A 56,384-nucleotide genomic window follows, 5' to 3' on the forward strand; every position below is an offset into this window, starting at 1 on the left:
TACGTAATGCCTGTTCAGACGCAGGAATTTACGGAGTGATGGCTAAATAGTGGCTTCCTTGAGGTTCCGTGTCAATGATTTGGCTTTTTTTGCCGTTGCCTTCAATGGCTCTCATGAGGCCCCCATGATATGACGATTTATTGACATGAGAGGCCGTGCTTTCAGAAAAATCGAGAATCGATGATGGCTTTTTGGAGTGTAGGAACAAACGTGGGGATTTGCCTGCCAGCGAAAAAAAGCTTTTTTTTGACAGAAGCAGGGCGGGGGAAGGGGTGTTGTCGAACCAGAGCCGGCTTGCCGGCTCTGGTGCAAGGACTGCTGATGTTTAGAAGTTGCCTTTGAGGCTCAGCGTGAGGTTGCGCGGCTCTCCATAAAGATTACCCCAGCCTGAGGTACCCACGGTCTGGTAGTAGTTTTTATCGAACAGGTTGTTGCCGTTGAGCGCCACAGTCCAGGTGTCGTCCACCTGATACGCAATGCGCGCATTCCACAACGCATACCCGGCCTGTTCCAGTTTGATAGTTTGCAACCGGTAGTTGCTGCTTTGGGCGTTGACCCCTGCGCCGACTGTCCATTTTGACAGTGCACCGTCCAACTGGTAGTCGCCCCACAAACGCAGCATATGCCGGGGTACGTAGGTGTTGGACACCGCGCCTTCGGCTGCGCTGTCGATGTTCTTCAGGTTCTTGGTTTGCGTGTAGGTGTAGCCGCCAAACACTTGCAGGCGTTCAAGCAATTCGCCGCTCAGCTCGGCCTCGACCCCTTGGGCGCGAACTTTGCCCGTGTCGGTGTAGCAGTAGCCGTCGGAGGAACTGCCGCAGCGGGTCTCGAAATCGGTTTGGGCGGCGTTTTTTTCGATCGCGCGAAACAGCGCCAGGGAGCTGTTGAGGCGCCCGTCAAACCATTCGCCCTTGATACCCAGCTCATAGTTCTCACCCATTTTCGGCTTGAGCGCCGAACCGCTGACCGTGGCGTAGGAGCTTTGTGGCTGGAAGATATCGGCGTAGCTGGCGTACACCGAAAGGTTGTCATTGAGGTCGTAGATCAGCGCGGCAAACGGCGTGACCACGCCGGTTTCCTTGGTGCGTGCATCCTGGTCGGCCCACTCGCCCCAGGCCAGGTTCAAGGACTCACGGCGGTTTTCATACCAACTGACGCGACTGCCGAGAACCAGCATCAACGGTTCGGCCAGGCGCAGGCGCAAGGTGGCGTAGGCGCCGTATTGGGTGGCGGTTTCCTTGACCGTGCCGCCACGGTACATGTTGGGCCAGAAGGTATCGTCGGCAGGTTCCGGGAAGTGGTGGTTGGGGTTGAAAACGCTTTGGCGCTGGGGCAGGTTGCGGATCGCGTAGACATCGTCCTGGGTGCCACGACTGCCATTGGCGCCGAGGATCAACTCATGTTGCAGGCCAAACGCTTCGAATTGACCATCAATGTAGGCATCCAGGCCGTAGTCCTTGTGATCGTAATCCAGCAGCGCGGCGTAGCTGGTGAGCGTAGGGGCCGGGTTGCCATAGTCCACGGTGCTTTCGCTGGCGGCGTATTTGATGTCTTGCAGGTTGCGGCTATGCACGGCGCTGACTTTGAGCTTCCAGTCGTCGTTGAAGTGATGGGTCAGATCGGCGAACAGCGTGGTGCGCTGGCTTTGCCAATCGTTCCAGGCCTGGCCCAGGCAGGTGGAGCGGCTCAGGCCGAGGCTTTTGCCGTCGCGGTAGCGTGGCAGGCCGCTCCAGCACGGTGTGGCGTCGACATCCTCATAGCTGGCGCCGAAGCCTAGGGTGGTGTCAGGGCTGACATCCATGTCCAGCGCCGCGTAAAACGCCTGGTCCTGGCGCTTGGCAAGGTCCATGTAGGAGCCACGATTCTGCTGGCTGACCGACGCACGGCCGCGCACCGTGCCGCTGTCGTTCAACGGGCCGCCGGTGTCGAGTTCGGCGTGGTAGTTATCCCAGGTGCCCGCCGACAGCCCGAGGCTGGTGGTCGGGGTGGCTTGGGGCCGCTTACGCACGAAGTTCACTGCACCGCTGGCGGTGCCGGCGCCCTTGAGCATACCGGCGGCGCCTTTTAGCACCTCTACCCGGTCATAAATCGCCATGTTCGCGCTGAAACTGTCGGCCTGTATGTAGTCCTTGCCGATGTCTAGCGGCACACCATCGAACTGGTACTGACCGAGCATCTTGAAGCCCCGGGAGTAAAAATACTTGCCGCCCATGGGCGACTCGTAGCTGGTGATCCCTGGTGTGCGCTCCAGCAATTGGTCGATGGTGGTGATGTTCTGGTCATCCATCAGCTTGCGGGTCATCACGCTCACCGATTGCGGCGTGCGTCGCAGGCTGTGTTCGCCCTTGCCGATGGTCACCGCACCGGTGGTGTAGGAACCGCTGCCTTCGGTGGTGGCGCCTAGACGATCACCAGTGATGGTGGTGGCGCCCAGGTTCAGTGCCGAGCCGGCTTGCTGCTGAGGTAGCAGTAACCAGGCGTTCTGGCCCTGGCTTTGCGCCTGCAAACCCTGGCCCTGAAGTAACTGGCTCAGGGCCTGTTGTGGGGCCAGGGTGCCGCTCAGCCCCGGGCTGCTTTTGCCGGCCACGCTGCCCGCGTCATACGACAGGCTGATACCGGCCTGCCGCGCAAACTGATCAAGGGCGCCGGCCAGAGGCCCGGGCGCAATATTCCAGGCGCGGGCCTGGCGCTCGCTGCCGGGTTCCTGGGCTGTTGCGGTATACGGCAAAGCGCTGGCTGCCACGCACGCGCCAAGAAGAGTGGCATTGAGGGCGTGTCTGAGGGGGGAACGCTTGGAGGGGAACGCTTGCATGACCGCGGGATGCTCCTGAAGGAAGTGGACAACACCGGCCTGTTGATCGGCCTTTCCTTACAGGTCGAATGGCAATGAGAATTCACCTCATTTATTTTCGGCCGCTCAAACCCGAGCGGAGACGGTCACCCAATAGGGGCTGCGGTAGGTCACATTGATCGACAACGATTGCGCCACCAGCTTGAGTACCTGATCGGTGTCTTCCAGTTGATAGGTGCCCGAAACCCGCAGCCCCGCGACGGCTTCGCTGCAACGGAGCAAGCCGTTGCGGTAGCGGCCCAGTTCGGCCAGGAAGTCGTCAAGGCGCATATTGTGGGCGCTGATGACGCCGTCGCTCCAGGCCCAGGGATCCAGGCCATTGGTGGGAGAAGGGCGAATGCCGCTACGGTTGAACAGCACCTGTTCGCCCGGCTTGATCATTTGGCGTGCGCTGGCGTCATGGCTGTCGGCATACACCGCGACCGCACCCTGCTGCACAGCCAGCAGCGTGCCTTGGGCTTCTTCACGTACCACAAAGCGCGTGCCGAGGGTGCGCAGGTAACCATCGCGGGTGTGCACCCAGAACGGACGGTTGTCAGCGCCGGTATTGACCAACACTTCACCCTGACGCAGGTTCACCAGACGCCGGTCGGCATTCAGGGTGATATCGATGGCACTGGCGCTGTTGAGCTGGACCTTGCTGCCATCGTTCAACGCCACCCAGCGCCGCTCGCCGGTGGCCGTGCGGTAGTCCGCCATCAGGGCGGGCAGGGGCGTGTAGCCGCGACCCAGCCAGGCCAACCCGGCGGCGCCGGCAAACAAGCCCAGCAGCTTCAAGCCTTCACGCCGACTGATACGTTGGCGCGCGCCATCGAGGGCATGGCGACTGACATGCGCCGGCAGTTGGGTGAAGTCGTCATTCATGGTCGCCACGCGCTGCCACGCCAGTTGATGCGCGGCGCTGGTGTGCAGCCACTGCTCAAAGGCCGCCGTGCTGGCGTCGTCAGCGGTGTTGAAGCGCAGCTTGATCATCCACTGGATGGCCTGGTCCACCAGGCGCGGATCAGCATTCGGCATAACGTAACCGATAGCAGGCGTGCAGCGCCTTGGACAGATCACGCTCCACCGTGGCCTTGGACACGTCCAGGCGCAGGGCGATTTGCGCGCAGGTCAGGCCGTCCAGTTGGGCCAACAGAAACGCCTCGCGCACCCGTGGCTTGAGCTGGTCGAGCAAACGGTCGATGCGCGCCAGGCTGTCGAGGATCAGCAGGCGGGTTTCTTCGCTCGGCACCTCGACTTGAGGAAAGTGCGCCAGGCTTTCCAGGTAGGCACGTTCCAGTTCGCGGCGTCGGTATTGGTCGATCATCAAACTGCGCGCGATGCTGCTCAAGTAAGCACGCGGCTGCTGCAGGGTTTGTTGCTTGCGCGCGTTGAGCAGGCGCACAAAGGTTTCCTGCGCCAGGTCAGCGGCGTGTTCACGGCAGCCGGTGCGTCGGCTCAACCAGCCGCGCAGCCAGGAGTGGTGGGCTTGGTATAGCTGGCCGATGGCGGCATGGTCCAGTGGGTGATCGCTCGACATGGTCATCCTGGCGCAGCAGGCTTAATTGATAATGTTTCGCATTCTAGACGTTGGTTGTGGCATTCAGCAATCACTGGTTTGCTGCGTCAGTAATGTATCCAGCACAATTTTTGTAGAGCCTGCGAGCGCCGTGCTGACGCTGATCGCGAGTGTGTTTCACGTGCTGCTGGGCATGTTTGGCGGGGGGCTCAGCCGCTTCTTCGCCAAACGCACCAAAAGCGCCTGGCTGCAGAAGTGGGGTTTGGCGGCGGTGCTGATGGCGTTGGCCGTGCGCTTGGCGGTGATGTCGCGTCCTGCCTGACGACACGCGGGAAGCCAAGCAGGTTTCTGTGTGGCGAGGGAGCTTGCTCCCGTAACGGCCTGCCAGTCGATGCTCATTTACCTGACACCTCGCAATCCAATTGTGGGAGCTGGCTTGCCTGCGATGGCGGCCTGACAGGCGATGCTTCTCTACCTGACACCCCGCGATCCAAATGTGGAGCGGGCTTGCTCGCGAAGGCGGCCTGACAGCCGACACAGTCATACCGAGTACATATCCATTCCTGCGGTAACGGCCACTTAGGGTTCCGCCCTGACAGCGGCTCACTTTTGAACAGCGTGTCCGGTCCGTACAGGTTGAAGGTTCGCAACGCAGTGTGGTGTTGGGGATTTGCCGGATGGTAGAGGGCGTTCAGTTGCTGGTTGATCGGGTAGTAGAGGGAGGCGGCGAGACGCGAGCGCAGTAACGGCGATGCCTGTCAGTTAAGAAACAGCGCTGTACTGTGGCGAGGGAGATTGCTCCCTCGCCACGGATGAACATTCAACCCAACCGTGCAGCCGCCCGCGCCACAATCTCCCCACGCACTCTGCGTGACTCCACCGTGCGCTTGTTGGCTTCCTCCAGTACATATCGGGGCGCAGTCTCCGGGCGGCCGGAGTCAAACGGTGGGGCCGGCGCATATTCGATCTGCAGTTGCACCAGTTGCGCCGCCGCTTCGCTGTACAACTCTGCGGCCAGGGTCAGGGCAAAGTCGATGCCGGCGGTGATCCCGCCGCCGGTAAACAGGTTGCCGTCACGCACCACGCGCTCGTGCACGGGAACAGCACCGAGCGGGGCGAGCAGGTGGTGGTAGGCCCAGTGGGTCGTGGCCTTGCGACCGCGCAGCAGCCCTGCCGCGCCCAATACCAATGAGCCGGTGCACACCGAGGTCAGGTAGCGCACTGTCTGTGCCTGGGCCTTGAGAAAATCCAGGGTTTGCGGGTCTTCCATCAACGGGCCCACACCGGCGCCACCGGGTACGCAGAGCACATCCAGGTTCGGGCAGTCGGCGTAAGTAATGGTCGGCGTGAACACCAGGCCAGTGCTGGAGGTGATCGGCGCGAGGTCTTTCCACACAAGGTGCAGCTTCACGTCTGGCAGCGAACCGAGGACATCATAGGGGCCGGTCAGGTCCAGTTGCTGGATGCCGGGGAACAACAGAAAGCCGATCTGCAAGGTCATGGTGCAAGCTCCGAAAGAAATGGACGACCGCACTGTAGAAGCCTAGGCTTTGGCGGGTACGCCATTGAGCCCACTAATCACGCCAATCATGCCCAAGATTATTCATGTACTCGCTTTTGAAAATGCCCAGGTGCTCGATGTCACCGGGCCTCTGCAAGTATTTGCGTCGGCTAATGACCTGTTGCGCCAACGTGGTTTACCGTTGCCCTACGCGGTGAATGTGATCGCCGCTCAGCCTGAACCGGTGAGGACTTCTGCCGGCCTGGCGCTGCTGGCTGAACCGCTGCCCGCCATCGACGCGCCTTGCGATACCCTGGTGATCGCCGGTGGCTGGGGCGTGTACGCTGCCGCCGAAGACCCGACACTGGTGCAATGGGTGCGCGATAAATCCCGGCACACCCGGCGCATGGCTTCGGTGTGCACCGGGGCCTTTCTGCTGGCCGCCAGCGGTTTGCTCGATGGTTGCCGCGTGGCCACGCACTGGACGCGGTGTGAAGAACTGGCGCGCAAGTTTCCCGCGCTCACAGTGGAGGCCAATCCGATTTTCATCCAGCAGGGCGCGGTATGGACGTCTGCTGGTGTGACCGCCGGGATCGACCTGTGCCTGGCCCTGGTAGAGGATGACCTGGGGCGCGGCATTGCCTTGGAAGTGGCCCGCCACTTGGTGGTGTTCCTCAAGCGCCCTGGCGGTCAGTCGCAATTTAGCGTGACGTTATCCCTGCAAAAGAGCGACAGCCGCTTTGCCGACCTGCACGCTTGGATCGCCGACCATCTGACGCTGGATCTGAACATCGCCACCCTGGCAGCCCAGGCTGGCATGAGCGAGCGTAGCTTTGTGCGCCATTACCGCGCCGAGACCGGCCAGACCCCGGCACGGGCCGTGGAACTGATCCGTGTCGAAACCGCGCGCCGGCAATTGGCAGACAGCACGACCTCCATCAAACGTATCGCCATGCAGTGCGGTTTTGGCTGTGAGGAGACTTTGCGCCGCAGCTTTGTGCGGGCCTTGTCAGTGACGCCTCAAGCTTACCGGGAGCGTTTTTCACCGCTCCAGTAGTTCCAGCAATGCTTCAAGCGTGACCTGGGGCGCTTCCTGGAAAACATTATGACCAATGCCTGGCAAAACCAGTCGGCGATAAAAACCGCTGAAGTGATCCACATCGTCATCCTCAAGCGATGGCGGGCCCACACCGTCGTCGGCCCCGCATAACGAAATGCTGGGCACCGTTATCGCCGGTTGCTTTACCAATGCCTGCTCAATGGATTCCAGCGCGGGATCACCCGGCGCATACATGAAACGATGGCGGTAAGAGTGAATCACCACCGCGACAAAGTCCGGGTTATCAAATGACGGCGCAGTCTTGCCATACAGACTTGGCCCTTCACGCCAGGTCGGCGACCAAAGCCGCCATAACAACTCACACAGCTCTTGTCGATTGGCGGTCAAACCGTCGACCCCACGCTGGGTGTGGAAGTAATACTGGTACCACAATCGATGCTCGGTTTCCGGTGCCCGAGGCTCAAGGGACTTGGCGATGTCCTGGATGTTGTAACCGTCCCCCGTCACCAAGCCGCGTACCCGCTCGGGCCATAGCGCCGCGACAATACACGCCGCGCGCCCACCCCAGTCATACCCGGCGAGCGTGGCCTGCTTAATGGACAGCGCATCCATGAAATCCAGCAGGTCCTTGGCCAACGCCGCCTGTTGGCCGGAGCGCATGACCTGGTCGTTGATAAACCGCGTCGGGCCATAACCGCGCAAATAGGGGACCAACACCCGATAACCACGCTCGGCCAGCACCGGCGCGATTTCGTCATAACCGCGAGGGTCATAAGGGAACCCATGCAGCAGGATCACCGGCTCGCCTGCGATAGGGCCGTGGGTTTCATAAGCCACGTCTAGCATGGACGTGCGCACGTACAACAACGGGGCAGGGGACGTCAGGGTTGCCATACAGTCTTCTCCCCACTGAGTTTGCGGTCCAGGAACGTTGCCGCACTGATCAATGCCAAGTGGCTCAACGCCTGAGGTGTGTTGCCCAAGTGCCGAGCCTGGCTGTCGAATTCTTCGGCGTACAGTCCCAGCGGGTTGGCGTAGCGCAGCAGCTGTTCGAATTCCAGGTGGGCCTTTTCCACTTGCCCGGCGCGGGCCAGGCATTCGACGTACCAGAACGAGCAGGCGGCAAATGCGCCTTCTGTGCCTTGCAGCCCGTCGATCTGGCTGTCGTCATTGCGGTAGCGGTAGACCATGCCGTCGCGCACCAGGCTTTTCTGGATCGCTTCCAGCGTCGCCAGCCAGCGCGGGTCGGTGGCCGCAACGAAGCGCACCAGCGGCATCAACAGCATCGAGCCGTCCAGCGCCGTACTGCCGATATGCTGGACGAAATGCCCGCGTTCTTCGTTCCAAAAGTTGCTCCAGATGTCGGCGTAGATAGCCTGGCGTGTCTGGTCCCAGCGCGCGAATGGGGCGGGCAGCGAGCGTTTGGAGGCGAGGCGAATAGCACGGTCCAAGGCCACCCAGCACATCAGGCGCGAGTGCAGAAAGTGGTGTTGCTCGCCGCGCATTTCCCAGATACCTACGTCTTTGCGGTTCCAGATCTCACACACTTGGTCGACCACTTCCACCGTATGTTTCCAGCCTTCGTGGGAAATGGCTTCGCCGTACTTGTTGACCAGATACACCGCGTCCATCAGTTCGCCGTAGATATCCAGCTGGATCTGGTCGAACGCTTCGTTGCCCACGCGCACCGGCTGGGCGCCGCCGTGGCCGCGCAAATGATCGAGTGTGGTTTCCGGCAACTCCTGGCGACCGTCGATGCCGTAGAGAATATTGATTTTGGTCGGCTGGCCGCAGCAGTCGCTGACTCTGCCTTTGAGCCAGCGCATATAGGCGTTGGCTTCCTCGACAAACCCCAGGCGCATGAACGCGTAGACGGTAAACGACGCATCGCGTATCCAGGTATAGCGGTAATCCCAGTTGCGCTCGCCGCCGGGGCTTTCCGGCAGGCCGAAGGTGGCGGCGGCGATGATTGCGCCGTGCGTGCGCGAGGTCAAAAGCTTCAACGCCAAGGCTGAGCGGTTGACCATTTCGCGCCAGCGCCCTCGGTAATTGGACTGGGAGATCCAGCCGCGCCAGAACTTGAGGGTGCGTTCCAGGTACAGGTCCGTGCAGTTGTTGACCACCCGCGGATCATCCTGGCCGCCGAGCACAAATTCGGCGCCCTCGTCCTGGGCCAGGGTGAAGCGGGATACGACTGCATTTTCTTCGAGGGTCAGCGGGTGGCTGCCTACCAGGCGCAGGCCGGGCTGACCGTCGGCGCTGAACAGCACGCCGCTGTCATCGGCTGTGGTGTGGGTCTTGGCACGGGCGTAGTCGTGGCGCACGGCGCAACGCAGGTGCAGGTTGGCCCGGCCGCTGACCACCCGTACTCGGCGAATCAGCAAAGGCAGCTCGTCGACCTCTTCGCTGACCGCCAGCAGGTCGGTGACTTCTACCACCGCCGCGTCGCTGAGCCAGCGTGTTTGCAGCACGTTGGTGTCAGGCAGGTAGATCTGTTCGCGGCGGGCGTTGGGCAGGTCCGGGGTAAGCTGGAAGGTGCCGGCGTCGGGCGTGTCGAGCAGTGCGCAGAAGATCGACGGGCTGTCGAATTCCGGCCAGCAGAAAAAATCGATGCTGCCGCGGTCGTTTACCAGTGCGGCACTGCGCATGTCGCCGATGATGCCGTGGGCATCGATGGCGCTTTGGGGTTCTTTTTTCAGATCAACCATTGCCGCGAAACTCCGGGTAAAGGCTCATGCCACCATCGATGAACAGCGTGCTGCCGACCACGTAATCAGAAGCATCACTGGCCAGCCACACCACTGCATTGGCCACATCTTCTACATCGCCGACGCGACCGTAAGGAATCAATTTGAGCAACTCTTTCTCCGCAGCGCCTTCAGTGGCTGCGCGGTTGATCGCCGTGCGAATCGCCCCCGGCGCAACGCCGTTGATGCGGATACGTTGCTCGCTGACTTCCTGGGCGAGGGTGCGCATCAGCATCTCCACGCCGCCCTTGGACGCTGCATAATTCACATGCCCGGCCCACGGAATGACTTGATGCACCGAACTCATATGGATGATTTTGCCGGCCGCTCGTGACACCCCCTCACGAACGCCCTGACGATTGAAGATACGTACCGCCGCTCGGGCACAGAGGAACTGCCCGGTGAGGTTGACACCGATCACGGTGTTCCAGTCCTCAAGGCTCATGTCGACCAGGTTGGCGTCTTTTTGCAGGCCGGAGTTGGCCACCAGAATATCCAGGTGGCCGAAGGCATCGAGGGTCTGCGCGAACAGGCGCTCGACATCGGCCTCCTTGGACACATCGCCACCGATGGCAAGCGCCCGACCGCCGTTGGCATTGATCTGTGCGGCAAGGGCCTCGGCGGGGGCCGCCTGGGAGTTGTAGTTAAGCACCACTGCCGCGCCCGCGTCGGCCAGGGCTTTGGCTGCGCCAGCACCGATACCGGAACTGGCGCCGGTGACCAGAGCCACTTGTTGCTGCAAGGAAATCTGCATCGCCCACCCACTGTGTTTATCCGAGTCCTTTCAGCTGACTGGCGGCGGGGAGCGGAAGTTCACCGCACGGCTTTTACGCCTAGACCGCGGGCCGCAGGTGTAGCGCCGGGGCGCAAGGCAAAGGTTTATCGTAATATGCTGAAAACAAAAGGTAAGGGATGGAGCAAAGGAATGTGTATGTCGACACGCACCCCAAGGATGAAAAGTTTACTCATTGGCTTATCAGCCGTTTTATCACTGGCTCAGACATCATTGGCTGTTGCGGAAAACAGCAATGGAAAAACGCTCTATCTACAGCGATGCGGCGTGTGCCATGGACCCGATATAAAGGCCACCGGGCCATTGGCTAAAAAAAGCAATCCCCCCACGCCTGACCTTACAACCGCCGCGTTCAAACAGCGGCTGCATGATTATCCGGGCGTGATCGTCTCGTCGATAATACTTCGCCCAAATGGCAACCTGATTCCAAAAACGTTGAAGGACAACGGTGTGAAGATAGCGCCGCACGCGTGGAGCGTTCAGGATTTCCGCGATCTGCATCAATACATGAGTAGCGTGATTTCAAAAAGTTGAGGGGTTTGAGTGCGGCGGGCGTACCGGCGATGGACAGCAATTGCCCCACTTAATAGGAAGCATTACTATTCACGCCCCGCCTCCTCAGTGCCTTCGCGATGATTCCTCAGCCTCCCCGCAGAACAGGCTTTTTCGAGCACTACGAAGAGTTGATCGGCACCTGGACGCGCCGCTTGAGGAACCGTCAGCAAGCCGAGGACCTGACCCACGACACTTTTGTGCGAGTGCTTGAGTCCGACGCCAGCGAGGTTGCACAACCACGCGCCTACCTGCATCAAACCGCGCGCAATATCGCGGTGGACGCCTACCGGCGCGAAGAGCGCCGCGAGGCGTTGACGTTGCAGGCCGTTGATCAAGCCCCCCACAGCGGCGATCCGGAGCATTACATGCACGCGATTCAGTTGGCCGACTCCATCGAGCGGGCCCTGGTCGAGTTGCCGCTCAACTGTCGCAAGATTTTTATCTGGCAGAAAATCGAGGGGCTCACCCAACAGGAAATCGCCGTGCGGCTGGGGCTGTCTAAAAACATGGTGGAGAAGTATATGATCCGCACCCTGCGGCATCTGCGTGACCGCCTGGATGCAATGGCGCCATGACCCGCTTTGAAACAGGATCTTCCACGATGGATAAGCGTGTCCGTGACGAAGCGGCGCAATGGTTTGTGCGCCTGCAAGACGGCCCGTTGAACGCCGAAGAACGGCAACGTTTCGAGGCCTGGCGTGCCGAGCAGCCCGAACACCAATATGAATTCGATGTGCTGCAAGGGCTTTGGAGCGCCACGGATCTGCTGCCCCAACCCCGTTTGCAGGCTTTGTGCGATGCGCCGGCCGAGCGCCCCAGGGGTGGGGCGGTGTTGCGCTATGCGGTAGCGGCCGGTGTGGTTGCCATTGCCGTGGGCCTGGGTTTGTTCAGCGGGCTGGGCCAGTCCAAGCCCTACAGCGCCGAGTTCACTACCCGGGTGGGCGAGCAGCGCCAGGTGGCCTTGCCCGACGGTTCTGTGATGGACCTCAACAGCCGCAGTGTGGTTGCGGTTCACTACGAAAAAGGTCGGCGGGGCATTGAGCTCAAGCAGGGTGAGGCGATGTTCAGTGTCGAGCACGACGTCAGTCGCCCGTTCGTGGTGGCCGCCGGGGCAGGGCAGGTGACGGTCACCGGCACACGCTTCGATGTGCGTCGCGATGACGACCGCACCCGCGTGGTGGTCGAGACCGGCACCGTCAAGGTGCAGGGACGAGCGTCGGCTCAAGTCGTGACGCTCACCGCCGGCCGGGGCACTCATGTCGATACTCAGGGCGAAGTGGCTGCGGCCTATGCCGTAAACCCTGAAGAGCTGACCGCATGGCGCACCGGCAAACTGGTGTTCAACAACGCTAGCCTGGCCGAAGTGGTGCGGGAAGTGTCGCGCTATCGCGAGCAACCGTTGCGCATCACCACGGCAGCGGTGGGCAACCTGCGTCTGACCAGCGTGTTCAACGCCAGTGACACCGACGCCTTGCTCAAAGCCTTGCCACATATTCTGCCGGTTGCCTTGCGCACTTTGCCGGACGGCAGCCAGGAAATTATTTCACGCTGACATTCAGGTTTTTTTCGCATTGTTCGTCTTCTCCTGCAACTGCAACTGGTTTGCATTAACAGCCGCACACTTTTGCGATCACAGGACTAGGTTCGACGTGAAAAAACTCGCCCTCCACAACAATAAAACCTCCCGCTGGGCGCCTCTCGCCCTGGCTATCGCAGTCAGCATCGCGCTGCCTGCCGCACAGGCTGGCGAAGGCGTTCATATTCGCGCCCAGCCCCTGGGTGCAGCCTTGAGCCAACTGGGCCAGCAGACCTCCCTGCAAGTGTTCTTCAGCCCCGACATGGTCGCCGGCAAGCAAGCCCCAGCAGTGGATGGCAACCTCTCGCCTGAACAAGCCCTGCGCCAATTGCTGGAAGGCAGTGGGCTGGATTACCAGATCGACGCAGGCTCCGTAACCTTGCGCACGCTGAGCTCCGGCACTGGCGAAGCTGGCTCGCCGCTGGAACTGGGCGTCACCGACATCAAGGTGGTGGGCGACTGGCTCGGCGATGCCGATGCCGCCGTGGTGCAAAACCATGCGGGTGCACGCACGGTGGTGCGCCGCGAAGCCATGGTGGAGCAGGGCGCGATGAACGTCGGCGACGTATTGCGCCGCGTGCCTGGCGTGCAGGTACAGGAATCCAATGGCACCGGGGGCAGCGATATTTCTCTCAACGTCGGCGTACGCGGCTTGACCTCACGCCTGTCGCCACGCTCCACCGTGCTGATTGACGGCGTACCGGCAGCCTTCGCCCCGTACGGCCAGCCGCAACTGTCGATGGCGCCCATTTCCGCCGGTAACCTTGACAGCATCGACGTCGTGCGTGGTGCCGGGTCCGTGCGCTATGGCCCGCAGAACGTCGGCGGCGTGATCAATTTCGTGACCCGCGCCATCCCGGAAAAATTCTCCGGGGAAGTCGGCACTACCCTGCAAACGTCCGCCCACGGTGGCTGGAAGCACGTCGAAAATGCGTTTATCGGCGGCACCGCCGACAACGGCATCGGCGCCGCGCTGCTGTACTCCGGGGTCAATGGCAACGGCTATCGCAACAGCAACAATTCCAACGACATTGACGATGTAATCTTCAAGACCCACTGGGCGCCGACCGATCAAGACGACTTCTCGCTCAACTTCCACTATTACGATGCCAGCGCCGACATGCCCGGCGGCCTGACCCAGGAGCAGTTTGACGCCAACCCGTACCAGTCGGTGCGCGACTGGGACAACTTCAGCGGCCGCCGCAAGGACGTGTCCTTCAAGTACATCCGCCAGATTGACGACCGTACCCAGGCTGAAGTGCTGACCTACTATTCCGACAGCTTCCGAGGCAGCAACATCGCCAACCGCGATCTGAAAACCCTCAGTTCCTACCCACGCACCTACTACACCTTCGGCATCGAGCCACGGGTGTCCCATGTGTTCGATGTGGGCCCCAGCACGTAGGAAGTCAGCGTTGGCTACCGCTACTTGAAGGAAGGCATGCACGAGCAGGCCACCAGCCTTAACCTGGTCAACAACGTACCCACGCCAGGTGGGCAGAGCGACGGCCACGTTTATCAAGACCGCACCGGCGGCACCGAAGCCAGCGCTTTCTACATCGACAACAAAATCGACATCGGCCAGTGGACCATCACGCCGGGCATCCGCTTTGAAGACATCCGCACCGAATGGCATGACCGCCCGGTAGTGGCCTTGAACGGCAAGCGTACCGAGGAAAAACGCCGCGAGATTCACAACAATGAACCGCTACCGGCCCTGAGCGTGATGTACCACGTCAGCGACGCATGGAAACTGTTCGCCAACTACGAAACCTCCTTCGGCAGCTTGCAGTATTTCCAGTTGGGGCAGGGTGGTACCGGCAACCAGACCGCCAACGGTCTGAACCCGGAAAAAGCCAAGACCTACGAGATCGGGACGCGCTACAACGACAGCATCTGGGGCGGCGAAGTGACGCTGTTCTACATCGACTTCTCGGATGAACTGCAATACGTCAGCAATGACGTAGGCTGGACCAACCTCGGCGCCACCAAGCACGCCGGTATCGAAGCGTCGGCCCACTACGACCTGTCCAATCTTGACCCGCGCCTCGACGGTCTGACCGCCAACGCCGGCTTTACCTACACCAAGGCCACCTCCGAGGGCGACGTACCGTTCAAGGGCCGCGATCTGCCGCTGTATTCCCGTGAAGTGGCGACCCTGGGCCTGCGTTACGATGTCAATCACTGGACGCACAACCTGGACGTCTATGCTCAGTCTGGCCAGCGTGCGCCAGGCACCGGCACCACCTATATCACCCAAGGCACCGCTGACGGCCAGTACGGTGATATTCCGGGTTATGTTTCGGTCAACGTGCGCAGCGGTTATGACTTCGGTGCGCAACTGTCGAACCTGAAACTTGGCGTGGGGGTGAAAAACCTCTTCGACCAGCAACATTACACACGCTCCAGCGACAATAACGCCGGGATATACCTGGGCGAGCCGCGCACGTTCTTCGTACAGGCAAGCGTTGGATTCTGATCTTCGGTTGATGGCAATAATCGCAGCCCAAGGGTTGCGATTTTTTTTGCCCGCGCCCGGCGTAATGCAAGCCTGCCTGATCTGTTTCCTACACCGTCAAAGCACGTATTGTTGCTGCGTCAGGAACTGTTTCCGACACAAAACCACACATGGGAAAGCTGATGGGCTTCGACACTGCGTTGGAGCGACAAGCTGAAATCGCGCCTACTGCAATGGAGAAACCTATGTCTGTATCGATGGATACATCCGTCTCTGCTTCAACAACGCCAGACCGTTCACAAGTCACTGGCAAGGCTGTCGTCAAAAACACTCGCGAGGCACCTGCTGCGCCTTCTTTCAATGATCAGCGTGCTGCCCATGTCAACTTCCCGACCACGCAAAACAAGGCCGGGCCGGTGTTCGATCACCATCAGCCGGCAACAACCGCGGCTGATGTGCTTGGCCATCAACACAACCCTCCCGGGCTGCATCACTTACTGAGCCAACTCAAGCGCTGGCTCAGTCATTGGTTCCTGGGGCATCGGCCGCCCATGCATCCGGGCTGCAGCAACCCGCCGCCAAGGCCCAACCCCGGGGCAAGCAATCCACCGCCGCGCCCCGACCCTACTGCAGGGGGTAGGCCTTATCCGGTCGCCCCCGGCAGGCCGGATCCGCAATACTCATTAAAGAGTAACGAAGAGTTGGCGCAGCAATTGCGCGACAGCTTCAACGCGTTTAGAGATCCAAATAACCCTGGGTCTATCAGCGTTGACAGCATTCTTGCGATGGCGAAACGAGGATGGTCACCTAACCCGGTCATGAGGGAAAACGCCCGCTTGGCCAATGAGCTGCTGCGACGTCCGGAGCTGATGGCGGCGCTTGACCGGGACGGTCGCACCGGTGCGTTGAATGATCTTATTGATTGGAAAAGCCTGAACGCGGTTATCCAGGGAGATAACTACTTCAAGTACAAGACTGACAAGGAATTGGCCGCTGAAATGCTCGAGCATTTCGATGAACTCAAGGATGGGAGCGGCGGGCCACACCTGAAATTCAAAGACTTGAGGAAACTCGCAAGTCAGGAGCTCACAGGCGATGCAGCCAAGGATCACCTGATCCAATTGGCCCAGGCAGTCATGAAACGGGGCGACCTGCTCAAACTGTTGGATAACCTCGTCAGTGCCGACGGTGATGGAAAGATCCGTCGCAAAGCATTGGCCTTACTGTCGCAATAACCCGCCTTCAGGCGCTGTGCTGCGAAAACGGCGCCTGATTCAATCATTTAAGGAACGGCTTACGCTTATTTGCCACATAGGTGGTAACTGCGGTGGTGCATTGGCCCACTGCTTTTCAGATTTCGCCTGAGGGAAAACACATGACTTCAACTTCGTTTAATTCCTCCCAATCCTGCCGCCTTGAACTTCTGCAAAACACCCAGCAAGTAAACCCTGCGCTGTCCGAGAAGGGCGGAGTATCAGAAGGTATGCCCACTGCCGCGCAGGAATATGTGGCCCAAGCCCGCCGCATGAAAGCGTTTGCCGGCGAGCGAAAATTTCAGGCGCCCGTTGCGGATGATTTTTCCCGGGGCATGTTGGCTGACCGCCAGGTCCCAGTGGCCCGCGCTGATTCACTGAAAAGCACCGGGCTGATCAATAGCCTGGCGACGTGGTGGCGTAGTCGAAAGTCAGGTTGATGCTGCCTTGCCTGGGCTTTTACATATTGTCATTGGTATTCGCTGCTCATCCGGAACTGCCGTCTCCCTCCAACCACACATGAGGTGCTTGTCCGAGTGGAATCCATTCGTTGATCTTGTCATTCCGACACAGGTCACCAAGCGGATATGCATCTGAATAGAGTTGGAGAAAACCCATGAAAATCGAGGGTGTACTACCTCCCGGTCGGCCTCTCGCCCCTGGCGGGTCAGCTGCGCGAGCAACGACGCTATCACCGGTCACTTGGCAGGAAGCTTCTTCCGTGCCGGAGCGAGGGATCTCTCGCCAGCCCACTCTTTTGCGCGGAACGTTATCCGCTCTAAGTCATCGAGACCTACAGAACTTCCCCGCTGAACGGGCGAGCAGTTCCCTGCCGGGTGAAACTTCAACGGACAAGCAATTGGCAAAGGCCCTTGAAAAAGCCTTTGGCCTGTTGCACCCCTTCCTTAATGAGGGGCGCTTGACCTGGATGTCATTGCAGCGGATCGCCGCTCAACCCATGGGTGAAAACGAGGCACTGGACGGCGCCATTCAGGTCGTCAGGGAAATTCTCAAGCGTGCGCGGTTAAGCGACACCATCTTCAGCCGCGACGGCGATATCACGCGTGACAGCCTCAGTGCGGCAGCCCAGGCTTTGCATGGCAACAGCTCGGCGAGTGTGTTCAGCCAGGATCCGTTTCATACCCATGGCAACGCGCAAGTGGTGCAAGCGCTGCAAAGCCAGTTTGAACAGTTGAGAGACAAGACAATGGATCGCACCTTCCTGTTCGAACAACACCAGTACGTTGAGATTGCCAAGCTCAAGGCGGTCATGCAGGACCCTTACGAAGTTGATCAGAAGGGCAGCCCTGTACTGGACACGTCTACCGGCATGCCCAGGCCCCAATACAGTGAGTTGTGTGTCTACACGGCGAAGAACATTATCGAACGCCCAGGTTTGCTGCCTTCATTGGAACGTGCCAACGGCACACGACTGTTTGGCCCACCCCACAAAGAGGGGTGGTTGAGCAACAAAAGCCTCGAGCGCTGGCGGGAGCAGGACGATGCTCGCAAAGCGCGCTGACTGCCGGGCCTATACCTTGAGGATTTTGCCGCTGATGGCCACGGCCGCCAGCAACACCGCAATCAATACAAAGGCGGTACTCAGGCTGCTGCCATGGGCGATAAAGCCGATTACCGCAGGGCCGGCGAGAATGCCGGCATAACCGAGCGTGGTGATGGCCGGCACCGCAATATGCTCCGGCATGACCTTTTGTTTGCCGACGGCGGTGTACAGCACCGGCACGATATTCGAACACCCGGCACCCACCAATGCGTATCCAAGCAATGCAGTTTCCCAGGCTGGTAATAGCGTCGCGATGAGCAGGCCGACACACGCCAAGGTGCCCCCGATCACGATCACTCGCGTTGCCCCCAGGCGTCGGACAATGGCATCACCGGTCAAACGCCCAGCGGTCATGGTCAAGGCAAATGCCGCGTAGCCAAGGCCGGCGTAAGCTTCATCCAGGCCGCGCTCGGCACTGAGGAATACCGCACTCCAATCCAGCACGGCACCTTCGGCCAGGAACACGATGAAACACAGGCAACCGATGAACAACACCACACCATGGGGCACCGCAAACGCCGGGCCGGAGCTTTCACTGCCATAAGGCAGGAGGTGCGGTGCGGCCTTGAGCAGCGCCACAACCATGATAGCCACCACTACCAGCGTCGCCTGCAGTGGCGACAGGCCCAGGCCCAGCAACCCGGCAACCCCCGCTGCGCCGACGATGCCCCCCAGGCTGAATAAACCATGGAAGCCCGACATCATGGTTTTACCACTGGCGCGCTCGACAATCACCGCTTGCAGATTGACGGTGGAATCCACGGTGCCCAGGCCCGCGCCGAACAGGAACAACCCTGCGATCAACAACGGGATCGAACTGACAGTGGCCAGCATCGGCAGGGCCAGGCAGATCATGAGCGTCCCTGCGGTCAGTACGCGACGGCAGCCGTAGCGCGATGCCAAGGCGCCTGCTGCCGGCATCGCGATGATCGAGCCAACTCCCAGGCACAACAGCAGCAGGCCAAGCGTGCCTTCATTCAGATCTGCGCGCGCTTTGGCATACGGCACCAAGGGCGCCCAGGCGGCGATACCGAAGCCGGCGATAAAGAAAGCGATGCGCGTCGACATCTGCTCCAGCCGCCCGGGAATTACGGGCGCAGGGGTGGGGATGGCAGTCATGAAAAGTCCTTGGTTTTGCGTTCATCGAGCGATGTTCAGTGTCACATCCTTGCACATCAGGCCCTCTGGAGCGAGCCGGGTTCCCTTCGCGTTCGGAATCAAAAATACGGATCGAGAAAATTATTTTTACAAAGCCGGAACGCTTTGGTGGCTGATAACCACACAGGAGTGATCGAGCCTGTAGGCGGTGGTCTGGAAGGTGTGTAATCCTCGTGAGGGTGGCTGAACCCCAGGTTTCTTGCGACGGATTACCACCTTCCAGACCACTTCCCACAGGTTGGAGGTTCTGTAATACGCTTCCCCTGTCCGATAACGTTGGTGGGCAGATGTCAGCTGTTTCTTCGGAACTTGGTTATTCAGATATAAAATCGCGTAAGAATTTTCTTGTTGTTCTTAGATGTCTTATTGGCTGTATGTCTTGCTTTATAAGCGGCACTTCCATCTTCGATGTACGAAACTTCTTTTTTATTGGGTAAGCGCCGAAAAGCGCCGGAAATCGCTAAGCTTTAGTCTGTTCAGGTGCTTTTTTTCGCAATCCACCCGGTATTGGCGAGGGAGAGTCGTTCAGTTGAAAAGTTGATGGCGGGTAACAAAGGATGGTTAACGCGTTTGTTTCGTCACGTTTCAAATTAGTTCTTTCAGGCATAACTACAGACTTTCAGGTAGTAGCATTCAAAGGCACTGAAGCCCTCGATCAGCCTTACTTCATACATGTGCAACTGGTCAGCGAAGACCCTTCCTTCGATTTGGAGGCGCTGCTTCATCAACCCGCCTATCTGGACTTTGGCGAAGCGGAGCAGGGGCTGCATGGGCAGGTCTACGCCATCGGTCGAGGTGACCCTGGCGTGCGGCTCACCCGTTATCACCTGACCCTCGCCCCGCGCCTGGCCTGCCTTGCCCATCGTCGCGACCAGCGGATATTCCAGCAACGCAGCGTGCCGCAGATCATTGCAACGGTCCTTGAACACCACGGGATCCTTGCCGACGCCTATGCCTTCGAGCTTGGACCGGTGGTGTATCCACCGCGGGTGTTTTGCGTGCAGTACAGGGAATCCGACCTGCACTTTATCCAGCGGCTGTGTGAAGAGGAGGGTATTCACTACCATTTTCGCCACAGCGTGGATAACCATCTGCTGGTATTCGGTGACGACCAGACGGTATTTCGACGGCTGGCGGTGCAGCGTTATTGCTCGTCGGGTGATCCGGCGCTCGAGACCCGGGTGGTCCAGCGCTTCGACCGGCGTTTGCAGGCACGCAGTCAGCGAACCGTGCGTCGAGACTATGACTTTGAGCATCCTTCGTTTTGCCTGCAAGAACAGGCCGGTGCCAAAACGGCAGAACCATGGGAAGACTATGAATGCCCCGGTGGTTTCACCGGCCGTGCCCGGGGGGCGCAACTGGCGCGGCGTGGCCTGGAGCGCCATCAGCGTGATCGCCATCGGGTGTTGGGCAAAAGCGATCAACCCGCGTTACGCAGTGGTCACTTTCTTGAACTGTGCGGTCACCCGGATCCAGCGTGCAATGACTTATGGTTGCTGACGTCGGTGTGTCATGAGGGCTACCAGCCGCAGGTGTTGGAAGAGTCGGCATTCGAGGCCGGCGGGTTTCAGGGCTATCGCAACCGATTCACTGCAACCCCCTGGCGCGCAGTGCATCGCCCGGCCCTCAAGCACCCCAAGCCGACGATCAGTAGCAGCCAGACCGCAACGGTAACCGGGCCCGTTGGAGAGGACGTGCATTGCGATGCCTATGGCCGGGTGAAGGTGCGCTTTCATTGGGATCGCCTGGACAAAAACGACGATACGAGCAGCTGTTGGCTGCGGGTGGCGTCGGGCTGGGCCGGTGACGGATTTGGCGCGCTGGTCATTCCCCGGGTAGGCATGGAAGTGCTGGTGAGCTTCCTGGAAGGCGACCCGGACCAACCTTTGGTCAACGGCTGCCTGCCCAATGCGTCGCACTTGCCGGCTTACCCCTTGCCACAGCACAAGACACGCACGGTACTGCGCAGCCGCAGCTCCCCAGGCGGTAGCGGTGGCAATGAGCTGCATCTGGAAGACCGCAGTGGCGAAGAGCTCATCTACCTGCGCGCCCAGCGTGACCTGGAACAACGGGTGGGGCATGACAGCCGCCTGGAAGTGGCAGGGGAACGGCATGAAGTCATTCGGGGAACCAGTACGGTTCGGTTGGAGAGTGAGGAGCGTCGCCATATTCTCGGTGCTCGCAAGGTCGTGCTCGAGGCGCATGACCACCTCGACGTACAGGGCGATAGCCTGACCCGTGTTGCTCAGACCCTGGTGATCGAGGCCGGGCAACAGGTTCATCTCAAGGCTGGTGCCAACCTGGTGATTGATGCGGGTGCGCAACTGAGCCTGAAGGCTGGCGGAGAGCACCTGCTGATTCAGGCCGGAGGTATTTTCAGCAGCCGGCCCATCATCCTGGGCGGTTTACCGACCGCAACGCACTCGGTAACGCCCCCGCCAGTTGCCCGCGCGCAAGTTTCTGCAGCGCAAGGCGTCATCATGGATTTGGCTAAAAAACTGGGTGCGGACTTTTGCCCCCTGTGCGAATGCTGCCGCGAAGGTCAGTGCGATATTGCGGGGAGGGCAGCTTGATGGACAGCCTGGTCACTCGATGGATGGCCCGACAACAGCAACAAGGCTACCACCTATGCCTGATGCTTGAGGGGAGTCATGAGGCTAGCCAACCGCTGCTGGCAGGGCGCGACCTGTCGCGTTATTGCAAGCTCTACAGCGAGACCGATGCGGCGCAGTTGGCGAGTTCTGGCCCGCTGATCCTATTGCTGGAACAAATGAATGAGCCTGCACTGATCGACCTGCTGCAACATCCCGAGTCGAACTGGGGATGGCTCTTTAGCCTATCCGCTGCCGACTTGGCGGGTGCAACGCGACATTGGCGCGACAGGCTGCTGGTGGGGCCGACGGGGCAGCGGGCGCTCTATCGTATTCACGACAACCGCACCCTGGCCCGCGCCTTGCTCCATCTATCAAAGGAGCACTGGCCGGTCTATCTCGGGCCGCTGGTCAGCGTGTGCTATTGGCATGAAGGGCGCTGGCACCAAAGCGAAAACCCTGCTCCGGGCGATTATTCGGCACCGGATCCAGCGCCCTGGCTGGATACGCCAAACCCACAGGCCGAAGCCATCCTGCACGCCAATATCCTGCGTTATCTGCTCGCGGAGCACAGTGAGGACCTGGCGGCATTGGTCGAATTCCAGGACCCCAAGGTCTGGCTCAGCCAAATACTGGAACAGGCGCGGACCTGGCAATGGCGCAGCCCCGAGCAGTTGGCGTTCCTGGTGGTGCGCCGGTTGGAAGAGACGATCCGAAGCAGCGTTATTCATTGGCCGCCTCGGGCTGGGGAAACACCTGAAGTGCATTTTGAACGGGTCGTGGAGCAGTGGCACAGGGAGGTGGGAAACGGTGAGTAGGTGGATGGCAGTGGTGTTGCTTGTTCTTGGGGGCGCGGGGATTCCGGGGTGCGCGGGGCGGGTGGTGGATAGTTTTACATTGGAGGTGGATTTGCCGGCCCAGTTTGAACTTAAAACTGCTGCCAATTACCGACCTGCGACGGGTGAAAGCTGCGTTTTACCCAGGCGTCGAGGTAAGAGACCAGAGCGAAAAGTCTTTTTCACGGAATACAAACCGGTAGCGAGCAGGATTAGCTATGAACTGCCGCTGGCTGAAACGGTAGAGGGTTGCCCGTTGGTACTGCGCAGTGTGGAGTTTGGTTTTTATGCGAAGTGGGGCGCGCGGGATACAGATGTGGGAGGGGATGATGCCTATATCTCTATTAGCGATCATCTGGATATACCTGGGATGCAGGAGAAAGGAGTGAAGGAGCTATCAGGTCAGTGTCAATGGTTGTTTCGAACAGTAGGTCCCTTTCATGCAATCAGGAAAATCCTTCAGTGCCGTTCGGTTAATTCGCTAGGACAGTTGCAGACAACACGCGTTGGTGGAACTGCACAGCGCGATCAACTGCGGGGGAGAACCCTCAGGGTGATGCTAAAGATGACTGATGAGGAACGCCCCGCTTTTGGCGATAACTGGGTCGCTGTTCCAGGAGGGTGGAAACGCTGCAAGGGTATAGATTTTGCCGATCTGGATGCTTACTGCAATGGCAATAACACCGATTTCAAGCCAATCAAAATGCCGGATGGCCGCATCTGCAATATTTATCCAACGTGTGAGTGATAAGGAGTTAAGCCATGTATTTGGACGCAAGGAAGCGATCCTTTTTCAGCGACAGTGCGCCAGCTTGTTCATTGCGAGGGCACTGGGTCAGCTTTTGCCTGGTCGATGAGCTCGGAGTTGGCGCGACGTATGGCGGCCTGCCATATACCGTCCGCGACAGTGTAGGACAGCAGTACAAGGGCAGATTGAATGGAGAAGGCTTTGCCAAGCTGGAAAATATTAATAGCGGTCCCGTCATCCTTGTTTTTGATGACCTGTATTCAGGAGCAGGGCAGCCATATCGTCGGTTAATGATGCGACCCACCTATCAGCTTCCAGTTACCGAGCTTCAAGTTCGTGCTGAGCAGACTGGATTTGCTATGGCCGATGGGCGTCGCGTTGAGGCTAATCCTGCACAACAACAAGCCAACCGATTCTACCAAGTCGAAGTCAGGGATCTAGTACGCCATGTTGCCCACTTACCTGCGCTAACGCCTCGTGCCCATAGTCCCAAACGTCATGTACTGAAAATGATGGCCGACCTTGGATTCGGCCCACCCGAGCCAACGTTGTCAGGTATCGTACTGTTCCCCAACAACCACACTGTCCTCGAAGTACGACCACTACGGGCGTTGCGCCCAATGCTATGTATTGAAGACAGATTCAGTGCCCTGAACCTGTACCAGCTCGCATTGTTTGCCGCGTTGAGTTATTGCGATTTTGGGCAGGAACCCTCAGAAAGGCCTTTGCATGAAGTCCGGTTTCCGCTGTATCCAAGCGTTGGAAATTTATTCGCTGAACAGCTTTCGTTGTATCACGAAGCCTGGCGAATTGACCCGAAGCAAGTGCAGCGTTTTTATCCGCTCTATGAAGAGGTCCCTTATTCCAGCCGTTTCGAAATCCTGCCATTCGATCCTGAGTTGTATCCCCAAAACCGACCGGAACTGAAGGAAGAACAGGAGCACCCTGCGCGCTTGCACTTTTTCGATGACGAAAAATTCGGCACCGACACCCAGGCTTTCATCACTCACCACGATGAGGTAATCCTGATCGCTGTGCGAGGAACCGTCAGCCGTGCCGATGTGCTACGTGACGCAGACGCCCATCAGGTAGCGTTTGCCGAAGGCGTTGGAAAAGTGCATGACGGATTTTATCAAGCCTACCGGGCTATGCGTGATTTCGTATTGCGATACCTTGATCAGTTTCACACCGGCCAACGCATTGTAATTTGCGGCCACAGCCTCGGCGGCGCCATTGCATTGCTGTTGGCCGAAGGACTGCGCCGAACGCCGGACGCCCACTACAACATCCTCCTTTACACCTATGGGGCGCCCCGTGCCGCTGACTCCGAACTCACTGCCGGCGCTTCATCACTGGTCCACCACCGCATCGTCAATCACAACGACCCCGTGCCTAGTGTCCCCGCCCCGTGGATGAACACCACCGCCAAACTCTGGATACCCGGTGCCATCACCTTATTCAGTGCTCCTGTACCCGGTGGCCTGTTGTTCGCCGCCGGGTTGGTGCGCATGGGGGGCAACCCCTATCAACATCATGGTGAACAACATCACTTCATGCCGATCACGCTCCCGGATGGCACCCATTCTTCGGTGTTATGGAAGCCGGGCTGTGAGTCCATCGAAGAGGCGGGTTGTAATCGCGCATTGCAACTGCAGGGCGACATGCCCGACCGCGACAATCTATTGAGGCAGCTTTTTCAGGCCGGTCAACACTTCATGACCACCAGCTACATCCCTGCGGCCTGGGCTACATTGCGGCGCTGGCAACAAACCCTGGATAGCCAAGGCCCCTTGGTGACTCCAAGGGAGTTTGAGCTGCTCGACCAGGCTCTTGAGGACATGCGCGCGCAACTGCGGGCCAAACGGCGTGACCTCGCCCGTCTACGCCCTGCCAATGATCGCAGCCATGAAACCAACGATGCCTTGAACGCCGAGATCGACCGTTTGCACACCAGCCGTGAGCGTCTGGCCAGCCTGCGCTGGCGTCGCCTTCAAGCCCGCGATGTCTACGGCAGTCATGCGGAGGCTGCGCACCTGCACGCCAGCCTCAAACGCTGGTTCAGCCACCGTGAGAATCGCGAGCCTGCTCAATTTGCCAGCATCCCACCGCCTTCCCACGATGATCTGGCAAGGGCGCAAACACTGGATATCGACTCCATCGTCTAGCCACCGGGTTACATAAACTCCACCTGTGCCGGTTGCCGCTTCATCAGCACCTTGCCATTGCGGATCGAGTACAGCGGCAGGCCCTGGCTACGAATGACTTCGTAGTCGCTGTCGGCCGACAGGATCAGCAGGTTGGCAGGGCGGCCGGCTTCCAGACCGTAGCGGTCACCCAGGGCCATGGCCTTGGCACTGTTGTCGGTGACCAGGTCCAGCGCGCTTTGCAGGTTGCGGTAGCCGAGCATATGGCAGATGTGCAGGCCGGCTTCCAGCACGCGCAGGATGTTGCCATTACCCAACGGGTACCAGGGGTCGACGATGGAGTCCTGGCCGAAACACACGTTCATGCCGGCTTCGAGCAACTCGTTGACACGGGTGACGCCGCGGCGTTTCGGGAAGCTGTCGAAGCGGCCTTGCAGGTGGATACTTTCGGTGGGGCAGGACACAAAGCTGATGCCGGAATGCCCCAGCAGGCGAAACAGTTTGGCGCAGTACGCGTTGTCGTAGGAGCCCATGGCGGTGGTGTGGCTGGCGGTGACGCGGGTGCCCATGTCGCGGCTGCGGGCTTCTTCGGCAAGTACTTCGAGAAAGCGTGAGTGAGGGTCATCGGTTTCGTCACAATGCACGTCCACCAGGCAACCGGTGCGTTCGGCCAGGTCCATGAGGAACTTCACCGAACTGACCCCTTGATCGCGGGTGTATTCGAAGTGGGGGATGCCGCCGATTACGTCGGCGCCCAGGCGAATGGCTTCCTCCATCAACTCGCGGCCATTGCGGAACGACTCGATGCCCTCCTGGGGGAACGCAACAATTTGCAGGTCGATCAGGTGCGTGCTTTCTTCACGCACTTGCAGCATGGCTTTGAGCGCGGTGAGGTCCGGGTCGGTGACGTCGACATGCGTGCGCACATGCTGGATACCGTGGGCGGCGAGGGCCTGGATGGTTTTTTTGGCCCGGGCCTTGGTGTCTTCCTGGGTAATGGTGGCCTTGCGTTCCCCCCAGCACTCGATCCCCTCGAACAGCGTACCGCTCATGTTCCAGCGCGGTTCGCCGGCAGTGAGCGTGGCATCAAGGTGGATGTGGGGTTCGACGAAAGGCGGTATCACCAGGTTGCCGGCGGCGTCCAGATCGCCGGCCGCGAGCGTGGGAACGCTGGTTTGCGCAGTAATACTGGCGATCCGGCCGTGTTCCAGGTGCAGATCATGCAAGCCTTCACGGTTGCGCAGGCGGGCATTGATGATGTGCATGGTCAAGTTCCTCTTGGCTAAAAACAATCAGGCAGGCAGCCGCCGGATCCTCAAGGCGATATCGATGCCCCGGCGGTCATGATGCGTAGTATGGCGCTGAGCAACACGTAGGTCAGCGATGCGGCAACAATTCCCACCAGCGGCGCGACCCATGGCGAATTGAACGCCAGTACGGTACCCACCCCATACGCTACCAGACCCGGCCAGTTGAATGCCGGCAGGCGAGCATCCGCCAGGCGCGGATATTGGCCGCCATAACGATAGAAGAAGTCCGCCATGATCACCCCGCCAATCGGCGGGATCACGGTGCCCAGCAGGATCAGGTAGGGCACCAGCAGGTCGTACATGCCAAGCAAGGCGAGCAGGGTGCCGATTACTGCACCGGCCAGGGTCACCGTTTTGCGGCGCTGGGTGCGCAGCAGGTTGCAACCGGCGACGGCGAAGTTGTAGATGGTGTTGTCCTGGGTGCTCCAGATATTGAGCAGCAACATCGCCATCGCGGCCATGGCGAAACCTTGCAGCAGTAAAACCTCTACCACATCCGGTTGCTGATAGACGATGGCGCCATAGGCGCCGATCAGCACCATCAGGCCATTGCCGATAAAAAAGCCGATCAGGCTGGCCAGCACCGCGACCTTGGCCGAGCGCGAAAACCGCGTCCAGTTAGTGGCCTGGGTCGCACCGCTGACGAAGGTGCCGAACACCAGGGTAATCGCCGTGGACAAGTCCAACTCTGCGGTCGGCACCACCGCCAGCAGCCCCGGTAGCCCGCCGACCTTCACCGTGGCGACCCACATCGACAGGATCAACAATAACCCCATTGCAGGCACTGCGATCCAGGACAGGATTTCCAGCCCGCGATACCCCACATAGGCGGTGGCGCAGAACAATAAGCCAAACACCATCATCAACCCCAGCACACTGCCTGGGCTCAGTTGGAAATACTTGCCCAATACTACGGCCGCCGTGGCAGTGCCCCAGGCATACCAGCCGATCTGGGTAAAACCGAGGATCAAGTCGCTGAGCTTGCTGCCCACTTCGCCAAAACAGAAACGCCCCATCAACACCGAATTCAGGCCGCTCTTGAACGCGATGTAACCCAGGCCTGCGGCATAGATACCCAACAACAGGTTACCCAGGGCCACGACGCCGAGCATGTCGATGAAATTGAACGCCACCCCCAGCTTGCCGCCGGCAAACATGGTTGCGGTAAAAAAGGTAAAACCCAGCAACACCATGGCCGTGGACGCAAGGCCTTTGCGCGCATGCAGGGGGACTTCGCTGAGGGGGTAATCGTTGCCAGGTGGTTGCTGCGTCATGGGGGCTGCTCCCTGAGTAGTGACGCAGCTCGTTTGCATCGTGCGTGCCAACGCAGAGGCGGGTAGATATCAGCTAGCGCAAGCAAGCCCCTTCAAGTTACCCCAGCCCAATCCGGTGCAGAAGCAGTGCAGCGGTGAGCCAAACTGGCTCAGTCGAACAGCGTCTGCGTGGTCTCACCCCGATGAAACGCAAAGGCCGCCTCAAGATCACTTTCAATCGTGCGCCCGCGAGACAGGGGCGGCAGATCATCCAGTGTGAAAAAACCGACTTCGGTGGTTTCAAAACCTGCCATGGGCGCGAGTTGGTCCACCCGGTCACACAGGAAGTACAACTTGTAGAAATCCCTCACATCCGGCCGGTACAAGCCCTTGGCTTTGTGCGTCACGCTGTATAACGCCCTTGCGGTGACCGTCAGCCCGGCTTCTTCGCGGATTTCCTTGATAATGTTCTCGGCCGCCGACAAACCGATGTCGGCATAACCACCCGGTAATGCCCAGCAGCCATCCGTCGACTCCCGTACCAGCAAAATCCGCTCACCTTCGATCACTGCACCGCGTACATCGATCATTGGCGTCGAATATCTCTGGGCAAAATCCGAGACCAGGCCGTTGATACGCTCCAGCGGCACGTTGCCCAATTGCGCCAGCATGGTGTGGGCGATCAGGGCAATTTCTTCCAGACGTTCGCGCTCGAAATCATCGGTGCAGAAATGCAGCCCCGTGGAAGCCAGTGCCTGCAAGCGCTTGGCGTGGGTCAGCCAGGTGTTTTCCATCACGTTCTCCTGTAGGCATTTCCAAAAAAAACCACCCGCAGGTGGTTTTTCCAACACGCTACCGCTTACTCGCCGCGATAGATGCAGCCGCTGGTGCAAGTCTCATGGATGCGGATTGCACTGAGCTCCGGCAGCAGAGGTTTCAATTCATTCCAGATCCACTTGGCCAGCACTTCGCTGGTGGGGTTTTCCAGGCCGGGGATGTCATTGAGGTAGTTGTGGTCGAGGCGCTCATAGAGCGGCTTGAAAATCGCCTTGATCTCCGAGAAGTCGCGAATCCAGCCGGTATGGGGATCCAGGTCGCCGCTCAGGTGGATGGCCACCTTGAACGAATGCCCATGCAGGCGCCCGCATTTATGGCCTTCCGGTACGTGGGGCAGGCGGTGGGCGGATTCGAATGTAAATTCCTTGAAGATTTCCACAGTGTTTTCAGCTCGGTCAGGTGTCTGGCAGGCGGCGAGTTTAACAGTTTGATCAACCCTTGCGCATACCGCCCCTCGCCAGCAGGCCCTATGGGGTCAAAGGGCTTGCAAGTGTTCGCCCAATTTACCGTTATCTGCCAATGCCAGGAACTCATCCCCCAGCCGCTGGCTCTCGCTCATCGCGGTTTGCCAATATTTGTTGCGGCTCGGGTCGTCGCCCATAAAGCGCTTGAAGTCACTGCGATCTGGCAGTTTGCCGTGGGGCAGGCGGGCCAGGTAGTCCCTGGATGGCGCCAGCAACAATACATCCTGCAAGCCTTGCGGGTTGCTGCGTCGCCACGGCAGGCCCTTGTCAAACCAGCCGGGGATGACTCGGTCGGTGAAGTGCGGGTACAGCACGATGTCATCGCCGTGATAGGGCAGGTCGAGGTGGTAGTCCAGCAGGCCGCCGTCGCGGTAGGTGCCGGCTCCGGCGCCGGGCAGGTCGCGCACGCCTTGCATGACCATGGGGATTGAGCCGGATGCCAGTAGCGCCTGGCGCAGGTTGCCCAGTTCCAGGTCGATGAAGCGCGAGGCAAAGTCCTTGAGCGGATGTACCGGCGGCGCCTGGCGCGGGTCGTGGATGATCAGCCGCTCGAAATGCCGCGACAGCCGGGCGCGGCCCCGCAGGTTATCGGCAATTACCGACGACAAGCCCAGCCCCAGCCGCCCACGGTGGTCATCGGCAAGCAGCCCGTGGCTCTTGACCACCATGATGTTCAGCCGGTAGTCGGGGTTGTCCAGCACCCGCGCATCACGGCCGGCCAGCAGGTCATCGAGCATCCGTTGGCAGCTCTGACTGACTTCGGCCATGGTCACGCCCTTGGCAAAGCGCTGCTCGTTATACAAGCGGCCCAGGTCCAGCAAGCCTTGCACCGGGTCGGGCAGGCAGGCGCTGGCAAACCGCCACGAACCAATGGAGGCGCCGATCAGCGCGCGTTCCCTTGGTGCGCGCGGCAACCAGTCACCGAACAGCGCCAAGTCCAGCCCTTGGATACCCAGGGCCTTGGGGCCACCGGCCGCACCGGGGAGGATACCCACGTCGGCAGGCGCAAGTCCCTGTTCGCGAATGTGGCTGAACGCACGTTTGCCTGCCTTGAGGGTCAAGGCAGGGAACTTGATATGGATGGCAGTCATACCGGTCTCTGTTGAGGCAAGCGGAGCATTATAGAAAATCTCGCTGGCAGTGGGGAAAACGGTCCGCTTGGAAATTGCCATGGTGGCAATTCAGTTTCAGTTAAGTTGCGACAGGTACCGTGACCGGCGTAGGAAAACATCATGTAACGGAGACTTATCATGAAGCGCCTCACTGTTCTGGGCGCCGCCGCTATCATCATCGTTACGGCGACCCAGGCCGCCGCGGCGGACCCTGACAAGCCACTGATCGTGCCCGCCACTGTTACTATTGTCGCTTTCGATCAATTGGAAGCCACGGCCCTGGCCCTTCACCCCGGTTCGACGCTACTGGACACCGACCTGGATGAGGAATACGGCAAGTACGTCTACGAAGTGGAGCTGCAAGATGCCGACGGCATTGAATGGGACGTTGAATTGAACGCGCTCACCGGGCAGGTTCTCAAGAATCATCAGGATACGTAATGAAGGTAAATTTACGCGTCGGCAGTCGAGTGGCGCTGTTGCTCATGATTTTTTGCTCCAGCCTGGCGGCCCGCGACCTCAACCAGGATGAAGCCCTGGCCCTGCGCCAGCAGGGCGTGATTCTGCCGCTGGAACAGCTGCTGCACCAAGCCATGGCGCGTTATCCCGGCTCGCGGCTGCTGGAGGCCGAGCTGGAAAAGAAACACGGGCAATACGCCTATGAAGTGGAATTGGTGACTACCGAAGGCGTGGTACGCGAGATCAAGCTGGACGCGACCAATGGTGTGTTGATCAAAGATGAGGAAGACTGATGCGCCTGCTTCTGGTGGAAGACAACGTGCCCCTGGCCGACGAACTGCTGGCCGGCCTGCAGCGCCAGGGCTATGCGGTCGACTGGCTGGCCGATGGCCGCGACGCCGTGTATCAAGGGCGCAGCGAGCCGTATGACCTGATCATCCTCGACCTTGGCCTGCCTGGCTTGCCCGGGCTTGAGGTGCTGGCGCAATGGCGCGCCGCCGCGCTGGCCATCCCGGTACTGATCCTCACCGCCCGCGATTCCTGGGCCGAGCGTATCGAAGGGCTCAAGGCCGGAGCCGATGATTACCTGAGCAAACCCTTTCACCCCGAAGAACTGTACTTGCGCATCCAGGCGCTGTTACGCCGCTCCCACGGCCAAGCCAACCAGCCAACGCTGCAAGCCGCCGGCCTGCATCTGGATGAAGGTCGCCAGTGTGTACTGCGCGATGGCGCCGAGATCCAACTGACGGCCGCTGAGTTTCGCTTGCTGCGCTATTTCATGCTGCACCCCGAACAGATTCTGTCCAAAAGCCATCTGGCCGAGCATTTATATGACGGCGAGACCGAGCGTGACTCCAATGTACTGGAGGTCCATGTCAACCATCTGCGCCGCAAACTGGGGCGCAGTGTGATCGAAACCCGGCGCGGCCAGGGCTACCGGTTTGGCGCCACCCCGGCATGAAGTCGATCCAGCGGCGCCTGAGCCTGGGGTTGATCAGCGTGATGGTGATCGTCGGCGTGGTACTGGCGCAGACCAGCCTCTTGCTGTTCGAAGCAGGCTTGCAGCGCTACCTGGAGGCGGGCTTGCGCAACGACAGCGAGAACCTGCTGGTGGCGCTGGTGCGCGGGCCCAACGGCGTCCAGTTGGATGAACAGCGCCTGTCGCCGGCTTATCAGCGGCCGTTCTCCGGGCATTATTTTCGTATCGACTTTGCCGATGTCCATTGGCGCTCCCGTTCACTGTGGGATCAGGAGCTGCCCAGGCTCCCGGAGGCGGGGCTCAAGGGCAACCTGCAATTGGGCCCGGAAGGTCAGCAGTTGTTGGTGTTGCGCTCGGACTACAAGCGCTTTGGCAAGTTGATTTCCATCAGCGTGGCGCAGGACTACACACCCGTGCGGGAAAGCTTTCGCCTGATGCGTCAGGTGGGCCTGGTGGTGGGGGTGGTGGCGCTGCTGCTGGTGCTGGTGCTGCAACGGGTCACCGTGCGTCGCGCCTTGCGCCCGCTGGAGACGGCGCGCAACCAGATCGCCCAACTGCAGCAAGGCCAGCGCTCCCAACTCGACACTCAGGTGCCGCAGGAACTGGAACCGCTGGTAGCGCAAATCAACCATTTGCTGGCCCACACTGAAGACAGCCTCAAGCGCTCACGCAATGCCCTCGGCAACCTGGGCCATGCGCTGAAAACCCCTATGGCGGTGCTGTTGAGCGCAGCCTCCAGTGATGCGCTCAAGGATCATCCGCAGTTGAGCCAGTTGTTGCGCGAGCAGCTGGAACAGGTGCAGCAGCGCCTCAATCGCGAGCTTAACCGTGCCCGCCTGGCGGGCGATGCGCTGCCGGGTGCACTGTTTGACTGTGAAAAAGAACTACCCGGTTTGTTGGCCACCCTGCGCATGATCCATGGTGAGCACTTGGACCTCGCCTATCATGTCGCGCCGGGTCTGCATTTGCCCTGGGACCGTGAAGACCTGTTGGAACTGCTGGGCAATCTGTTGGACAACGCCTGCAAGTGGGCGGATGCCGAGGTGCGCTTGAGCGTCAGCGAGACGCCCCGGGGCTACGTGTTAGCGGTGGAGGACGACGGTCCGGGCATTCCTCAGGCCCAGCGCGACCAGGTATTCAGTCGCGGCGCACGCCTGGATGAGCAGAGGGTCGGCCATGGCCTGGGATTGGGGATCGTGCGGGACATCGTTGAGGTGTGGGGCGGGGTGTTGCAGTTGCAGGAAAGTGAGCTGGGTGGGCTCAAGGTATTGATCGAGCTACCACGCCGCTAGCACTGACCCACCCCAGTTCAAAAATGTGGGAGCTGGCTTGCCTGCGATAGCATCGACTCGGTTTGCCTGAAATACCGAGGTGTTGCATCGCGGGCAAGCCCGGCTCCCACAGAAAAGCCTTGCTGCATTCAGACCCGAAACTGATCCATCAACCCCTGCTGCTGGTTGGCCAGGCTGTTCAACGCCTGGCTGACCCGCGCCGACTCATTGGCCTGTTCCGACAGCGACTCGGTTACATCGCGAATGGTCGCCACGTTGTTGTTGATCTCTTCGGCCACCGCGCTTTGCTCTTCGGCGGCGCTGGCGATTTGCAGGTTCATGTCGCTGATCACCGTGACGGCGTCGCCAATCTGGCGCAAGGCCGTGACGGCCTGGCCGACTTGTTCGACGCTGCCTTGGGCCTGGCGATAGCTGTTGCCCATGGAGCTGACCACGTCGGTAGTACCGTTTTGCAATTGTTCGATCACCAGGCGGGTTTCTTCCACCGACTCCTGGGTGCGTCGTGCCAGGTTGCGCACTTCGTCGGCGACCACCGCAAAACCTCGCCCGGCCTCGCCGGCACGGGCGGCTTCGATAGCGGCGTTGAGCGCCAACAGGTTGGTCTGCTCGGCGATGCCACGAATCACTTCGAGCACCGAGCCGATCTTCTCGCTGTTAGCGGCCAAGCCTTCCACCTGGGTCATGGCGGTGCTCATATCGGCGGCCAGGTCACCAATGTTGGCGGTGGTGCGGTCTATGACGGTCAAGCCTTCGCGCGTCGCCTGGTCGGCATCCTTCGCAGCTTGGGCCGCCTGAGCGGCACTGCGGGCGACGTCCTGGGCGGTGGCACTCATTTCATGGGACGCGGTGGCCACCTGATCCACCTGGCGATACTGCTGTTCCATGCCGGCACTGGTCTGCGTAGCAATCTCGGCGGACTGGTCGGCGGTGCCGCGGGCGTCCTGCACCGAGCGCTTTACCTCGGCAATGATCGGTTGCAGCTTGTCGAGGAAACGGTTGAACCAGCCAGCCAATTGGCCCAGTTCGTCCTGTTTGCTGTAAGCCAGGCGCCGGGTCAGGTCGCCTTCGCCGCTGGCGATGTCTTCGAGCATATGCGCCACGCCAAGAATCGGCCGAGTCACACTGCGCGCCATCAACCACACCAGCACCAAGCCAACCACAGCGGCCAGCAGGCCCAGGCCCAGTTCCAGCAAGGTGCCCTTGGCATTGTCAGCGTCCAGCTGGGTTTTCAGCGCCTCGGCGGGGGCTACCAGAACTTTTCCCGGTACATCCAGCAATACGCCCCACGACTTGCCCCCTGGGATCGGCGCAAACGGCGCCAGCACCTTGAGTTGCTGGTCGGTGCGCAGGCTGTGGGTCTGGGTGCTGTTGGCCAAGGCACTGACCAACTGCGCACCGCTGGCGGTGTCGACCTGCTCCAGGCGCTGGCTGAGTTTGCTGGCATCCGGGCTGTAGCCGGCCAGCAAGCCGGTGGGGCTGAGGATGCTGACTTGGGTCTGGCCGTCGTACAGCTTCTGGCTGGCCTGTTGGCTCACGGCCTGCAAGCTGTTGAGGTTGATGTCCACCGACAGTGACGCAATGACTTTGCCATTGACCATCAGCGGGAACACGATGCTGGTCATCAGCACGTTCTGGCCGTCGATCACATAGAAATAGGGTTCGATCACACACGGCTTGAGGGTCGTGCGCGGGCAGGTGAACCAGGCGTTGGCTTTTTCACCGCTTGGGCTAATGGAGGTGTCGGTCATGTCGCTTTCAGGCAGCGCCATTGAGGTGATCTTGCCCGGCGTTGGTTGCGACCAATACAGGGCGAACCGGCCTTTGTCATTACTGCCCAGTTCCGCCTGGTTGGCGAATAGCTCGTCTTTGCCATCCAGCGCATTGGCTTCGAATACCAGGGACAAACCCAGCAGGTCGGGGTTGGCCTGTAAGGCGGCCTTGACCTGGCGGGTCAGGTCTTCACGGGTGTCGAAGGCATCGAGAAAGCGTTTCTCCGCCTGTTCGCGCAAAAACAGTACCTGGCGGGAAAACCCATGGCCATATTGGTAGGCATCCATGAACTGCTGGCGAATGCCCAGCGCCTGCACTTCACCTTGGGCCTCAATGCGCGCCTGGGCGGCTTCGTCGAGCATCTTCATGCTGGACGCCTTGACCTGCTCCGAGCTCTGCGCCATGCGATACAGCGACAGACCCACCAGCAGGGTCACGATCCCAAGCAGGCACAGGCCCGCCAGCAGGGTGATTTTCCATTGAATGGAGAGCTGCCTGAGCGACATCGGGACATCCTTACCTGAAAGCACATGGAAACAGTTTATCGGCCGGCGCCCGTGGTTCTTTATTCAAACGCCCCATTTAAACCTCAAAGCGGCGTCGTTTTTTGACATGAGCGCCTGCCTGCTGCAAAGTGCGCGCCCTCTAATAAGACCTCTTTCAAGCCTGCACGCCGGCAGCTGTTCCCATGGGCCGTGCGCGGGCATGCCTGTCTTTTATGTTTTTGCTTGAGGTAACCATGATTAACGCAGTCATCGCCGCGGTCGGCACCATGCTGGTGCTCAGCCTGTCCCGCGTGCATGTGGTCATCGCCATCATCGTTGGTGCCCTGGTGGGCGGCTTGACCGGTGGCCTGGGGATCGACGCCACGCTCAAAGCCTTCAACGGCGGTCTGGGCGGTGGTGCAACCGTCGCCTTGTCTTACGCACTGCTGGGCGCTTTCGCGGTGGCCATTGCCAAGTCCGGCCTGGCCCATGCGCTGGCAGACAAAGCCTTGCTGCTGGTGGACCGTCAGGAAGCCAGCGGCGGCAGCCACGTCAAATGGCTGTTGATCGGCCTGTTGTGGGTGGTGGCGATTGCCTCGCAGAACATCCTGCCGATCCATATTGCGTTCATTCCGTTGCTGGTACCGCCGCTGTTGTACGTGCTGACCAAGCTGCAACTGGACCGCCGCCTGATTGCCTGCGTGATGACCTTCGGCCTGATCACGCCGTACATGTTCCTGCCGGTGGGCTTCGGCAATATCTTCCTCAACCAGATCCTGTTGGCCAACGTGGCCAAGAGTGGCGTGGATATCAGCCAGGTCAACGTCACCCATGCCATGGGCCTGCCGGCACTGGGCATGGTGGTCGGCCTGCTGGTGGCGGTGTTTGTCAGCTACCGCAAAAAGCGCGTGTACGACCTGGAAAAAATCGAGCGCGTCGAGCAAGTGGCGGTGCAGTACAACCCGCTGACCCTGCTGGTGGCAGGCCTGGCGATTGCCGCGGCGTTCATCATTCAGCTGTGGCTGGACTCGATGATCATCGGCGCCCTGGCCGGGTTTTTGATCTTCTCGGTGTCGGGCATCGTGCGCTGGAGCGACACCGATGACCTGTTCACCGAAGGCATGAAGATGATGGCGATGATCGGCTTCATCATGATCGCCTCGTCAGGCTTTGCCGAAGTGCTCAAGGCCACCGGTGACGTACGCTCACTGGTGGAAGCCTCGGCGGCGTTTATCGGCCATAGCCGCGGGGTAGGGGCGTTGCTGATGTTGTTGGTGGGGCTGTTGGTCACCATGGGCATCGGCTCGTCGTTTTCCACGGTGCCGATCCTTGCCGCGATTTTCGTGCCGCTGTGCGTACAACTGGGCTTCAGCCCGTTGGCCATCGTGTGCATCGTCGGCACCGCCGGTGCATTGGGCGATGCCGGCTCGCCCGCCTCGGACTCCACCCTCGGCCCCACCTCCGGCCTGAATATCGACGGCCAGCACCACCATATCTGGGACACCGTGGTGCCGACCTTCCTGCACTACAACATCCCGTTGCTGGCGTTTGGCTGGCTGGCTGCGATGACGCTCTGACGCAAGCACTGCACCTCTACGGTGGCGAGGGAGCTTGCTCCCTCGCCACACAAGCTCGCTCCTACAGAAATCACTTACCTGGCCGTTAACCTCTCAAGTCGCCACTAACAAGAGAGAAAAGCCATGCGTCTGAGTTTGAAGGCCAAAGTCCTGGCCCTTGCCGTTGTGCCGGTGTTGCTGTTTGCCGTGGTCATCAGCCTCACCACCGTGTGGATTCTGCAGGGCCAGGCCCGCAACGAAGTGGATGAAACCCGCCAGCGCCTGCTCGACGACGCCAAGGCCACTTTGCAAGGTTATGTCGAAGTGGCCATGACCACCATCAAGCCGCTCTACGACGCAGCTGCTCCCGGCGATAGCACGGCGCGGGCGCAGGTGGTCAAGTTGCTGTCCAACACCCGCTACGGCAAAGACGGTTATTTCTTCGGCTACGACTCCGAAACCATCCGCCTGTTCAAGGGCAACAGCCCGGACGGCGTAGGCAAAAGCTTCAAGGACAACCGTGACCCCAACGGTGTCTACGTCAATCGCGACCTGGTCAAGGTCGGCAAGGACGGCAGCCACTACTTGCAATACAGCTCGACCCAACCCGGCCAGACCGAACTGGTACCCAAGCTCGGCTACACCGAATACCTGCCCAAATGGGACATGGTTATCGGCACCTCTGTGAACCTGGACGGTATCGAGGCCCAGGTGGCGGTGGTCCAGGACAAGGTCGAACAGCGTATGCAAGGCGTGCTGCTGAGCATCCTTGGCGTGGCTGTGGTGGTGTTGCTGGTGATTGCGGCGGTGGGCATGTTAGTCGCCAATACCATCCTGCGCCCGCTGAACCTGATGAAAGCCAACCTCGACGACATCGCTGCCGGTGAAGGCGACCTGACCCGCCGCCTGGCCATCACCAGCCAGGATGAACTGGGCGACCTGGCCGGTGCGTTCAACCGATTTGTCGATAAAATCCACGGCCTGGTGCGCCAGATCACCGAAATGACCGCCCAGCTCACCGGGCTGGTGAGCCAGGTGTCCGACCAGGCCCAGCGCTCCGAGCAGGCCATGGAACGCCAGCGTCACGAGACCGACCAGGTGGCCACCGCGATCAACCAGATGTCGTCCGCGGCCCATGAAGTGGCGCGCAGTGCCCAGGGCGCTGCGGTCGCCGCGCAACAGACCGACGCCGAGGGCCAGGCCGCCAAACGCGTGGTGGACGGTAGCATCGCGCAGATTCACGCGCTGGTGAACGATATCCGCAGCAGCGGTGTGTCCCTGGACAGCCTGCAGCAGGATGTGTCGTCGATTGTCAGTGTGCTCGGTGTGATTCGCTCGATTGCCGAACAAACCAACCTGCTGGCGCTCAATGCGGCCATCGAGGCTGCGCGGGCCGGGGAGGCCGGCCGCGGGTTTGCCGTGGTCGCCGATGAAGTGCGCGCCCTGGCCAGCCGTACGCAAAGCAGCACCCAGGAAATCCAGGGCATGATCGATCGCCTGCAAAAGGGCACCGAAGCCGCCGTTGACGCGATGCGCCGCTCCAGCGATGCGGGCGAAGGCACCTCGGCCCAAGCCAACGAAGCCGGGGCGTCCCTCGATACCATGGCCCAGCTGATCGGTACCATTAACTCGATGAACGCGCAGATCGCCAGCGCCGCCGAAGAGCAGACTGCTGTGGCCGAAGAGATCAACCGCAGCGTGCATCAGATTGCCGTGGCGGTGGACAGCGTAGCGGATGAAACCCAGCTCGGCGCCCAGACCTCGCGCAGCCTCGCGGACCTGGGCCAGCGGTTGGGGCAGTTGGTCGGTCAATTCAGGATCTGAGGTTCTACAAATCGCGCATCAGTAGGCCAAAACGCAGGTCCATCTCGACCGGCAAGGGCACATACACCGTGTGCCCATCCCCCGGCGCCACCTCAATGGCTTGCCCCTTGGCGTTGTGCAAGGTGGCCAAGTCAAAGTGAAAGTTGCCGGCGGGCGTCATCAATTCCAGGTGATCGCCCGCGGCAAAGCGATTCTTCACCTTGACCTCGGCCAACTCCCCGCGACGTTCGCCGGTCAATTCCCCAACAAACTGCTGGCGCTCGGACACCGAGCTGCCGTTCTGGTAGTTCTGGTATTCGTCGTGCACATGCCGACGCAGGAAACCTTCGGTGTAGCCGCGCTGGGCCAGGGACTCCAGATTGGTCATCAAGCCGCGATCAAACGCGCGCCCGGCCACCGCGTCGTCGATCGCCTGGCGATACACCTGGGTGGTGCGTGCGCAATAGAAATGGGATTTGGTGCGGCCCTCGATCTTCAATGAGTGCACGCCCATCTGCGCCAGGCGCTCCACGTGCTGCACGGCGCGCAAGTCTTTGGCGTTCATGATGTACGTGCCATGTTCGTCTTCAAAGGCCGGCATTTGCTCATCGGGACGGTTGGCTTCCTGTAACAGGAATACCTGGTCGGTGGGTGTGCCGACCCCCAGCGTCGGCTGATGGTGCTGGACGATGTCGCCGGTCGCGTTCTCCACTGCCGGCGTGGCCTGGTATTTCCAGCGGCAGGCATTGGTGCAGGTGCCCTGGTTGGCGTCGCGCTTGTTCATGTAGCCCGACAGCAGGCAGCGCCCGGAATAGGCCATGCACAGGGCGCCATGTACGAACACCTCCAGTTCCATGGTCGGTACGTGCTGGCGGATCTCGCCGATTTCTTCCAGGGACAGTTCCCGCGACAGGATCACCCGGCCAATGCCTTGCTGCTGCCAGAATTGCACGCTGGCCCAGTTCACCGTGTTGGCTTGTACCGACAGATGAATCGGCATCTGCGCGAAATGCTGGCGCACCAGCATGATTAGCCCAGGGTCGGACATGATCAGCGCATCCGGGCCCATGGCGATCACCGGCGCCAGGTCCTTGAGGAAGGTCTTGAGCTTGGCGTTGTGTGGCGCAATGTTCACCACCACATAGAAACGCTTGCCTTGCGCATGGGCTTCCTGGATGCCGAGGGCGAGGTTGGCGTGGTCGAATTCGTTGTTGCGCACGCGCAGGCTGTAGCGTGGCTGGCCGGCGTAAACCGCATCGGCACCGTAGGCGAAGGCGTAGCGCATGTTTTTCAGGGTGCCGGCGGGAGCGAGCAGTTCGGGGGCAATCATCGGAGGCATGGGCGTGGGTCGCAAAAAGGCGCGAGGGTAGTGCACGGGCGGTCACAGTTTATTGACCCAGGTCTAAACAAGCCGATCTATGCTTGTTCGATAAACAAGGGCACTCCCAGGTTTCGCCGCGGACTAAGCAACAGGGCTGACACCGGCCCGGCTTTCTCATATGGACCGGACATGAATCAAACCAACCTGCAATTCAAAACCCTGCTGCTATTGCTGGCGCTGGTGACCATCGCCTTTATCTGGATATTGCTGCCGTTCTATGGCGCGGTGTTCTGGGCAGTGATCCTCGGCATCATCTTCGCGCCGATGCAGCGCCGCCTGCAGCAGCGCTTCAGTTGGAACCGCAACCTGACCTCCCTGACCACCTTGATGGTGTGCCTGGTGATCGCGATTCTGCCCGTGATCATTACCAGTGCGTTGCTGGTTCAAGAGGGGGCCACGCTGTATAAAAACGTCGAAAGCGGCAAGCTCGACGTGGCCGGTTACATCGAGCAATTCAAGAACTTCCTGCCGCCGTACTTCCAGCAACTGCTCGATCGCTTTGGCATGGGCAACCTGGAAGGGCTACGTGAAAAGGTAGTCAAGGGCGCGATGCAGGGCAGTCAGTTCTTCGCTTCCCAGGCGTTCAGCTTCGGCCAGGGCACCTTTGATTTCCTGGTGAGCTTTTTCATCATGCTGTACCTGCTGTTCTTCCTGCTGCGCGATGGCCCCGAGCTGGTGCGCAAGGTGCGCACGGCGGTGCCATTGGCCGAGCCGCAGAAGCGCCGCCTGCAACTCAAGTTCAACCGGGTGGTGCGGGCCACGGTCAAGGGCAACGTACTGGTGGCCGTGACCCAGGGTGCGCTGGGTGGTTTGATCTTCTGGTTCCTGGATATCCCCAGTGCGTTGCTCTGGGCGGTACTGATGGCGTTCCTGTCCTTGCTGCCGGCGGTGGGCGCAGGGATTGTCTGGGCGCCAGTGGCCGTTTATTTCCTGTTGAGCGGCGCCCTCTGGCAAGGCGTGGTGCTGGGGCTTTTTGGTGTATTCGTGATTGGCCTGGTGGACAACGTGCTGCGTCCGGTCCTGGTGGGCAAAGATACCAAGATGCCGGACTACCTGATCCTGATCTCGACCCTGGGCGGCTTGTCGGTGTTTGGCCTCAACGGCTTCGTGATCGGGCCGCTGGTGGCGGCCTTGTTCATGTCGTGCTGGGCGTTGTTCGCCGAAACCAAGCCGCGGGTCAAGTTGCCCTTGCCTTAGGTCTCAGGCCTGGAGCCTGAAGTCGGCCGCCAGCCGGCGTTGTGTTTCGGCGTCAGACAACGAAGTGAGCGGGCCGCTGATAGGCTCGCCATCACGTACCACGTACCAGCAGGCAAGCAAGCCGAGCTTGCGCAGAGGGGTGGGAACGGCGCTACCGATGACAGACATGATTTGAACAGTGGGCATAAGGACCTCCAATCGCTATGGAGGTCACCTTAAGGGGTGTCGCTATCCAGGAAAAATCACCTGGCTCGATAGTCGACATCAACGCCAGGCGTTAATCCACCACCTGGTCGAGCATGTTCACCACTTCGTGTTCACTGAGCAGCCCCTTGCGCACCAGGTTTTCAGCCAACAGCGCCAGGAACTTCGCGCTGCGATGGCCTTCAAGGTGCTTGAGCTCGGTCAAGGCGCTGTAGACCTTGCTGGACGTGCAGAGGCCGGCGGTGCGGTGCGGATTCTGGGTGGGCATGTTCGTTCGTCCTTAATTGTTATTGGTGGACCGGGTCGATAGTGAGACTGTTTTATGACGCAACCATGACAGCGCACGCCTGGGCCGATCAAGAGGATATGCGACTCTTGTACTGTGGGATTGTCGTCATAGCGACATTGGCAGGATTAAACCGGACGTTCCAGGCAAAAAAAGGCCCCGCATGTGGGCGAGGCCTGTTCCACTCAAGTCAATTGAAACTTACCAACCGTGCCGGTAGTAGCCGTGGGGAGGGCCGTAGTAGCCGCGAGGCGGGCCATAATAGCCACGGGGAGGCCCGTAGTAGACCGGCGCCGGGCGATAGTAAACCTGCTGCTGCACGTACACCGGTGGTGGCGGCGCGTAATAGACCGGCGGTGGGGCGGCATACACTGGCTGCGGTTGCACATACACCGGCTGTTGCACATAGACCTCACGAGGCTGGCTGGCAACCACGGAGCCGACGACTGCCGCGCCCACAAGTGCACCCAACACTGCCGGGCCACCCCAACCACCACCGTGGGCGGAGGCTTGGCCGGCCATCGCGAGTGCGCCGATAAGCAAGGCGATTCTGGGGATTTTACGCATCATGGTCATTCCTCGGTTAGCCCCTGCGCTTGTGGTCTGCAATCAATAGACCCAAGGATTGTCGCGGGGATACTTTTAAGACAACGTATTTCAAAAAAACAGCACGGCCAGTAGGTAAAGGTTGTGTAAGGTCTGTACCGATTTGCTTACTTAAAGGAGTTACCCATGCAGATGCATCCCAACAAGGACACCCAGCTGTGCATGTCGCTGTCGGCGCGCCCTGGGAACTTTGGCCTGCGTTTTCATAACCATCTGTATGAACAGCTGGGGCTGAATTTCTACTATAAAGCCTTCAGCAGCCAGGATTTAGCCGGCGCGATCGGTGGCATCCGAGCCTTGGGCGTGCGGGGTTGTGGGGTTTCCATGCCGTTCAAGGAGGCGGCCATCGCGCTGGTGGACGAACTCGACGATTCGGTTCAAGCCATTGACTCGCTGAACACCATCGTCAACACCAACGGTCATCTCAAGGCTTACAACACCGATTACATTGCTGTCGAGCAACTGCTGAAGAAGCACGCCGTGCCGAAAGACTCCACCTTCGCCCTGCGTGGCAGCGGCGGCATGGCCAAGGCGGTGGCCAGCGCCTTGCGTGATGGCGGTTATGCCAACGGTGTGATCGTAGCGCGCAATGAGGTGGCGGGCCGGGCATTGGCCAGCAACCTGGGGTATGAGTGGCAGGCGGACCTGGGCGACCTGCGTCCACAAATGCTGATCAATGTGACGCCCATTGGTATGACAGGCGGGGCCGAGGCGGATGCATTGGCGTTCGATGCGGGTGCGATTGATCAGGCAGAGACTGTCTTTGATGTGGTGGCGATCCCGGCTGAAACGCCCCTGATCGTGCATGGGCGTGCCAAGGGCAAGCGGGTGATTACCGGGTTGGAAGTGATCGCGATCCAGGCATTGGAGCAGTTTGTGCTTTATACAGGCGTGCGCCCGACGCAGGAGCAGTTCGAGGCGGCAGTAGCCTTCGCTCGAAGCTAAAGACTTACACAAATCCACTGTGGGGCTTGCTCGCGAATAAGGTGTGTCAGTCAATGGATTCTTAACTGATGCACCACTATCGCAGGCAAGCCAGCTCCCACATGTTTATCTGCGTTATGCCTGTTCCAACTGCGCCAGCCGTTCTTCCAGTGCGGCAATCCGCGCTTCCAGCTCTTCGATCCGTTCCACCGAAACAGCCCCCGCGCTACGCTCTACTGGATTGCCTCGCGCGGTCATGATCGCTTCAATATCCGCCGGATCCCCCAGCGCGTGGGTATACCGATCTTCCCGCTGGCCCGCCTGGCGCGGCACCAATACCGCCAACCCTCGGGCAATCAGGCGTTCCAGCTGGTGAACGACCTGCTCGGCATCTTCAAAGTCATGCATACGCCCGCTACGGGTCAGCAACTCGTTGACCGTCTGCGGCCCCCGCAGAAACAGCAACCCGGTCAAGATCACTTGGGCCGGCACCAGTTCCAACGCCTTGTCCACACGGTGTTCCCAGCGGTCTGCACGGCTACCCATCACCAGGCGGGTAAAGCCTTGGCCCTCCAGCGCGCGCAGGCTTTGGCCGACCTGGCCCTGGCTGAGGTTCATCACTGGCTCACGGCTGGTTTTCTGATTGCAGGCCAGCACTAGGGCGTTGAGTGTCAGGGGATAGGTTTCGGGGTGGGTCGCCTGTTTTTCGATCAGGCAGCCGAGGATGCGGATTTCCGTGCTGTTCAGGCGCGGCTCAGGGGTGTCGGTGTCATGTTCGGCGGTCATCGCGCGTTCCCTATGCAGTGAAGGTCACCAGCGTAATCCTCAAAAAATAAAAGACAAGCGCCAGGCATGGCTATAATCGCCGCTGGTTCCAACCCTGCCATTATCGTGAGACTGACATGACTATTTCCCTGTACGCCGCTTCTATCCCAGTCTTCAAGCAAATGCTCAACGCATTGAGCGATGTGCTGAACAAAGCCGAAGCCCACGCTACTGCCAAGAACATCGAGCCCAATGCCCTGCTGCAAGCGCGCCTGTTCCCGGATATGTTCCCGCTGGTGCGCCAGGTACAGATCGCCGTGGACTTCGCCAAAGGCGTGTCGGCACGCCTGGCCGAGATCGAAGTGCCCAAGTACGAAGACACTGAAGTTACCTTCGCCGACCTGCAAGCGTTGATCGCCAAGGTCCTGGCGTTTGTCGACACCATCAAGCCCGAGCAGATTGACGGCAAGGAAGGTATCGAGATCGTCACCCGCCCAGGCACCCCGAAAGAGAAGCGCTTCAGCGGCCAGTCCTACCTGCTGACCTACGGCCTGCCGCAGTTCTTCTTCCACGTCACCACCGCTTACGCTCTGCTGCGTCATAACGGTGTGGAAGTGGGCAAGCGCGATTACATGGGCGCGTTCTAAACCGGCAAGCATAAAAAAGCCCGGTGTCGTTCGTGATTGAACGGCACCGGGCTTTTTTTGCGAGGCGTTTAAGCTGCCTGTTCTTCCTTGCCCAGGCAGGCCGCCGCTGTAAACAACACATCGGTAGACGAATTCAGCGCCGTTTCCGCCGAATCCTGCAATACGCCGATGATGAAACCGACGGCCACCACCTGCATGGCGATTTCACTTGGAATGCCGAACAGGCTGCACGCCAGTGGAATCAGCAGCAGCGAGCCGCCCGCTACACCGGAGGCCCCACAGGCGCAAATGGCCGCGACCACGCTGAGCAGCACCGCGGTCGGCAGGTCCACGGCAATCCCGAGGGTGTGCACGGCCGCCAGGCTTAGCACGGTGATGGTGATTGCCGCACCGGCCATATTAATGGTGGCACCGAGCGGGATCGACACCGAATAGGTGTCTTCATGCAGGCCCAGGCGCTTGCTCAACGCCAGGTTGACCGGAATGTTGGCCGCCGAGCTGCGGGTGAAAAATGCAGTAATACCGCTTTCACGCAGGCACATCAGCACCAATGGGTACGGGTTGCGGCGCAGTTTCCAGAACACGATGGCGGGATTGATCACCAGCGCCACGAACACCATGCAGCCGATTAACACCACCAGCAGGTGCGCATAGCCGAGCAAGGCGCCGAAACCGGAGGTGGCCAGGGTCGAGGCCACCAGGCCGAAGATGCCCAGCGGGGCGAAGCGGATGACCACGCGTACGATCAGGGTCACGCCGTTGGACAGGTCGTCCAGCACCGTGCGGGTGGTTTCACCGGCATGGCGAATGGCAACGCCCATGCCGATGGCCCAGGCCAGGATACCGATGAAGTTGGCATTCATCAGTGCGCTGACCGGGTTATCCACCACACTGAGCAACAGGCTTTGCAGTACCTCGCCAATGCCGCCGGGAGCGCTCACCGTGGCGTCATGGGTGGCCAGTACCAGAGAGGAGGGGAACAACGTGCTGGCGACCACTGCGACCACGGCGGCGGAAAAGGTGCCGAGCAGGTACAGGAACAGGATCGGGCGGATATGGGTTTCCTGGCCATGCTTATGGTTGGCAATCGAGGCCATGACCAGCACAAACACCAGGATCGGCGCAACGGCCTTCAGCGCCGTGACAAACACCTTGCCGATAAAGCCCGTGGCGCGTGCGGCCTCGGGGAACAGCAAGGCCAGCACGATCCCGGCGATCAGGCCGATGACAATTTGTGTGACCAGGCTGACGCGCATTAAACGTTGCAACAGGGAAGGGGCAGCAGTCATAAAGAGTTGTCTCTAGTTTTTTTAGTAGGGCACAGCATTGCAGGCAGAAAGTACTGTAGGAAGCAGGCGCGAAGTCTAGCATGCTGTAGGACGCGTCTCGTTCGCTGCGGCATTCCGTCACCCGTTTACGTCGGATTTGGTCAAGTCCCGACATGTTCTGTTAAGATTCACCCCTCTCATCTTTCCTCTCTATCAGCGAGCCCTTCGGGCTGTCGTTGATGTCGCTGTTTCTGGAGTTTGCATGTTGTTCCCTATCTTGCTGCTGTCGGCAGCCGGTTTTACCGTGCTGACCACAGAATTCGTGATCGTCGGCTTGTTGCCCTCGATCGCCCGGGACCTGAATGTCAGTGTGTCCCAGGCCGGGCTGCTGGTGACGCTCTTCGCGTTTACCGTGGCGGCGTTCGGCCCCTTCCTGACCGCCTACTGCGCGCGGTTCCAGCGTAAGCGTCTGTTTATCAGCATCCTGATCATGTTTGCGGTGGCCAATACCGTGGCGGCATTGGCGCCCAATATTTGGATAATGTCCCTGGCTCGCTTGATTCCGGCGTTGGGCTTGCCGGTGTTTTGGGCCTTGGCCAGCGAAACGGCGGTGGACATTGTCGGCCCTGAATTCGCCGGGCGTGCCATTGAAAAAATCGGCTTCGGCATCGTCTGCGCCACCGTGTTCGGGATTCCGGTAGGCACGCTGATTGCCGATATGTTCGGTTGGCGCACCGCCTTTGCAGTGCTTGCGGTGATTGCCCTGGCCAAGGCGTTATTGCTGTTCATTTACCTGCCGGTGACCCAGGCAAAGAACGAGCAAGTCACCTTGCGCTCGCAATTCAAGATCCTGCGCAGCCCGGTGATGCAGGGCCACATCCTGCTGTCGATTCTGGTCTTCAGCGGCATGTTCACCGCCTATACCTACCTGGCGGATATCCTTGAGCGCTTGGCAGGGTTCGACGGCACGCTGGTGGGGTGGTGCCTGATGGGCTTCGGCGCGGTCGGGCTGATCGGCAATTCCCTCGGCGGGCGCGCGGTGGATCGTCACCCCTTGATTGCGTCCATAGTGTTCTGCGGGTTTATGATCGCGGGCATGGTGGCAGTGGTGCCGGCGATTCATTCCACCATTGGCCTGGCGGCAGCGATGGCGGTATGGGGCGTGACCCAGGCGGCGATGTTCCTGGTCAGCCATGTGCGATTGATGAAGGCGGCGCCCCACGCGCCGGCGTTTGCCGCCTCGCTGAATATCGCCGGGGCCAATCTCGGCATTGGCCTGGGTGCAATGGTGGGTGGGCATGTGATTGACACCCTGGGCCTGGGCAGCCTGGGCTTTGCCGCCTCAGGGTTCATCCTGGTGTCGATCCTGCTCGCACTGTGGCTGATGAGCGCCAAACCTCGCGCGGTCAGCGCCTGATCAAAGGAGGCGCGCAGTTTTTTCAGGGCAGGGCGGTAAACAACTCGCGTCTTGCCCCTTCGGTAATCGCCACGATGCCGGGGTGCTTGACCTTGCGCTCCACCGAGATCGCATAGAACGACTCGGTCACCGCGTCGGTCTGGCCGATCAGCGCCACGCCGTATTGGCGCACCACCTCATCGGCAATCACGCTGGGGGCGATGAAAATTCCGCTGCCGGATTGCCCAAACGCTTGCATCAACGCACTGTCGTCGAATTCACCGATGATCCGCGGTTGAATCTGCTGCTCGGCAAACCAGCGCTGCAACCGGCTGCGCACTACGGTCTCTGCCCCCGGAATCAATAACGGCGCACCGTGCAAACACTGTGGGAAATCGCCGCCATGCTGGTCAGCCAACGACTGGGTGGCGAAAAAACTGATGCCGCATTCCCCCAGTTTCTGGCTGTAGCCCTTGATGTCCAGATGGCTCGGCATCGGGCTGTCGGAAATCACCAGGTCCAGGCGCTGGATCGCCAGGTCGGCGAGTAAACGTTCGAGTTTGTCTTCGCGGCAGGTGATGCGCAGCGGTTCGCTCAGCTCCATGGTGGGGGCGATCAGGCGGTAGACGATGGATTTTGGCACCACATCCGCCACGCCGACCCTGAACGGGATCTGTTGCTCATCGGGCTGAGCGCGCAACATCGTCTCAAGTTCGTTGCCCGTCTGGAACATCTGCTCGGCGTAGGGCAGCGCCTGGCGCCCGGCTTCGGTCAGCTCAAGCTGGCGCCCCACCCGCTGAAACAGAGCAATGCCAAAGGTTTGCTCCAATAGGCTGATCTGCCCGCTGATGGTCTGGGGCGTGAGGTTCAGCTGTTCGCAGGCACGCACGATGCTCCCAGTCTTGGCCACCACCCAGAAGTAATGCAGCTGTCGATAATTGAGCATCGCGGTCTACACTTCGTAAAAAACGAAGTATACGCGAGAAAAATACGAATTTTCCTGAACTGTTCACCTGCATAGAATGCATCGCTATCGCGGGGCCACTATTTGGACCCAATGGTTCTAATGAGGAATACAGCATGAAACTCAATTCCCTGGGCGCGGCGTCGCTGCTTGCGCTTTCATTGGTGATAATCGGCGGTTGTGATCAGGTCGAGAAAAGCGCGCAGCAAGTGTTGGGCAAAGCCAGCGAATCGGCCAAGCAAGCGATCGATGACACCCAGAAGGCTGCCGAGCAGGCATTGAGTGAAGCGACCCAGGGCTTGATCAATCCGCAGAAGAAAGATGATCAGGAAGAAAAAGACGCTGAATCGAACACCCAAGAAACCTAATTTCCCAGCACTACCACGTCAGGACTGACCTATGGATTACCTTTTACAACTGGCCGCCAGCCCCACCGCCTGGGTCGCACTGGCTACCTTGATCGTCATGGAAATCGTGCTGGGCATCGATAACCTGATCTTTATCTCGATCCTCACCAACAAACTACCCGAGCAGCACCGGGCCAAGGCGCGGCGCATCGGTATCAGCATGGCGCTGGTATTGCGCCTGGGCCTGTTGAGCACCATCGCCTTCATCGTGCAGTTGACGGCGCCGGTGTTTGAAGTGTTCGGCCAGGCGTTCTCCTGGAAGGACATGATCCTGATCGCCGGTGGCCTGTTCCTGGTGTGGAAGGCAACCACCGAAATCCATCACAGCATGGACCCGGAGCCTGAAGAGAAAGCAACGGTTGGCAACACCGTGGCCATCGGCTTCGCGGCGGCCATCGGGCAGATCCTGTTGCTCGACCTGGTGTTCTCCATCGACAGCATCATCACGGCCGTGGGCATGACCGAGCACTTGCCGATCATGATCATTGCCGTAGTGACCTCGGTGATTGTGATGCTGGTGGCGGCCGAACCGTTGGCCAAGTTCATCAATGACAACCCGACCGTGGTGATGCTGGCCCTGGGCTTTTTGATCATGATCGGCATGACGCTGATCGCCGAAGGCTTCGGCGCCCACGTGCCAAAAGGCTACGTGTATGCGGCCATGGCGTTCTCGGCGGCTATCGAATGCCTGAACATCGCGCGGCGTAACCGCCACAAGCGTTTGCTCGCTGCCCGCGAGTAACCGCTGACCCAAAAGGCCGGCTGCGCTCACAAGAGCCCAGCCGGCCTTTTGCTGTCTGTTAGAATCGGCCCACTTGATAGCTTGAGGTCTTCCATGAACGAGCCGATTCGCCTTACCCAGTACAGCCACGGTGCGGGTTGCGGCTGCAAGATTTCGCCCCAGGTGTTGGAGGTGATCCTTGCCGGCAGCGGCGCACAGAACCTGGACCCCAACCTGTGGGTGGGCAACGCTTCACGCGATGATGCGGCGGTATACGCCATTGACGACGAGCGCGGCGTGGTCTCCACCACGGACTTTTTCATGCCGATAGTCGACGATCCCTTCGACTTCGGCCGCATCGCTGCCACCAATGCCATCAGCGACATTTATGCCATGGGCGGCGACCCCTTGATGGCCATCGCTATTCTTGGCTGGCCGGTCAACGTGCTGGCGCCGGAGATTGCCCGCGAAGTCATCCGCGGGGGCCGTTCGGTGTGCGACGCTGCCGGTATCCCGCTGGCGGGTGGGCATTCCATTGACGCCCCGGAGCCGATCTTTGGCCTGGCCGTTACCGGGATCGTGCAAAAGCGCCACATGAAGCGCAACGACACTGCCACTGCCGGCTGCAAGCTGTACCTGACCAAGCCTTTGGGCATCGGTATCCTCACCACCGCCGAAAAGAAGGGCAAGTTGCGCGAGGCCGACGTCGGCCTGGCCCGTGACTGGATGTGCACCCTCAACAAGCCTGGCAGCCGTTTCGGCAAGTTGGCCGGTGTCACTGCGATGACAGACGTTACCGGTTTCGGCCTGCTCGGCCACTTGGTGGAAATGGCTGACGGCAGTGGCCTGACGGCCCGCATCGAGTATGCAAAAGTCCCACGTCTGCCAGGGGTTGAGTACTACCTGGACCAGGGCTGCGTACCGGGCGGCACCTTGCGCAACTTCGACAGCTACGCCAGCAAGCTCGGGCGCGTGCAGGAGTTGCACAAGCGCGTGCTGTGCGACCCACAGACCAGCGGTGGCCTGCTGATCGCCGTCACCCCCGAAGGCGATAGCGAGTTTCACGCGGTAGCCGCCGAACTGGGCCTGAACCTTGAGCCAATCGGCGAACTGCTTGAGCGACAGACCAACGCGGTAGAGGTGATTTGATGGCAACTGACATCACCGATTACCGCGACATCTTCCTCAATGACCGGCCGATGATGGATACCCGCGCGCCGGTCGAATTCGTCAAGGGCGCGTTCCCCGGGGTGGTCAACCTGCCGCTGATGACCGACGACGAGCGCCAGCGGGTGGGCACCTGCTACAAGCAGCAAGGCCAGCAAGCTGCAATCGTCCTGGGCCATGAGCTGGTCTCTGGATCGATCAAGGCCGAGCGCATCGAGCAATGGGCGCAGTTTGCCCAGGCTAATCCGGATGGCTACCTGTACTGCTTTCGTGGTGGGCTGCGTTCGCAGATCGTGCAGCAATGGTTGAAAACCGAAGCGGGCATCGAGTATCCGCGTGTCGGCGGTGGCTACAAGGCAATGCGTACGTTCCTGCTGGAGACCCTGGAACAGACGACCGCTGAATGCGATTTCGTGCTGCTTGGCGGTATGACCGGTACCGGCAAGACGGAGGTATTGGGTCAACTGCGCAACGCCCTGGACCTGGAGGGCCATGCCAACCATCGGGGTTCCAGCTTCGGCAAGCGTGCCACCGCGCAGCCGTCCAATATCGACTTCGAGAACCGCCTGGCCGTGGACCTGTTGAAGAAACGCGCAGCGGGCATTGGCCAGTTCGTGGTCGAGGACGAGAGCCGCATGATCGGCAGCTGTGCGCTGCCACTGCCATTGCACAAGGGGATGCAGACGTTTCCAATGGTGTGGCTGGAAGACAGCGTTGAGGGCCGCGTCGAGCGCATTCTGAAGGATTACGTGGTCGACCTGTGCGCCGAGTTCATTGACGTGTTTGGTGAAAGCGGCCAGCTATTATTTGCCGAGCGCCTGACCCAAAGCCTGGCCAATATTCACAAGCGTCTGGGCGGCGAACGTTTCCAGCGGCTGCAGGCGATTTTGCAGGACGCCCTGGCGGAACAGGCGCGCAGCGGTGCAGTGGACCTGCACCGCGTGTGGATCGAAGGCTTGTTGCGCGAGTATTACGACCCGATGTATGCGTTCCAGCGCGAGAGCAAAGGCGCTCGGATCGAGTTTGCCGGGGAGCAAGAGGCGGTGGTGGAATATTTGCGTGAACGAGCAGCTCGGGTGGGGTGATCTTTCGGACGCCATCGCAGGCAAGCCAGCTCCCACCTTTTGAAGTGTGAATACATACAAAGGTGGGAGCTGGCTTGCCTGCGATGAGGCCATCAGCCCCACTGAAAATCTAAAGAATCACCGCCCCAATCAACCCACACACCACTCCCACCAGCATGGTCAACCCGGCCACCGTCACCAGTACCCGTGCATCGAAATCCTTGCGCAGCATCAGCAGCGACGGCAGGCTCACGCTCGGCAGGGTCATCAGCAGGGCAACGGCCGGGCCGGTGCCCATGCCCAGGGTCATCATGGTTTGTACGATGGGTATTTCTGCCGCTGTAGGAATCACGAATAACGTACCGACGATCGCCAGCGGCACCAGCCACACCAGGCTGTTGGCCATCGCCCCGTCCACATGGGGGAACAGCCACACCCTTGCTGCACCGAGGATCAATACCGCCAGAATGTACACCGGGATGGTGCTCCAGAACAGTTGCCACAAGGTGCGCAACCAACGGCTCAGGAAGGGTTGCGACTCCAGGGTGCTTACTTCGGCGACAGCCTCCAGCGCCGCTTCCGGCACTTGATCAGGGCGCGCGATACGCTGCGCTACCAGAGACACCCCCACCACCAACACAATCCCGGCCACCAGCCGCAGCGCGGTAAAGTCCCAGCCCAGCACAAACCCCATGAACACCAGCGTGGCCGGGTTCAACACCGGGTTGGCAATCCAGAACGCCAGCGCCGCGCCCACCGACACCTGCTGACGGCGCATGCCCGCCGCCACTGGCGCTGCACAGCAACTGCACATCATTCCCGGCAAGGCAAATAGCCCGCCGCGCAGGGTCGAGCCCAGCCCGGCGCGGCCAAACAGGCGCAGCAGCCAGTCGCGAGGGATCAGTACTTGCAGTAATGAACCGAGGATCACCGCCAGCACTGCGGCTTTCCAGATCGCCAGGAAATACACTTGGGCGTAGGCCAGCGCCGCTGTCAGGGGCGAGCTTTGCTGGTCATTGAGAATCGAGGCGCCAATGCTGTGGTTGTCCGCCGCTACAAACGCCTTGAGGTAGTAGGGCGACCATTTCACATAGTAGAGGCCGATGCAGGCCACCAGCAGAAACAGGGCAGGCTTGTACCAGAACGACCAGCCCCGATTGGGCTGGGAGGACGCGAGGTTGGACATGAAGAGGATCCGCAGGTGAGTCGATAGCCGGGCATCATACGCCCCTGCGGCTCACGCTTCAGATATCTGCACTGACCTGGGTCGGATCCGGGCAGGTTTCATCGCCGTTATTCAGCCCCTGCTTATAGTTGCGACTGAGCAGCGAGGCCTTGCCGTTGTGCCAGGTCAGCGTCAATACGTACAGGGAGTCATAGTCATTGCCAGACCAGTCATCGGTGAGGGTGTGCTTTTCTCCGGACGCTTCGCTGGCGACTTTGTTGATCAGCTCCGGCAGGTAACCATGGGACCAGGCCGTGTAGATCGTCGCGTTGCGGTACTTGTCCTCGACCAGTTCTTCGGCCAGGGCGCTGGTGTCATTCGCTGAGAATTCGATGTTCACCGGCAGGCCAAGCTTGATCGCGCTGGGGCTGATGGTAATCAGTGGGCGAATGTAGCTGTAGGAATTGTCCAGTTCGCCTTCCTCGACATTGCGTGTCGGGTTGGCGGCAAACACGTAGTTGGCCTTGCCAAACTTCTCCGGCAGGACAGTAGCCAGGTTCATGGCACGGTTCAGGCCCTGGCAATTGAGCTGGCCCAGGCCACCGGCCGGTTTTTCGCCGTGGCGCAGGAATACCAGGGTTTGCACGCCGTCCACGGGTTGGGCACGGCTTTCACGGGCGTCGAGAGCGGTGACGATGGCCGCGCTGACCAGCAGCAGCGGCAACATCATGTATGAATAACGTTTGAATCGTTGCACAAGGCGCAGAGGCTTGATCTTCATTATAGGTTCGAGTCTTCGTGCGTCGGGTTAAGGCGGACAGGCCCGGCCCCAGTGACGCGGCAAGCGTCCTGCGGTATTCCCTGTCGATATAGCAAGGTGCCTCCATTCACCCTTCGGGCGCTCTTAAGAGTGCAATCGGGCGTTTTGGTTCGCCCAGAGGGGATACTAGTGGGCAAATGTTGCGCAACGATGACCCATGCACGGTGGCGGGCAGATGACTATCATGAGGGCTTTCCGTCCAGGGGGTTCTCGATGAACGCACTCGCCGCTTTCCCGATCAACAGCAAATGGCCTGCCCAGCACCCGGATCGCCTGCAGTTGTATTCGTTGCCCACGCCCAACGGCGTCAAGGTGTCGATCATGCTCGAAGAACTGGGGCTGCCCTATGAAGCGCACAAGGTCAGTTTCGACACTCAGGATCAGATGTCCCCGGAGTTCATGTCCCTGAACCCCAACAACAAGATCCCCGCGATCATTGATCCTAACGGCCCGAGCGGGCAGCCGCTGGCGCTGTTCGAGTCCGGCGCGATCCTGATCTACCTGGCGGAAAAGACCAGCCAGTTGCTTTCCGAAGACCCGGCCACCCGCTATGAAACCCTGCAGTGGCTGATGTTCCAGATGGCCGGGATCGGCCCGATGTTCGGCCAGGTGGGGTTCTTCAACAAGTTCGCCGGCAAGTCTTATGAAGACAAGCGCCCGCGTGACCGCTACGCCGCTGAAGCCCGGCGCTTGCTGGGCGTTCTGGAAAAACGCCTGCTGGGCCGCACCTGGATCATGGGCGATGACTACAGCATCGCCGACATTGCCACTTTCCCCTGGATTCGCAACCTGATCGGTTTCTACGAATCCGGCGACCTGGTGGGCATTGCCGATTTCCCTAACGTACTGCGCGCATTGGACGGCTTTGTCGCACGTCCGGCGGTCATCCGTGGCCTGAATATTCCGAGCTGAAGCATGTCGACTTTCGAGTTCCAACAACTGGATGTATTCAGCCGCGTACCGCTTAAAGGCAACCCGTTGGCCGTGGTGCTCGGCGCCGATAGCCTCACCGACCAACAGATGGCGGACTTTGCCAACTGGACCAATCTCAGCGAAACCACGTTTTTGCTGACACCCAGGGATCCACGGGCCGACTACCGCGTACGCACTTTCACCACCCTCACTGAACTGCCGTTTGCCGGCCACCCGACGTTGGGCAGTTGCCACGCCTGGTTGCAGGCCGGTGGCGTACCCCGAGGCGAGGAGATTGTTCAGGAGTGCGAAATCGGTCTGGTGCGCATCCGCCGCCAAGGTGATGAACTGGCGTTTATCGCGCCGCCGTTGTTGCGTGCAGGGGCCGTGGAGGCGCCGTTGCTGGAACGCGTGCGTCTGGCATTGAAGCTGGCGCCCGAGGCGATTGTGCGCAGCCAGTGGGTCGACAATGGTGCCGGGTGGCTGGCGGTGATGCTGGCTGATCGTGACGCGGTGCTCGCGTTGCAACCGGACTATGCGCAACTGCTGGGCCTGGCCGTGGGGGTGATCGCTCCCTGTGATCCGGTGCGTGACGCGGTAGACGCACAATTTGAAGTGCGCGCCTTTATCGCTGGCGACGGCGCCCCTGAAGACCCGGCCACCGGCAGTTTGAACGCAGGTGTTGCCCAATGGCTGCTCGCCGAGGGCTTGGCGCCCAGCCGTTATGTGGTCAGCCAAGGCACGGCGATGGGGCGAGCAGGGCGTATTCACATCGAGCGCCAGGGCGATGAGGTGTGGGTCGGCGGCGCCGTAGCGCTGTGTATCCAAGGGCAGCTACAGCTCTAGATCAATAAATTGTTACGCGCCTGGCAATACACTATTGGCCCCTTGGCATTTGTGTTGCCGGGACTTGGGGGCATAAGCTTTGGCCCCAAAGATTTCAGCCATTTTTCAGGAAAGCCATGACCAGTCAGTTCCCCCAAGCCCGCCCACGTCGCCTGCGCCGCTCCCCGCAACTGCGTGGCTTGTTCCAGGAAAGCGAATTCACCCTTAACGACCTGGTGTTGCCGATCTTCGTTGAAGAAGAAATTGACGATTTCGTACCGATTACCAGTATGCCGGGCGTGCTGCGTATCCCGGAGAAGAAACTGGCCGGCGAGATCGAGCGTTACGCCCGTGCCGGCATCAAGTCGGTAATGACCTTCGGCGTGTCCCACCACCTCGACGCCAACGGCAGCGATACCTGGAAAGAGCGCGGCCTGGTTTCGCGCATGTCCTCGATCATCAAGGACGCAGTGCCGGAAATGATTGTGATGTCCGACACCTGCTTCTGCGAATACACCGACCACGGCCATTGCGGCGTGATGCACGGTGCCCATGTCGACAATGACGCAACCCTGGTCAACCTCGGCAAACAAGCCGTGGCCGCTGCCCGCGCCGGCGCCGACGTGATCGCTCCGTCCGCCGCCATGGACGGCCAGGTCCAGGCCATCCGCCGCGCCCTCGACGACGCCGGTTTCACCCACATCCCGATCATGGCCTACTCGACCAAATTCGCCTCGGCCCTTTACGGCCCGTTCCGCGAAGCGGGCGGCAGCGCCCTCAAGGGCGACCGCAAAAGCTACCAGATGAACCCGATGAACCGCCGCGAAGCCGTGCGCGAATCGCTGCTGGACGAACAGGAAGGTGCCGATGCGCTGATGGTCAAGCCAGCCGGCGCTTACCTCGACATCATCCGCGACATCCGCGAGGCTTCACGCCTGCCTGTGGCGGCGTATCAGGTGAGTGGTGAGTACGCAATGATCAAGTTCGGCGCCCAGGCCGGGGCGATTGATGA

General features: G+C 60.2%; 51 protein-coding genes and 5 pseudogenes (1 of these 56 running past the window's edge). 32 read left to right on the forward strand and 24 right to left on the reverse strand.

Annotated features, from left to right (window positions below; all coding sequences use genetic code 11):
• Window positions 1-325 precede the first annotated feature (325 nt).
• The 3 genes from LJX92_RS09740 to LJX92_RS09750 all read right to left on the reverse strand — a co-directional run bounded on the left by LJX92_RS09740 (window position 326) and on the right by LJX92_RS09750 (window position 4,370).
• Entirely contained in the window at window positions 326-2,812 is a 2,487-nt protein-coding gene (locus tag LJX92_RS09740) for a TonB-dependent siderophore receptor (protein WP_228309665.1), read from the reverse strand.
• Between the two features lie 105 nt (window positions 2,813-2,917).
• On the reverse strand, window positions 2,918-3,868 hold the full coding sequence (locus LJX92_RS09745) for a FecR domain-containing protein (RefSeq protein ID WP_228309666.1): 951 nt from the start codon (window positions 3,866-3,868) through the stop codon (window positions 2,918-2,920).
• Entirely contained in the window at window positions 3,855-4,370 is a 516-nt protein-coding gene (locus LJX92_RS09750; RefSeq protein WP_103735423.1) for a sigma-70 family RNA polymerase sigma factor, read from the reverse strand. Before LJX92_RS09750 ends, LJX92_RS09745 begins: the two co-directional genes overlap by 14 nt.
• 130 nt (window positions 4,371-4,500) lie before the next feature.
• Here LJX92_RS09750 and LJX92_RS09755 point away from each other — a divergent pair.
• Both LJX92_RS09755 and LJX92_RS27085 read left to right on the forward strand, forming a co-directional pair.
• A pseudogene (locus LJX92_RS09755) lies at window positions 4,501-4,671 on the forward strand (LysE family translocator); the annotation flags it as partial.
• A gap of 337 nt (window positions 4,672-5,008) precedes the next feature.
• Window positions 5,009-5,095: a hypothetical protein gene (locus LJX92_RS27085; RefSeq protein WP_371920297.1), complete on the forward strand. Its 87-nt coding sequence runs from the start codon at window positions 5,009-5,011 to the stop codon at window positions 5,093-5,095.
• 74 nt (window positions 5,096-5,169) lie between these two features.
• Here the strand turns inward: LJX92_RS27085 and LJX92_RS09760 are convergent, their stop codons facing one another.
• Window positions 5,170-5,850 (reverse strand): DJ-1/PfpI family protein, encoded by a 681-nt coding sequence (locus tag LJX92_RS09760; protein WP_223019142.1) that lies wholly within the window; start codon window positions 5,848-5,850, stop codon window positions 5,170-5,172.
• 88 nt (window positions 5,851-5,938) lie between these two features.
• On the opposite strand from LJX92_RS09760, the gene LJX92_RS09765 reads away from it, so the two are divergent.
• Window positions 5,939-6,907: a GlxA family transcriptional regulator gene (locus LJX92_RS09765; RefSeq protein ID WP_228309667.1), complete on the forward strand. Its 969-nt coding sequence runs from the start codon at window positions 5,939-5,941 to the stop codon at window positions 6,905-6,907.
• Here LJX92_RS09765 and LJX92_RS09770 read toward each other — a convergent pair.
• Genes LJX92_RS09770 through LJX92_RS09780 form a run of 3 tightly spaced genes read right to left on the reverse strand, consistent with a single transcriptional unit; the run spans window position 6,893 to window position 10,411 of the window.
• The gene (locus LJX92_RS09770; protein WP_228309668.1) at window positions 6,893-7,804 is read right to left on the reverse strand and encodes an alpha/beta fold hydrolase; all 912 of its coding nucleotides are present in this window, start codon (window positions 7,802-7,804) and stop codon (window positions 6,893-6,895) included. The genes LJX92_RS09765 and LJX92_RS09770 overlap by 15 nt on opposite strands.
• A complete protein-coding gene (locus LJX92_RS09775) occupies window positions 7,792-9,618 on the reverse strand; it encodes a glycoside hydrolase family 15 protein (protein ID WP_228309669.1) in 1,827 nt (608 codons plus the stop codon). The genes LJX92_RS09770 and LJX92_RS09775 overlap by 13 nt, the downstream gene beginning before the upstream one ends.
• The gene (locus LJX92_RS09780; protein WP_103735428.1) at window positions 9,611-10,411 is read right to left on the reverse strand and encodes a glucose 1-dehydrogenase; all 801 of its coding nucleotides are present in this window, start codon (window positions 10,409-10,411) and stop codon (window positions 9,611-9,613) included. The genes LJX92_RS09775 and LJX92_RS09780 overlap by 8 nt, the downstream gene beginning before the upstream one ends.
• A 198-nt stretch (window positions 10,412-10,609) precedes the next feature.
• On the opposite strand from LJX92_RS09780, the gene LJX92_RS09785 reads away from it, so the two are divergent.
• The 7 genes and pseudogenes from LJX92_RS09785 to LJX92_RS09815 all read left to right on the forward strand — a co-directional run bounded on the left by LJX92_RS09785 (window position 10,610) and on the right by LJX92_RS09815 (window position 17,814).
• Complete coding sequence (locus tag LJX92_RS09785) at window positions 10,610-10,984, forward strand: c-type cytochrome (protein WP_164699550.1); 375 nt, start codon at window positions 10,610-10,612, stop codon at window positions 10,982-10,984.
• 98 nt (window positions 10,985-11,082) lie between these two features.
• Window positions 11,083-11,580 carry a sigma-70 family RNA polymerase sigma factor gene (locus tag LJX92_RS09790; protein ID WP_228309671.1) on the forward strand — a complete coding sequence of 166 codons (498 nt, stop codon included), beginning with the start codon at window positions 11,083-11,085 and terminating at the stop codon, window positions 11,578-11,580.
• Window positions 11,581-11,606: 26 nt separating this feature from the next.
• Window positions 11,607-12,557, forward strand: coding sequence for a FecR family protein (locus LJX92_RS09795; RefSeq protein WP_228309672.1), 951 nt, complete (start codon window positions 11,607-11,609; stop codon window positions 12,555-12,557).
• A 97-nt stretch (window positions 12,558-12,654) separates the two neighbouring features.
• Window positions 12,655-15,060 (forward strand): annotated as a pseudogene (locus tag LJX92_RS09800) (TonB-dependent siderophore receptor).
• 149 nt (window positions 15,061-15,209) lie between these two features.
• Complete coding sequence (locus LJX92_RS09805) at window positions 15,210-16,274, forward strand: type III secretion effector protein (RefSeq protein ID WP_228309673.1); 1,065 nt, start codon at window positions 15,210-15,212, stop codon at window positions 16,272-16,274.
• 140 nt (window positions 16,275-16,414) lie between these two features.
• Window positions 16,415-16,732 (forward strand): hypothetical protein, encoded by a 318-nt coding sequence (locus tag LJX92_RS09810; RefSeq protein ID WP_032876842.1) that lies wholly within the window; start codon window positions 16,415-16,417, stop codon window positions 16,730-16,732.
• A 419-nt stretch (window positions 16,733-17,151) separates the two neighbouring features.
• Window positions 17,152-17,814 carry a type III secretion effector protein gene (locus tag LJX92_RS09815; protein WP_228309674.1) on the forward strand — a complete coding sequence of 221 codons (663 nt, stop codon included), beginning with the start codon at window positions 17,152-17,154 and terminating at the stop codon, window positions 17,812-17,814.
• A gap of 9 nt (window positions 17,815-17,823) precedes the next feature.
• On the opposite strand, the gene LJX92_RS09820 is transcribed toward LJX92_RS09815, so the two are convergent.
• Window positions 17,824-18,975, reverse strand: a complete 1,152-nt coding sequence (locus LJX92_RS09820) for an MFS transporter (RefSeq protein WP_032876840.1) — start codon at window positions 18,973-18,975, stop codon at window positions 17,824-17,826.
• A 596-nt stretch (window positions 18,976-19,571) separates the two neighbouring features.
• Between LJX92_RS09820 and tssI the strand changes: the two genes are divergently transcribed.
• The 4 genes from tssI to LJX92_RS09840 are packed head-to-tail and all read left to right on the forward strand — an operon-like array spanning window position 19,572 to window position 25,354.
• Entirely contained in the window at window positions 19,572-21,587 is a 2,016-nt protein-coding gene (tssI, locus tag LJX92_RS09825; protein ID WP_228309675.1) for a type VI secretion system tip protein TssI/VgrG, read from the forward strand.
• Window positions 21,587-22,423: a DUF4123 domain-containing protein gene (locus LJX92_RS09830; RefSeq protein WP_032876835.1), complete on the forward strand. Its 837-nt coding sequence runs from the start codon at window positions 21,587-21,589 to the stop codon at window positions 22,421-22,423. Before tssI ends, LJX92_RS09830 begins: the two co-directional genes overlap by 1 nt.
• A gap of 4 nt (window positions 22,424-22,427) precedes the next feature.
• Entirely contained in the window at window positions 22,428-23,189 is a 762-nt protein-coding gene (locus tag LJX92_RS09835) for a hypothetical protein (protein WP_228309676.1), read from the forward strand.
• Between the two features lie 14 nt (window positions 23,190-23,203).
• Window positions 23,204-25,354, forward strand: coding sequence for a lipase family protein (locus tag LJX92_RS09840; protein ID WP_228309677.1), 2,151 nt, complete (start codon window positions 23,204-23,206; stop codon window positions 25,352-25,354).
• A gap of 8 nt (window positions 25,355-25,362) precedes the next feature.
• On the opposite strand, the gene codA is transcribed toward LJX92_RS09840, so the two are convergent.
• From codA to LJX92_RS09865, 5 genes are all read right to left on the reverse strand, one after another.
• Window positions 25,363-26,598 (reverse strand): cytosine deaminase, encoded by a 1,236-nt coding sequence (gene codA, locus LJX92_RS09845; RefSeq protein WP_032876831.1) that lies wholly within the window; start codon window positions 26,596-26,598, stop codon window positions 25,363-25,365.
• A 50-nt stretch (window positions 26,599-26,648) separates the two neighbouring features.
• Window positions 26,649-27,917 (reverse strand): cytosine permease, encoded by a 1,269-nt coding sequence (gene codB / locus LJX92_RS09850; RefSeq protein ID WP_228309678.1) that lies wholly within the window; start codon window positions 27,915-27,917, stop codon window positions 26,649-26,651.
• Window positions 27,918-28,066: 149 nt separating this feature from the next.
• The gene (locus LJX92_RS09855; RefSeq protein ID WP_228309679.1) at window positions 28,067-28,690 is read right to left on the reverse strand and encodes an NUDIX hydrolase; all 624 of its coding nucleotides are present in this window, start codon (window positions 28,688-28,690) and stop codon (window positions 28,067-28,069) included.
• Window positions 28,691-28,755: 65 nt separating this feature from the next.
• Window positions 28,756-29,112 (reverse strand): 6-carboxytetrahydropterin synthase QueD, encoded by a 357-nt coding sequence (queD, locus tag LJX92_RS09860; protein ID WP_003190259.1) that lies wholly within the window; start codon window positions 29,110-29,112, stop codon window positions 28,756-28,758.
• Window positions 29,113-29,208: 96 nt separating this feature from the next.
• Window positions 29,209-30,288: a patatin-like phospholipase family protein gene (locus LJX92_RS09865; protein WP_228309680.1), complete on the reverse strand. Its 1,080-nt coding sequence runs from the start codon at window positions 30,286-30,288 to the stop codon at window positions 29,209-29,211.
• A gap of 159 nt (window positions 30,289-30,447) precedes the next feature.
• Between LJX92_RS09865 and LJX92_RS09870 the strand changes: the two genes are divergently transcribed.
• The 4 genes from LJX92_RS09870 to LJX92_RS09885 are packed head-to-tail and all read left to right on the forward strand — an operon-like array spanning window position 30,448 to window position 33,039.
• Window positions 30,448-30,750, forward strand: coding sequence for a PepSY domain-containing protein (locus LJX92_RS09870; protein WP_005786863.1), 303 nt, complete (start codon window positions 30,448-30,450; stop codon window positions 30,748-30,750).
• Entirely contained in the window at window positions 30,750-31,061 is a 312-nt protein-coding gene (locus tag LJX92_RS09875; RefSeq protein WP_078820847.1) for a PepSY domain-containing protein, read from the forward strand. Before LJX92_RS09870 ends, LJX92_RS09875 begins: the two co-directional genes overlap by 1 nt.
• Window positions 31,061-31,729, forward strand: a complete 669-nt coding sequence (locus LJX92_RS09880; protein WP_005786867.1) for a response regulator transcription factor — start codon at window positions 31,061-31,063, stop codon at window positions 31,727-31,729. Before LJX92_RS09875 ends, LJX92_RS09880 begins: the two co-directional genes overlap by 1 nt.
• Window positions 31,726-33,039 (forward strand): sensor histidine kinase, encoded by a 1,314-nt coding sequence (locus LJX92_RS09885; protein WP_032876820.1) that lies wholly within the window; start codon window positions 31,726-31,728, stop codon window positions 33,037-33,039. Before LJX92_RS09880 ends, LJX92_RS09885 begins: the two co-directional genes overlap by 4 nt.
• A 128-nt stretch (window positions 33,040-33,167) precedes the next feature.
• Here LJX92_RS09885 and LJX92_RS27090 read toward each other — a convergent pair whose 3' ends face one another.
• Window positions 33,168-33,923 (reverse strand): methyl-accepting chemotaxis protein, encoded by a 756-nt coding sequence (locus LJX92_RS27090; RefSeq protein ID WP_371920298.1) that lies wholly within the window; start codon window positions 33,921-33,923, stop codon window positions 33,168-33,170.
• A gap of 150 nt (window positions 33,924-34,073) precedes the next feature.
• Window positions 34,074-35,315: pseudogene (locus LJX92_RS27095) on the reverse strand (chemotaxis protein); the annotation flags it as partial.
• 236 nt (window positions 35,316-35,551) lie between these two features.
• Here LJX92_RS27095 and LJX92_RS09895 point away from each other — a divergent pair.
• The 3 genes and pseudogenes from LJX92_RS09895 to LJX92_RS27105 all read left to right on the forward strand — a co-directional run.
• A complete protein-coding gene (locus LJX92_RS09895; protein ID WP_164366002.1) occupies window positions 35,552-36,871 on the forward strand; it encodes a Na+/H+ antiporter family protein in 1,320 nt (439 codons plus the stop codon).
• A 123-nt stretch (window positions 36,872-36,994) separates the two neighbouring features.
• Window positions 36,995-37,768: pseudogene (locus tag LJX92_RS27100) on the forward strand (cache domain-containing protein); the annotation flags it as partial.
• 315 nt (window positions 37,769-38,083) lie between these two features.
• Window positions 38,084-38,674, forward strand: a pseudogene (locus tag LJX92_RS27105) (methyl-accepting chemotaxis protein); the annotation flags it as partial.
• A 4-nt stretch (window positions 38,675-38,678) separates the two neighbouring features.
• Here the strand turns inward: LJX92_RS27105 and yegQ are convergent.
• A complete protein-coding gene (gene yegQ / locus LJX92_RS09905) occupies window positions 38,679-39,992 on the reverse strand; it encodes a tRNA 5-hydroxyuridine modification protein YegQ (RefSeq protein ID WP_032876811.1) in 1,314 nt (437 codons plus the stop codon).
• A gap of 171 nt (window positions 39,993-40,163) precedes the next feature.
• Between yegQ and LJX92_RS09910 the strand changes: the two genes are divergently transcribed.
• Window positions 40,164-41,231 carry an AI-2E family transporter gene (locus LJX92_RS09910; RefSeq protein WP_223018814.1) on the forward strand — a complete coding sequence of 356 codons (1,068 nt, stop codon included), beginning with the start codon at window positions 40,164-40,166 and terminating at the stop codon, window positions 41,229-41,231.
• A 3-nt stretch (window positions 41,232-41,234) separates the two neighbouring features.
• On the opposite strand, the gene LJX92_RS09915 is transcribed toward LJX92_RS09910, so the two are convergent.
• The 3 genes from LJX92_RS09915 to LJX92_RS09925 form a co-directional block, all read right to left on the reverse strand.
• Window positions 41,235-41,417: a hypothetical protein gene (locus LJX92_RS09915; protein WP_005786881.1), complete on the reverse strand. Its 183-nt coding sequence runs from the start codon at window positions 41,415-41,417 to the stop codon at window positions 41,235-41,237.
• Window positions 41,418-41,508: 91 nt separating this feature from the next.
• Window positions 41,509-41,703: a hypothetical protein gene (locus LJX92_RS09920; RefSeq protein WP_003190284.1), complete on the reverse strand. Its 195-nt coding sequence runs from the start codon at window positions 41,701-41,703 to the stop codon at window positions 41,509-41,511.
• Window positions 41,704-41,922: 219 nt separating this feature from the next.
• On the reverse strand, window positions 41,923-42,297 hold the full coding sequence (locus tag LJX92_RS09925; protein ID WP_078820851.1) for a hypothetical protein: 375 nt from the start codon (window positions 42,295-42,297) through the stop codon (window positions 41,923-41,925).
• Window positions 42,298-42,453: 156 nt separating this feature from the next.
• Between LJX92_RS09925 and LJX92_RS09930 the strand changes: the two genes are divergently transcribed.
• Entirely contained in the window at window positions 42,454-43,272 is an 819-nt protein-coding gene (locus LJX92_RS09930) for a shikimate 5-dehydrogenase (protein ID WP_228309681.1), read from the forward strand.
• 114 nt (window positions 43,273-43,386) lie between these two features.
• Here the strand turns inward: LJX92_RS09930 and LJX92_RS09935 are convergent, their stop codons facing one another.
• Window positions 43,387-44,037 (reverse strand): YceH family protein, encoded by a 651-nt coding sequence (locus tag LJX92_RS09935; RefSeq protein ID WP_032876803.1) that lies wholly within the window; start codon window positions 44,035-44,037, stop codon window positions 43,387-43,389.
• 116 nt (window positions 44,038-44,153) lie between these two features.
• Here LJX92_RS09935 and LJX92_RS09940 point away from each other — a divergent pair, with 116 nt between their 5' ends.
• The gene (locus LJX92_RS09940; protein ID WP_005786889.1) at window positions 44,154-44,663 is read left to right on the forward strand and encodes a DUF1993 domain-containing protein; all 510 of its coding nucleotides are present in this window, start codon (window positions 44,154-44,156) and stop codon (window positions 44,661-44,663) included.
• A 68-nt stretch (window positions 44,664-44,731) separates the two neighbouring features.
• Here LJX92_RS09940 and sstT read toward each other — a convergent pair whose 3' ends face one another.
• Complete coding sequence (gene sstT / locus LJX92_RS09945) at window positions 44,732-45,952, reverse strand: serine/threonine transporter SstT (protein ID WP_078820854.1); 1,221 nt, start codon at window positions 45,950-45,952, stop codon at window positions 44,732-44,734.
• A 241-nt stretch (window positions 45,953-46,193) separates the two neighbouring features.
• Between sstT and LJX92_RS09950 the strand changes: the two genes are divergently transcribed.
• Window positions 46,194-47,348 (forward strand): MFS transporter, encoded by a 1,155-nt coding sequence (locus LJX92_RS09950; RefSeq protein ID WP_228309682.1) that lies wholly within the window; start codon window positions 46,194-46,196, stop codon window positions 47,346-47,348.
• A 22-nt stretch (window positions 47,349-47,370) separates the two neighbouring features.
• Here the strand turns inward: LJX92_RS09950 and nhaR are convergent, their stop codons facing one another.
• The gene (gene nhaR / locus LJX92_RS09955; protein ID WP_228309683.1) at window positions 47,371-48,273 is read right to left on the reverse strand and encodes a transcriptional activator NhaR; all 903 of its coding nucleotides are present in this window, start codon (window positions 48,271-48,273) and stop codon (window positions 47,371-47,373) included.
• Window positions 48,274-48,407: 134 nt separating this feature from the next.
• Here nhaR and LJX92_RS09960 point away from each other — a divergent pair, with 134 nt between their 5' ends.
• The 4 genes from LJX92_RS09960 (at window position 48,408) to mnmH (ending at window position 51,671) form a co-directional block, all read left to right on the forward strand.
• Window positions 48,408-48,659, forward strand: coding sequence for a hypothetical protein (locus LJX92_RS09960; RefSeq protein WP_228309684.1), 252 nt, complete (start codon window positions 48,408-48,410; stop codon window positions 48,657-48,659).
• A 31-nt stretch (window positions 48,660-48,690) separates the two neighbouring features.
• Window positions 48,691-49,440: a TerC family protein gene (locus LJX92_RS09965; protein ID WP_005786902.1), complete on the forward strand. Its 750-nt coding sequence runs from the start codon at window positions 48,691-48,693 to the stop codon at window positions 49,438-49,440.
• A 93-nt stretch (window positions 49,441-49,533) separates the two neighbouring features.
• Window positions 49,534-50,568 (forward strand): selenide, water dikinase SelD, encoded by a 1,035-nt coding sequence (gene selD / locus LJX92_RS09970; protein WP_078820856.1) that lies wholly within the window; start codon window positions 49,534-49,536, stop codon window positions 50,566-50,568.
• Entirely contained in the window at window positions 50,568-51,671 is a 1,104-nt protein-coding gene (gene mnmH / locus LJX92_RS09975; RefSeq protein ID WP_148854433.1) for a tRNA 2-selenouridine(34) synthase MnmH, read from the forward strand. Before selD ends, mnmH begins: the two co-directional genes overlap by 1 nt.
• A 109-nt stretch (window positions 51,672-51,780) precedes the next feature.
• On the opposite strand, the gene LJX92_RS09980 is transcribed toward mnmH, so the two are convergent.
• Both LJX92_RS09980 and LJX92_RS09985 read right to left on the reverse strand, forming a co-directional pair.
• Window positions 51,781-52,836, reverse strand: a complete 1,056-nt coding sequence (locus LJX92_RS09980; RefSeq protein ID WP_032876785.1) for a permease — start codon at window positions 52,834-52,836, stop codon at window positions 51,781-51,783.
• A gap of 58 nt (window positions 52,837-52,894) precedes the next feature.
• Window positions 52,895-53,596 carry a hypothetical protein gene (locus tag LJX92_RS09985; RefSeq protein ID WP_005786910.1) on the reverse strand — a complete coding sequence of 234 codons (702 nt, stop codon included), beginning with the start codon at window positions 53,594-53,596 and terminating at the stop codon, window positions 52,895-52,897.
• Between the two features lie 252 nt (window positions 53,597-53,848).
• On the opposite strand from LJX92_RS09985, the gene LJX92_RS09990 reads away from it, so the two are divergent.
• The 3 genes from LJX92_RS09990 to hemB all read left to right on the forward strand — a co-directional run.
• A complete protein-coding gene (locus LJX92_RS09990; RefSeq protein WP_032876782.1) occupies window positions 53,849-54,547 on the forward strand; it encodes a glutathione S-transferase N-terminal domain-containing protein in 699 nt (232 codons plus the stop codon).
• A 3-nt stretch (window positions 54,548-54,550) separates the two neighbouring features.
• Window positions 54,551-55,393 carry a PhzF family phenazine biosynthesis protein gene (locus tag LJX92_RS09995; RefSeq protein ID WP_228309685.1) on the forward strand — a complete coding sequence of 281 codons (843 nt, stop codon included), beginning with the start codon at window positions 54,551-54,553 and terminating at the stop codon, window positions 55,391-55,393.
• A gap of 116 nt (window positions 55,394-55,509) precedes the next feature.
• A protein-coding gene (gene hemB, locus LJX92_RS10000; RefSeq protein ID WP_005786915.1) for a porphobilinogen synthase crosses the window boundary here: on the forward strand, window positions 55,510-56,384 show its 5' portion. The gene runs 100 nt beyond the window's last position; 875 of the gene's 975 nt are visible here — the first part of the coding sequence; the start codon lies at window positions 55,510-55,512; the stop codon falls past the right edge of the window.

This window comes from Pseudomonas sp. HN8-3 (assembly GCF_020790195.1).
Classification (GTDB): Bacteria; Pseudomonadota; Gammaproteobacteria; order Pseudomonadales; family Pseudomonadaceae; genus Aquipseudomonas; species Aquipseudomonas synxantha_A.

Bases quoted from the DNA above. Each gene is read 5' to 3' on its own strand.
- LJX92_RS09990 (WP_032876782.1), top strand. From the start codon at position 53,849: ATGAACGCACTCGCCGCTTTCCCGATCAACAGCAAATGGCCTGCCCAG.
- LJX92_RS27090 (WP_371920298.1), bottom strand. From the start codon at position 33,923: ATGGAACAGCAGTATCGCCAGGTGGATCAGGTGGCCACCGCGTCCCAT.
- LJX92_RS09940 (WP_005786889.1), top strand. From the start codon at position 44,154: ATGACTATTTCCCTGTACGCCGCTTCTATCCCAGTCTTCAAGCAAATG.
- yegQ (WP_032876811.1), bottom strand. From the start codon at position 39,992: ATGCCTCCGATGATTGCCCCCGAACTGCTCGCTCCCGCCGGCACCCTG.
- LJX92_RS09835 (WP_228309676.1), top strand. From the start codon at position 22,428: ATGGCAGTGGTGTTGCTTGTTCTTGGGGGCGCGGGGATTCCGGGGTGC.
- LJX92_RS09950 (WP_228309682.1), top strand. From the start codon at position 46,194: ATGTTGTTCCCTATCTTGCTGCTGTCGGCAGCCGGTTTTACCGTGCTG.
- LJX92_RS09960 (WP_228309684.1), top strand. From the start codon at position 48,408: ATGAAACTCAATTCCCTGGGCGCGGCGTCGCTGCTTGCGCTTTCATTG.
- LJX92_RS09830 (WP_032876835.1), top strand. From the start codon at position 21,587: ATGGACAGCCTGGTCACTCGATGGATGGCCCGACAACAGCAACAAGGC.
- LJX92_RS09920 (WP_003190284.1), bottom strand. From the start codon at position 41,703: ATGCCCACCCAGAATCCGCACCGCACCGCCGGCCTCTGCACGTCCAGC.
- LJX92_RS09880 (WP_005786867.1), top strand. From the start codon at position 31,061: ATGCGCCTGCTTCTGGTGGAAGACAACGTGCCCCTGGCCGACGAACTG.
- LJX92_RS09935 (WP_032876803.1), bottom strand. From the start codon at position 44,037: ATGACCGCCGAACATGACACCGACACCCCTGAGCCGCGCCTGAACAGC.
- LJX92_RS09745 (WP_228309666.1), bottom strand. From the start codon at position 3,868: ATGCCGAATGCTGATCCGCGCCTGGTGGACCAGGCCATCCAGTGGATG.
- LJX92_RS09740 (WP_228309665.1), bottom strand. From the start codon at position 2,812: ATGCAAGCGTTCCCCTCCAAGCGTTCCCCCCTCAGACACGCCCTCAAT.
- LJX92_RS09980 (WP_032876785.1), bottom strand. From the start codon at position 52,836: ATGTCCAACCTCGCGTCCTCCCAGCCCAATCGGGGCTGGTCGTTCTGG.
- LJX92_RS09930 (WP_228309681.1), top strand. From the start codon at position 42,454: ATGCAGATGCATCCCAACAAGGACACCCAGCTGTGCATGTCGCTGTCG.
- LJX92_RS09915 (WP_005786881.1), bottom strand. From the start codon at position 41,417: ATGCCCACTGTTCAAATCATGTCTGTCATCGGTAGCGCCGTTCCCACC.
- LJX92_RS09910 (WP_223018814.1), top strand. From the start codon at position 40,164: ATGAATCAAACCAACCTGCAATTCAAAACCCTGCTGCTATTGCTGGCG.
- nhaR (WP_228309683.1), bottom strand. From the start codon at position 48,273: ATGCTCAATTATCGACAGCTGCATTACTTCTGGGTGGTGGCCAAGACT.
- mnmH (WP_148854433.1), top strand. From the start codon at position 50,568: ATGGCAACTGACATCACCGATTACCGCGACATCTTCCTCAATGACCGG.
- LJX92_RS09865 (WP_228309680.1), bottom strand. From the start codon at position 30,288: ATGACTGCCATCCATATCAAGTTCCCTGCCTTGACCCTCAAGGCAGGC.
- LJX92_RS09770 (WP_228309668.1), bottom strand. From the start codon at position 7,804: ATGGCAACCCTGACGTCCCCTGCCCCGTTGTTGTACGTGCGCACGTCC.
- LJX92_RS09775 (WP_228309669.1), bottom strand. From the start codon at position 9,618: ATGGTTGATCTGAAAAAAGAACCCCAAAGCGCCATCGATGCCCACGGC.
- codA (WP_032876831.1), bottom strand. From the start codon at position 26,598: ATGCACATCATCAATGCCCGCCTGCGCAACCGTGAAGGCTTGCATGAT.
- LJX92_RS09750 (WP_103735423.1), bottom strand. From the start codon at position 4,370: ATGTCGAGCGATCACCCACTGGACCATGCCGCCATCGGCCAGCTATAC.
- LJX92_RS09780 (WP_103735428.1), bottom strand. From the start codon at position 10,411: ATGCAGATTTCCTTGCAGCAACAAGTGGCTCTGGTCACCGGCGCCAGT.
- LJX92_RS09840 (WP_228309677.1), top strand. From the start codon at position 23,204: ATGTATTTGGACGCAAGGAAGCGATCCTTTTTCAGCGACAGTGCGCCA.
- selD (WP_078820856.1), top strand. From the start codon at position 49,534: ATGAACGAGCCGATTCGCCTTACCCAGTACAGCCACGGTGCGGGTTGC.
- sstT (WP_078820854.1), bottom strand. From the start codon at position 45,952: ATGACTGCTGCCCCTTCCCTGTTGCAACGTTTAATGCGCGTCAGCCTG.
- LJX92_RS09805 (WP_228309673.1), top strand. From the start codon at position 15,210: ATGGGAAAGCTGATGGGCTTCGACACTGCGTTGGAGCGACAAGCTGAA.
- LJX92_RS09795 (WP_228309672.1), top strand. From the start codon at position 11,607: ATGGATAAGCGTGTCCGTGACGAAGCGGCGCAATGGTTTGTGCGCCTG.
- LJX92_RS09925 (WP_078820851.1), bottom strand. From the start codon at position 42,297: ATGACCATGATGCGTAAAATCCCCAGAATCGCCTTGCTTATCGGCGCA.
- codB (WP_228309678.1), bottom strand. From the start codon at position 27,917: ATGACGCAGCAACCACCTGGCAACGATTACCCCCTCAGCGAAGTCCCC.
- LJX92_RS09885 (WP_032876820.1), top strand. From the start codon at position 31,726: ATGAAGTCGATCCAGCGGCGCCTGAGCCTGGGGTTGATCAGCGTGATG.
- LJX92_RS09790 (WP_228309671.1), top strand. From the start codon at position 11,083: ATGATTCCTCAGCCTCCCCGCAGAACAGGCTTTTTCGAGCACTACGAA.
- LJX92_RS09870 (WP_005786863.1), top strand. From the start codon at position 30,448: ATGAAGCGCCTCACTGTTCTGGGCGCCGCCGCTATCATCATCGTTACG.
- LJX92_RS09760 (WP_223019142.1), bottom strand. From the start codon at position 5,850: ATGACCTTGCAGATCGGCTTTCTGTTGTTCCCCGGCATCCAGCAACTG.
- LJX92_RS09820 (WP_032876840.1), bottom strand. From the start codon at position 18,975: ATGACTGCCATCCCCACCCCTGCGCCCGTAATTCCCGGGCGGCTGGAG.
- LJX92_RS09875 (WP_078820847.1), top strand. From the start codon at position 30,750: ATGAAGGTAAATTTACGCGTCGGCAGTCGAGTGGCGCTGTTGCTCATG.
- tssI (WP_228309675.1), top strand. From the start codon at position 19,572: ATGGTTAACGCGTTTGTTTCGTCACGTTTCAAATTAGTTCTTTCAGGC.
- LJX92_RS09785 (WP_164699550.1), top strand. From the start codon at position 10,610: ATGAAAAGTTTACTCATTGGCTTATCAGCCGTTTTATCACTGGCTCAG.
- LJX92_RS09810 (WP_032876842.1), top strand. From the start codon at position 16,415: ATGACTTCAACTTCGTTTAATTCCTCCCAATCCTGCCGCCTTGAACTT.
- LJX92_RS09995 (WP_228309685.1), top strand. From the start codon at position 54,551: ATGTCGACTTTCGAGTTCCAACAACTGGATGTATTCAGCCGCGTACCG.
- LJX92_RS09985 (WP_005786910.1), bottom strand. From the start codon at position 53,596: ATGAAGATCAAGCCTCTGCGCCTTGTGCAACGATTCAAACGTTATTCA.
- LJX92_RS09965 (WP_005786902.1), top strand. From the start codon at position 48,691: ATGGATTACCTTTTACAACTGGCCGCCAGCCCCACCGCCTGGGTCGCA.
- LJX92_RS09855 (WP_228309679.1), bottom strand. From the start codon at position 28,690: ATGGAAAACACCTGGCTGACCCACGCCAAGCGCTTGCAGGCACTGGCT.
- LJX92_RS09765 (WP_228309667.1), top strand. From the start codon at position 5,939: ATGCCCAAGATTATTCATGTACTCGCTTTTGAAAATGCCCAGGTGCTC.